The 57,671-nt window shown below is 68.1% G+C and carries 43 protein-coding genes (2 of these 43 running past the window's edge); 24 read left to right on the forward strand and 19 right to left on the reverse strand.

Features of this window, described 5'->3' with window-relative positions; genetic code table 11:
* Positions 1-341, reverse strand: the start of a protein-coding gene (locus DB354_RS09365; protein ID WP_107835275.1) for a glycosyl hydrolase. 2,980 nt of this gene lie to the left of the window's left edge; the window shows 341 of its 3,321 coding nt (coding positions 1-341); its start codon is at positions 339-341; its stop codon lies off the left edge, out of view.
* A gap of 339 nt (positions 342-680) precedes the next feature.
* Between DB354_RS09365 and DB354_RS09370 the strand changes: the two genes are divergently transcribed.
* Both DB354_RS09370 and DB354_RS09375 read left to right on the forward strand, forming a co-directional pair.
* Entirely contained in the window at positions 681-1,847 is a 1,167-nt protein-coding gene (locus DB354_RS09370; protein WP_107835277.1) for a sialidase family protein, read from the forward strand.
* Complete coding sequence (locus DB354_RS09375; protein WP_107835279.1) at positions 1,844-2,140, forward strand: MoaD/ThiS family protein; 297 nt, start codon at positions 1,844-1,846, stop codon at positions 2,138-2,140. Before DB354_RS09370 ends, DB354_RS09375 begins: the two co-directional genes overlap by 4 nt.
* A 344-nt stretch (positions 2,141-2,484) precedes the next feature.
* Here the strand turns inward: DB354_RS09375 and DB354_RS09380 are convergent, their stop codons facing one another.
* Positions 2,485-5,259, reverse strand: a complete 2,775-nt coding sequence (locus DB354_RS09380; RefSeq protein WP_199226823.1) for a sugar-binding domain-containing protein — start codon at positions 5,257-5,259, stop codon at positions 2,485-2,487.
* Between the two features lie 190 nt (positions 5,260-5,449).
* Positions 5,450-6,343: an AraC family transcriptional regulator gene (locus DB354_RS09385; RefSeq protein WP_158277453.1), complete on the reverse strand. Its 894-nt coding sequence runs from the start codon at positions 6,341-6,343 to the stop codon at positions 5,450-5,452.
* Positions 6,344-6,613: 270 nt separating this feature from the next.
* Between DB354_RS09385 and DB354_RS09390 the strand changes: the two genes are divergently transcribed.
* Complete coding sequence (locus DB354_RS09390; RefSeq protein WP_343205573.1) at positions 6,614-9,904, forward strand: DUF5107 domain-containing protein; 3,291 nt, start codon at positions 6,614-6,616, stop codon at positions 9,902-9,904.
* A gap of 347 nt (positions 9,905-10,251) precedes the next feature.
* Here DB354_RS09390 and DB354_RS09395 read toward each other — a convergent pair whose 3' ends face one another.
* Positions 10,252-11,121 carry a hypothetical protein gene (locus DB354_RS09395; RefSeq protein ID WP_107835286.1) on the reverse strand — a complete coding sequence of 290 codons (870 nt, stop codon included), beginning with the start codon at positions 11,119-11,121 and terminating at the stop codon, positions 10,252-10,254.
* Between the two features lie 130 nt (positions 11,122-11,251).
* Between DB354_RS09395 and DB354_RS09400 the strand changes: the two genes are divergently transcribed.
* Genes DB354_RS09400 through DB354_RS09410 form a run of 3 tightly spaced genes read left to right on the forward strand, consistent with a single transcriptional unit; the run spans position 11,252 to position 12,803 of the window.
* A complete protein-coding gene (locus DB354_RS09400) occupies positions 11,252-11,500 on the forward strand; it encodes a type II toxin-antitoxin system prevent-host-death family antitoxin (RefSeq protein WP_158277454.1) in 249 nt (82 codons plus the stop codon).
* Positions 11,497-11,784 carry a hypothetical protein gene (locus DB354_RS09405; protein ID WP_107835290.1) on the forward strand — a complete coding sequence of 96 codons (288 nt, stop codon included), beginning with the start codon at positions 11,497-11,499 and terminating at the stop codon, positions 11,782-11,784. The genes DB354_RS09400 and DB354_RS09405 overlap by 4 nt, the downstream gene beginning before the upstream one ends.
* A complete protein-coding gene (locus tag DB354_RS09410; protein ID WP_107835292.1) occupies positions 11,781-12,803 on the forward strand; it encodes an LLM class flavin-dependent oxidoreductase in 1,023 nt (340 codons plus the stop codon). The genes DB354_RS09405 and DB354_RS09410 overlap by 4 nt, the downstream gene beginning before the upstream one ends.
* A 1-nt stretch (position 12,804) precedes the next feature.
* Here DB354_RS09410 and DB354_RS09415 read toward each other — a convergent pair whose 3' ends face one another.
* The 6 genes from DB354_RS09415 to DB354_RS09440 all read right to left on the reverse strand — a co-directional run bounded on the left by DB354_RS09415 (position 12,805) and on the right by DB354_RS09440 (position 20,617).
* Positions 12,805-13,869 (reverse strand): DUF2157 domain-containing protein, encoded by a 1,065-nt coding sequence (locus tag DB354_RS09415; RefSeq protein WP_146180170.1) that lies wholly within the window; start codon positions 13,867-13,869, stop codon positions 12,805-12,807.
* Positions 13,870-14,079: 210 nt separating this feature from the next.
* Positions 14,080-15,840: an Rne/Rng family ribonuclease gene (locus tag DB354_RS09420; RefSeq protein ID WP_107835296.1), complete on the reverse strand. Its 1,761-nt coding sequence runs from the start codon at positions 15,838-15,840 to the stop codon at positions 14,080-14,082.
* A 90-nt stretch (positions 15,841-15,930) separates the two neighbouring features.
* Complete coding sequence (locus DB354_RS09425; RefSeq protein WP_233256595.1) at positions 15,931-17,196, reverse strand: FtsW/RodA/SpoVE family cell cycle protein; 1,266 nt, start codon at positions 17,194-17,196, stop codon at positions 15,931-15,933.
* 144 nt (positions 17,197-17,340) lie between these two features.
* Positions 17,341-18,504, reverse strand: coding sequence for a glycosyltransferase (locus tag DB354_RS09430; protein ID WP_107835298.1), 1,164 nt, complete (start codon positions 18,502-18,504; stop codon positions 17,341-17,343).
* Positions 18,501-19,601: a glycosyltransferase family 4 protein gene (locus tag DB354_RS09435; protein WP_107835300.1), complete on the reverse strand. Its 1,101-nt coding sequence runs from the start codon at positions 19,599-19,601 to the stop codon at positions 18,501-18,503. Before DB354_RS09435 ends, DB354_RS09430 begins: the two co-directional genes overlap by 4 nt.
* Positions 19,602-19,603: 2 nt before the next feature.
* On the reverse strand, positions 19,604-20,617 hold the full coding sequence (locus tag DB354_RS09440) for a glycosyltransferase (protein WP_107835302.1): 1,014 nt from the start codon (positions 20,615-20,617) through the stop codon (positions 19,604-19,606).
* A 69-nt stretch (positions 20,618-20,686) separates the two neighbouring features.
* On the opposite strand from DB354_RS09440, the gene DB354_RS09445 reads away from it, so the two are divergent.
* Together DB354_RS09445 and DB354_RS09450 are read left to right on the forward strand one after the other, a co-directional pair.
* Entirely contained in the window at positions 20,687-22,147 is a 1,461-nt protein-coding gene (locus DB354_RS09445; RefSeq protein ID WP_158277455.1) for an oligosaccharide flippase family protein, read from the forward strand.
* A complete protein-coding gene (locus DB354_RS09450) occupies positions 22,144-23,604 on the forward strand; it encodes an O-antigen ligase family protein (protein ID WP_158277456.1) in 1,461 nt (486 codons plus the stop codon). The genes DB354_RS09445 and DB354_RS09450 overlap by 4 nt, the downstream gene beginning before the upstream one ends.
* A 129-nt stretch (positions 23,605-23,733) precedes the next feature.
* Here the strand turns inward: DB354_RS09450 and DB354_RS09455 are convergent, their stop codons facing one another.
* Positions 23,734-26,643, reverse strand: a complete 2,910-nt coding sequence (locus tag DB354_RS09455) for a TonB-dependent receptor (protein WP_158277457.1) — start codon at positions 26,641-26,643, stop codon at positions 23,734-23,736.
* Between the two features lie 273 nt (positions 26,644-26,916).
* Positions 26,917-27,867 carry a glycosyltransferase family 9 protein gene (locus tag DB354_RS22280; RefSeq protein ID WP_158277458.1) on the reverse strand — a complete coding sequence of 317 codons (951 nt, stop codon included), beginning with the start codon at positions 27,865-27,867 and terminating at the stop codon, positions 26,917-26,919.
* Positions 27,868-27,897: 30 nt separating this feature from the next.
* Here DB354_RS22280 and DB354_RS09465 point away from each other — a divergent pair, with 30 nt between their 5' ends.
* The 4 genes from DB354_RS09465 (at position 27,898) to DB354_RS09480 (ending at position 32,763) form a co-directional block, all read left to right on the forward strand.
* On the forward strand, positions 27,898-29,628 hold the full coding sequence (locus tag DB354_RS09465) for an exosortase/archaeosortase family protein (protein WP_158277459.1): 1,731 nt from the start codon (positions 27,898-27,900) through the stop codon (positions 29,626-29,628).
* Positions 29,629-29,767: 139 nt separating this feature from the next.
* A complete protein-coding gene (gene rny, locus DB354_RS09470) occupies positions 29,768-31,339 on the forward strand; it encodes a ribonuclease Y (RefSeq protein WP_107835312.1) in 1,572 nt (523 codons plus the stop codon).
* Positions 31,340-31,445: 106 nt separating this feature from the next.
* Positions 31,446-31,820: a preQ(1) synthase gene (gene queF / locus DB354_RS09475; RefSeq protein WP_107835314.1), complete on the forward strand. Its 375-nt coding sequence runs from the start codon at positions 31,446-31,448 to the stop codon at positions 31,818-31,820.
* A gap of 142 nt (positions 31,821-31,962) precedes the next feature.
* Entirely contained in the window at positions 31,963-32,763 is an 801-nt protein-coding gene (locus DB354_RS09480) for a DUF2059 domain-containing protein (RefSeq protein WP_107835316.1), read from the forward strand.
* Between the two features lie 178 nt (positions 32,764-32,941).
* Here DB354_RS09480 and hisN read toward each other — a convergent pair whose 3' ends face one another.
* Positions 32,942-33,712: a histidinol-phosphatase gene (gene hisN, locus DB354_RS09485; RefSeq protein WP_107835318.1), complete on the reverse strand. Its 771-nt coding sequence runs from the start codon at positions 33,710-33,712 to the stop codon at positions 32,942-32,944.
* Between the two features lie 73 nt (positions 33,713-33,785).
* Here hisN and DB354_RS09490 point away from each other — a divergent pair, with 73 nt between their 5' ends.
* Positions 33,786-34,466 carry a 3'-5' exonuclease gene (locus DB354_RS09490; protein ID WP_233256596.1) on the forward strand — a complete coding sequence of 227 codons (681 nt, stop codon included), beginning with the start codon at positions 33,786-33,788 and terminating at the stop codon, positions 34,464-34,466.
* 108 nt (positions 34,467-34,574) lie between these two features.
* Here the strand turns inward: DB354_RS09490 and DB354_RS09495 are convergent, their stop codons facing one another.
* Positions 34,575-35,408 (reverse strand): WecB/TagA/CpsF family glycosyltransferase, encoded by an 834-nt coding sequence (locus tag DB354_RS09495; protein ID WP_107835322.1) that lies wholly within the window; start codon positions 35,406-35,408, stop codon positions 34,575-34,577.
* 163 nt (positions 35,409-35,571) lie between these two features.
* On the opposite strand from DB354_RS09495, the gene DB354_RS22510 reads away from it, so the two are divergent.
* Positions 35,572-37,134: a hypothetical protein gene (locus DB354_RS22510; RefSeq protein ID WP_199226824.1), complete on the forward strand. Its 1,563-nt coding sequence runs from the start codon at positions 35,572-35,574 to the stop codon at positions 37,132-37,134.
* Positions 37,135-37,230: 96 nt separating this feature from the next.
* On the opposite strand, the gene DB354_RS09505 is transcribed toward DB354_RS22510, so the two are convergent.
* The gene (locus DB354_RS09505; protein ID WP_107835577.1) at positions 37,231-37,650 is read right to left on the reverse strand and encodes a DUF5069 domain-containing protein; all 420 of its coding nucleotides are present in this window, start codon (positions 37,648-37,650) and stop codon (positions 37,231-37,233) included.
* 161 nt (positions 37,651-37,811) lie between these two features.
* On the opposite strand from DB354_RS09505, the gene DB354_RS09510 reads away from it, so the two are divergent.
* On the forward strand, positions 37,812-39,632 hold the full coding sequence (locus tag DB354_RS09510) for an ATP-binding cassette domain-containing protein (RefSeq protein WP_107835323.1): 1,821 nt from the start codon (positions 37,812-37,814) through the stop codon (positions 39,630-39,632).
* 74 nt (positions 39,633-39,706) lie between these two features.
* On the opposite strand, the gene DB354_RS09515 is transcribed toward DB354_RS09510, so the two are convergent.
* Positions 39,707-40,354 (reverse strand): HAD family phosphatase, encoded by a 648-nt coding sequence (locus DB354_RS09515; RefSeq protein WP_158277460.1) that lies wholly within the window; start codon positions 40,352-40,354, stop codon positions 39,707-39,709.
* A gap of 277 nt (positions 40,355-40,631) precedes the next feature.
* Between DB354_RS09515 and DB354_RS09520 the strand changes: the two genes are divergently transcribed.
* From DB354_RS09520 to glcF, 3 genes are read left to right on the forward strand one after another with little or no spacing between them, the layout of a single operon-like run.
* Positions 40,632-42,074: an FAD-linked oxidase C-terminal domain-containing protein gene (locus DB354_RS09520; protein WP_107835327.1), complete on the forward strand. Its 1,443-nt coding sequence runs from the start codon at positions 40,632-40,634 to the stop codon at positions 42,072-42,074.
* Positions 42,071-43,144: an FAD-binding protein gene (locus tag DB354_RS09525; protein WP_107835329.1), complete on the forward strand. Its 1,074-nt coding sequence runs from the start codon at positions 42,071-42,073 to the stop codon at positions 43,142-43,144. Before DB354_RS09520 ends, DB354_RS09525 begins: the two co-directional genes overlap by 4 nt.
* 6 nt (positions 43,145-43,150) lie before the next feature.
* Positions 43,151-44,413, forward strand: a complete 1,263-nt coding sequence (gene glcF / locus DB354_RS09530) for a glycolate oxidase subunit GlcF (protein ID WP_107835331.1) — start codon at positions 43,151-43,153, stop codon at positions 44,411-44,413.
* Between the two features lie 391 nt (positions 44,414-44,804).
* Here glcF and DB354_RS09535 read toward each other — a convergent pair whose 3' ends face one another.
* Positions 44,805-46,232, reverse strand: coding sequence for a M20/M25/M40 family metallo-hydrolase (locus DB354_RS09535; RefSeq protein WP_107835333.1), 1,428 nt, complete (start codon positions 46,230-46,232; stop codon positions 44,805-44,807).
* A gap of 64 nt (positions 46,233-46,296) precedes the next feature.
* Between DB354_RS09535 and pepF the strand changes: the two genes are divergently transcribed.
* From pepF to tsaA, 5 genes are all read left to right on the forward strand, one after another.
* The gene (gene pepF, locus DB354_RS09540) at positions 46,297-48,207 is read left to right on the forward strand and encodes an oligoendopeptidase F (RefSeq protein ID WP_107835335.1); all 1,911 of its coding nucleotides are present in this window, start codon (positions 46,297-46,299) and stop codon (positions 48,205-48,207) included.
* A 353-nt stretch (positions 48,208-48,560) separates the two neighbouring features.
* Entirely contained in the window at positions 48,561-50,231 is a 1,671-nt protein-coding gene (locus tag DB354_RS09545) for an arylsulfatase (RefSeq protein WP_107835337.1), read from the forward strand.
* Positions 50,232-50,602: 371 nt separating this feature from the next.
* A complete protein-coding gene (locus DB354_RS09550; protein ID WP_233256597.1) occupies positions 50,603-51,277 on the forward strand; it encodes an MBL fold metallo-hydrolase in 675 nt (224 codons plus the stop codon).
* 244 nt (positions 51,278-51,521) lie between these two features.
* Positions 51,522-52,847: a chromate efflux transporter gene (gene chrA, locus DB354_RS09555; RefSeq protein ID WP_107835341.1), complete on the forward strand. Its 1,326-nt coding sequence runs from the start codon at positions 51,522-51,524 to the stop codon at positions 52,845-52,847.
* Positions 52,848-52,935: 88 nt separating this feature from the next.
* Complete coding sequence (tsaA, locus tag DB354_RS09560; RefSeq protein WP_107835342.1) at positions 52,936-53,628, forward strand: tRNA (N6-threonylcarbamoyladenosine(37)-N6)-methyltransferase TrmO; 693 nt, start codon at positions 52,936-52,938, stop codon at positions 53,626-53,628.
* A gap of 6 nt (positions 53,629-53,634) precedes the next feature.
* On the opposite strand, the gene DB354_RS09565 is transcribed toward tsaA, so the two are convergent.
* Positions 53,635-54,159, reverse strand: a complete 525-nt coding sequence (locus tag DB354_RS09565) for a hypothetical protein (protein ID WP_107835343.1) — start codon at positions 54,157-54,159, stop codon at positions 53,635-53,637.
* Positions 54,160-54,335: 176 nt separating this feature from the next.
* Positions 54,336-55,994, reverse strand: coding sequence for a D-aminoacylase (locus tag DB354_RS09570; RefSeq protein ID WP_158277461.1), 1,659 nt, complete (start codon positions 55,992-55,994; stop codon positions 54,336-54,338).
* Between DB354_RS09570 and DB354_RS09575 the strand changes: the two genes are divergently transcribed.
* A protein-coding gene (locus DB354_RS09575; RefSeq protein ID WP_107835345.1) for a S46 family peptidase crosses the window boundary here: on the forward strand, positions 55,993-57,671 show its 5' portion. It continues 394 nt past the right edge of the window; only the first 1,679 of its 2,073 coding nucleotides appear in the window; it begins with the start codon at positions 55,993-55,995; the stop codon falls past the right edge of the window. The two genes, DB354_RS09570 and DB354_RS09575, sit on opposite strands and share 2 nt — an antisense overlap.

The raw sequence follows: 57,671 nt of genomic DNA on the forward strand, positions 1-57,671 counted from the left end.
AATGCGAGGCCGAGCCGCGCGCACTCGGCGGCGGCGAAGCGGACGCGCGCGAGCCACTCGGGCGAGAGGCTCTTCAGGGCGTCGGGTGCGTCGGAGAAGACTTGCTCGTAAAGGACGACGCTGCCGAAGCCGGCGCGCTGCAGGGCTTCGAGGTCGCGGGTGATGCCGTGGTCGGTCGTGACGGACTCTCCCCAGAACCACCAGATGCCCGGCCGGGCGTCGGCGGCCGGCGTGAGAAACGCGGCCGGCGTCGGATCGGCCGCCGCCGAGGCGAGGCGGAAGTTGATCAGGATGAGACAGAGGAGGGCCGCGCTGAAGCGCACCAAACGGGACCTTGGCATGTCCCGCCAGACGAGCGCGCGGCGGTGGAGTCACAAACCAAAACTGCGGCGTTCAAACCGGCCGGCGCGATCTGCCCCGTGGCGCTCCGGCAGCGCGGGGAGTATCTGGACATTATTCCGGCGAGTATCTGGACATTATCGCTAATACCCGAAGGTGAGGCGGATATAATTGCAGCCTCCTTGCCTCGGTGTCCTGCGGCGGGCGTGTGGCGAGGTCGTTGTCCGCCGCGGGGCGGCTCGTTCGTTGTGACGGGAGGCTCGCGCCGGCGAGTCGTCCTGTTGCCACACCCACACGTTATCACCCGCGGCGGGCCGGTCGCCCGCGGCATTCCCACACCCATGAGCAGAGTACGTCTTCTGGTCGGCACGAAGAAGGGCGCGTTCGTGCTGACGTCCGACGGCGCGCGGCGCGACTGGCGCGTCGCCGGCCCGCATTTCGCGGGCTGGGAGGTCTATCACCTGAAGGGTTCCCCGGCGGATTCGAACCGGATCTACGCGTCGCAGTCCAGCAGCTGGTTCGGTCAGGTCATCCAGCGTTCCGACGACGGCGGGGAAACCTGGCAAACGCCGGGCAGCAGTGCGGCGGACCTCGCCGGGGCGAACGGCTTCCCACGCGGGGAGAGCAACAAATTCACGTATGTCGGCCACGTCGGGACGCATCTTTGGTACGACGGCAGCCAGCATCCCTGGGAGTTCAAGCGCGTGTGGCACGTGGAGCCGTCGCTGACGGACCCCGACGTGGCGTACGCGGGCGTCGAGGATGCAGCGCTGTTTCGGACCGACGACGGCGGCAAGACCTGGGCGGAGCTGCCGGGCCTGCGCGGCGCGAAAGGCGACCTTTGGCAACCCGGCGCAGGCGGACTCGCGGTGCACACGATCCTGCTCGACCCGAGGCGGAACGGGCGGCTGTACGTGGCGATCTCGGCCGCGGGGGTGTTTCGGAGTGATGACCACGGCGCGACGTGGAAGCCGGTGAATCGCGGGCTGAAGTCGCTCTGGGAGCTGCCGGATCCCGATGCGGCGGTCGGGCATTGCGTGCACCGGATCGCGCTGCACGCGGCGCGGCCGGACGTGTTGTTCATGCAGAAGCACTGGGACGTGATGCGGTCCGACGACGCTGGCGAGATGTGGCGCGAGGTGAGTGGCAACCTGCCGAGCGATTTCGGGTTTCCGATCGATGTGCACACGCACGAGCCGGACACGGTGTACGTGGTGCCGATCAAGAGCGACTCGGAGCACTACCCGCCGGAGGGGAAACTGCGCGTGTATCGCTCGAAGACGGGCGGCAACGAATGGGAGCCGCTCACGCGCGGGCTGCCGCAGCGTGACTGCTACGTGAACGTGCTGCGCGACGCCATGGCGGTGGATGCGCTCGATCCCTGTGGCGTGTACTTCGGCACGACGGGTGGGCAGGTGTACGGCTCGGCGGACGCCGGCGACACCTGGACGCCGATCGTGCGCGATCTACCGCCGGTGTACTCGGTGGAGGCGCAGGTGCTGCCATGATCCGGGTCGTGCTGCCGTTTCACTTGCGCAATCTCGCCGGGGTGTCGGGCGAGTTGGCGTTGGACGTCGCGGCGCCGGTGACGTTGCGGGCGGTGGTTGACGCGGTGGAGGCGCGCTACCCGGTCCTGCGCGGGACGATTCGCGACCACGCGAGCGGCAAGCGACGCACGCTGGTGCGGTTCTTCGTGTGTCGCGAGGACTGGTCGGCGCGGCCGCCGGAGACGGAGTTGCCGGCGGAAATCGTCAGCGGCCGCGAACCGCTGCTGATCGTCGGCGCGATGGCGGGCGGATAGCGCGGCGCGATCGCGCCGCGCGCGTAAGGACGCGCCCTGCGGGGCGCACGTGTAAGGTGTAAGGTTTGAAGGGGCGGGGGGCGACGCCGCGCGAAGGCAGTCCGGGGGGCGGAGCCGGAGCTTGAAAGTTGCAGGTTTGAAAGTTGAAGGTTGGGGCCACGGAGTCCGGAGGAGGTGAACCGCGAAAGGCGCGAAATGCCGCGAAAACGGACGAAGGGAAACCACTGGGGCGACGGAGAGGCCGCGGATCCAAAACCTGGGCGGGACTTCCGGCCCGCGAAACCTGCAACTTTCAAACCTGCAACCTGCAACGGCCGCGATGGCTGCAACGGCCGTTCCGGCCGTTACGGAGCCACTGCGGAGGAGCGCGTGAGGTCGCCTTTGATTACCTGCTGAACCTGGGCGGGCGTGACTTCCACCGTCGGCGCGAAGGCGGGGCTCGCGAGGTAGGCGAGCAGGCTGGCGCGCAGCTGGCGGCGCACGGGATCGAGCGCGGCGTCGTGCAGGGCGATGCTGGTCACGAGGAGTTTTCCCCGGCCGACGCGCGCCTCGAAGCCGAGGGCGAGCTTTCGGTTGGTGAACCAGTCGTCGATGACCTGGACCGTTGGCCGGAGGTCGCGCGGGAGGGAGTCGAGGACCATCGGCGCGGCGTGGCGCAGCGGGTACCACCATTGCCAGTTGGAATACGCGTCGGTCGGGAACTGTGCCAGGGCTGGATGCGCGGGATCGCAGAGCACGCCGAGGGTGTGCGGCGCCTGGCCGTTCGTCCACGCGGTGTTCCAGAAGATGCTGGAGAAGCCGAGCGCGATGGGGCCTTTCACCGGGTCGGGCGCGACGCGGTCAGGCGGCAGCATCAGCCAAACCGTCGCGCCGGCCGCGAGGCGCGCCTGCGTGGCGGCGTCGAGCTGCGTGACAACCTCGATGCCGGCGGGCACGGCGACTGCGACGTCAGCAGGACGTGGATACACCCAGACCTCCCAGTCGTTGGCGAAGTCCGTGCCCGGGAGGCGGACCTCCAGTCGATAGCGCGCGGGGGCCGGCAGGTCGGCGCAGGGGAGGTCGATCCGGCCGAGCCTTTGGCCGGCGCCCACGGCGACGTCGCGAGGGGCGAACCGGCCCTGCGCGACAGTGCGGCCGTCGTCCGCCTGCAGACTCCATTCGGCGGACACGCCGGGCAGCGGGGCGGCGCCGAAGTGCGCGACCTCGACATCGGCAATGAGGTGCTCGTCGGTCGTGAAGACGCGCCGGTCGAGCCGCGCGAGCGGGACGGTGCTGGCGCAGAAACGGCGATACGCCGCGGGCGTGACATAGCCCTTGGATTCCCAGAACGCATCGAGCACGCCGACGAGGGCCGTGCCCTGGCCGGGAAAATCCGCGAGCCCGAGGAGCTGAAAGCCACCCATGCCAGGCGTGCGCAAGGCGGACTCGATGTCCTCCTTGTAGCAGAGCGTCTGGAGTTTCCCAGAGGCGGCAACGAAGGCGTCGGCCTGGTCGGCGAGCCCGTGCGCGGCGAGAGAGGCCTGGAAGATCTCGAAGTTTCGCGGCTGCAGGTAGCCCGTGTACTTCGCCCGCTCGGCGAAATTGGGGTACGCGCACCACTGGCCGATCTCGTGGGCGACGACGGGCCGGTCGCGGGGCTGGATGTAGTCGGTGTAGTCGGTGCGGGTCTCGGGGGCGCGGGCGTTGAGGCGGGAGGCGAGGCCCTCGAGCCAGTGCTGGATGCGCGGCTCCGGGCTGATGTGGAAATCGTTGGCGGGGATCTCGGGCCAGCCGGCGCCGGCAGTGTAAAGGCGGCGCGGGTCGGCCGCGCGGTGGCGTGCAACCCAGGCGCCGAGCCACGCCTTGTGGTGGGGACCTTCGGGCTCGTTGCACGCGCAGAGGATGACGAAGGACGGGTGGTTGCCGTAGACGCGCAGGATGCGCGCGGTCTCGGCCTCGAGCCAGGCATCGACCGGCTTGCCGTCACCGAGGGTCGTCGACCAGTTCGGCCACGAGGCCACCTCGACCTGCACGTACAGGCCCAGCTCGTCGGCGGCGACGAACGCGGCCTCGGGCGGACACCAGGAGTGAAAGCGCACATGGTTCAGCCCGTGCGCCTTGATCACTTCGAGCTGGCGCTTCCAGTCCGCGACGCGGGTCGGCGGATGTCCGGTGCGCGGGAAGGCCGCGCAATCGAGGGCGCCGCGCAGAAAGAGGCGGCGCCCGTTGAACCGGAGCTGCCGGCCGTCGGTCGCGATCTGCCGGAAGCCGAAGGCGACTTCGCGGCTTTCGCCGTTGGGCATGGACACAGTGAGCGTGTGCAACGCGGGGGTGAACTCGTCCCACGCGGCGGCCCCGGCGGGGAAGGCGTATTCCGCGGCGAAACGGCCGTCGGCGGCCACCGGCACGTCGAGCACCGCGGGGGCGCCGGGCGAGGCGAGCTGGATGCGGACGGGCCAGGGCTGGTTCTCCGCGCGGCCGAGCTGGCCGCGCACGACGACGGTGCGATCGGCGAGGCGAGGCGCGACCTGAACGTCGTCGAACCAGACAGCCTCCGTAGCCGAGAGCTCGATCCGCCCGACGATCCCGTTCCAGTTGCCCTGCGTGTGATCGGAGACGCTGTGGGCGTTTTCGCCGACGTCGGGATCGAGGGTGTTGTCGACGAGGATCGTGAGCCGGCGCCGGCCGGACGTCCGCAGCAGGCCGAGCGCGTAGCGATGCGGCACGGAGTTTGCCGAGTTGGTGCCGATCTCCTCGTCGTCGAGCCACAACGCGGTCTTCCAGTGGGGCCGCTCGAGGGTGAGCCACACTTGGCGGCCGACCCAGGCCGCGGGCAGGTCGATCTCGCGCTGGTACCACACGTGACCGACGAAGTGCGTGGCGGGCTGCAGCCAGAACGGAATCTTGATGTTGTCGGACTGGCGGTACGGCGCGTACTCGGGCGCGGTGAAGTAGGCGCGGTCGAAGATCCCACCGGTCCAGGGCGTATCGACGCCGATCGGGTCGCCGAGCCGGTTCTCCTGCACGCTGCCCGGGAGGGTAAGTGTGGTATCGCCGGGCAGCGCGGCGGCCGGCCAGCGTTGGTCGCGTCCCCGGCGGTCGCGATCGAGCGCGACGCGCCAGGCGCCGGCGAGCGACACGGGGCCGGGGCCGGGAGCAGGGGCCGGATGAGAGTGGGCGTCGGGATCAGGGCGCGGGCTTGGCATGCGAGGCGCCTGATCGTACCTCCGACGGGGCGGAACGGCAATGGACGGATCCGATGAAGACCTGCACGATCTTATTGCTCGGCGGTCGTGCCGAGCGGGCGGGTCCGGACAGGCGTGCGAGATGTCAGGCCTTGACGGCCTTGCGGTAGGCGAGCGGCGACCGGCCCATGACGCGCCGGAAGCAGCGGCTGAAGTAGTATGGATCCTGAAAGCCAACCTGTTCCGCGATCGCGGCGACCGAGATCGGGGTGGTGTCGAGCAACTGGCACGCGGCGCGGATGCGCTGGCGGATCAGAAAGTCGATCGGCGCAAAGCCAGTCTGCTTGCGGAACAGGAGGGAGAAGTGCGGCACGCTCAGGCCGGCGGCGGCGGCGAGCTCGTCGAGGCGGTAATTGCGCGCGGACGTGCGTAGGAGCTGGTCGCGCACGCGGGTGATGCGCTCGGCGGCGGAGCGGGGGGCGCCGCCGTCCTGGCGCAATTCCAGAAGCGTGCAGAAGGCGGTGCGCAGGGCGGCCGCGGCCGCGAGCATGTGCGGGACGGAGTAGCCGTGTTCGAGCACGTGGTACGCCTGATCGAGCCCGAGTTCGGGCACGCGGTTGGCGGTGACATGCAAGGTGCCCAGGGCGTCACCCGCGCCCCAGCCGAGCTCCCGGCGCCAATGCGGCAGCTCATCGCCGGCGGAGTGAACCCAGACGATGGTCCACGGATCGGTCTCGGCGGCGCCGTAGGCGTGGGCGTGGTCGGCGGCGAGCCAGACGACGTCGCCGGGGTGGACGGGTTCCGAGCGTTCCGGCGTGCGCACCCAGCCCTCGCCCTGCAGGCAGGCGATAATCAGGTCGGTCGCCGCGCCGAGCGGCCGTTCCACCCGGTGGCTGGTGGCCCGGGGAAAGTAGCCGGCGTCGGTGACATGGAGCCCTTGCAGCAGCGGGTGATCGCGCGCCTGTCGGCGCACGGGATCGGGCACCACCACGAGGTGCTGGCCTGCAAAGCCGTGCCGCCGAATCCGGGTGCCGTTCATGGTGAGGTGAATGCGGGGCCAAGGAAACGCGGGCGGCGGCGCGGTTGTCAACGGGCTGGGCATAAGATTGTCCAGCCGTTTCAGAAGGCCCTGCATGGGCACGGCGGCCGAGGGGGCGTAGGCTGGGGCTGTCGCGCCCCGGCTTGGTGGGGCGGGCAAGGAACCGTCGCCAACCTCCCCGCAGTCTCCATGTCCTCCCGTTCTGTTGTCGTCCGGCGCGAGCCGGTGGTCATCCCCACGTATGTGCCATTGCCGCCGGACAAGAACCCAATGTTCCTGGAGCGGCGCGTTTACCAGGGCAGCAACGGTGCGGTGTACCCGCTGCCCTTCTACAATCGGGTGGCGGACACGAAGGTCGACCGCGCCTGGCACGCGATCACGCTCGAGAACGACTACCTGCGGGTGATGGTGCTGCCGGAGATCGGCGGCCGGATCCACGTGGGTCAGGACAAGACGAACGGCTACCACTTCTTTTATCACCAGGATGCGATCAAGCCGGCGCTCGTGGGGCTGGCGGGCCCGTGGGCCTCCGGCGGGGTGGAGATCAACTGGCCGCAGCATCACCGGCCGGCGACGTTCATGCCGGTGGACGCCTGCGTTGAGGAGCACGCGGATGGCAGCAAGACGGTGTGGCTGTCGGACCATGATCCGCTGGCGCGGATGAAGGGCATGCACGGCATCTGCCTGCATCCCGACCGTGGCGTGATTGAGCTGAAGGTGCGGGCGTACAACCGCACGCCGTACGTGCAGACCTTCCTGTGGTGGGCCAATGTGGCCACGCGGGTGCACGAGGGGTACCAGTCATTTTTCCCGCCGGACGTGACCGCGGTCGCGGACCACGCCAAGCGGGCGATGAGCCGGTTTCCGCGGTGTGACGGCCGGTACTACGGGGTGGATTATGCGGGGCGGGCGCGGGACGGCGTGCCGGCGGAGGAGGTGCCGACGCAGTTCGTGCCGCCGCATTGCCGGCCGGCGGCCGAGCGGCCGGCGAATATCCCGGCGTACGCGCCGAATGACCTGTCGTGGTACGCCAACATCCCGGTGCCGACCTCGTACATGTGCCTCGGCTCGAAGGAGGATTTCTCGGGCGGCTACGATCACCTGGCGCGGGCCGGGCTCGTGCAGGTGAGCAACCATCATATTTCCCCCGGCAAGAAGCAGTGGACCTGGGGCAATCACGCCTTTGGTTACGCGTGGGATCGGAACCTGACCGATGCGGGCGGCCCCTACATCGAGCTGATGCTCGGCGTGTACACCGACAACCAGCCGGACTTCTCCTTCCTGCAGCCTGGCGAGACCAAGACGTGGAGCGTGTACTGGTACCCGATCCAGCAGATCGGGCCGGTGCAGCGCGCCAACGAGCATGCGGCGGTCTCGCTGAACGTCGGCCCGCGCGCCGCGCGGATCGGCGTGGCGGTGACGGAGCCGCGAGCGGGCCTGCAGGTGACCCTCGCGCGCGGCGACCGCGTGTTGCGCCGGTGGACGCGCGACCTCGCACCGGGCCAGCCCCTCGTGGAGTCGTGCGCGGTCAAGTCCGGCACGACGCCACACGAGCTGCGGGTGACGGTTACGACGGCGGCTGGGGCGCAATTGCTGACATACGCGCCGGCCGCGCCGCAGTCGAAGGCGCCGCCGCTGCCGGAGCCGGCGACCGAGCCGGCCGCGCCCGCGGACATCGCTTCGGCCGACGAGCTGTATGTGACCGGGCTGCACCTGTGGCAGTACCGTCACGCCACGCGTTCGCCGGTGCTGTACTGGCAGGAGGCGCTGCGGCGCGATCCGGGCGACAGCCGGTGCAACACGGCGATGGGGGGCTGGCATCTGCGGCGCGGGGAATTCGCGGCGGCGGAGACGTATTTTCGAGCGGCGATCGCGCGGTTGGTGCAGCGCAATCCGAACCCGGCGGAAGGCGAGGCGTGGTATCAGCTCGGACTTACGCTGCGCTTCCTGGGTCGGGCCGACGAGGCGTACGACGTGCTGTACAAGGCGACGTGGAACCAGGCCTGGCAGGCGGCGGGCTTTCACGCGCTGGCGGAGATCGACTGCACGCGGCGGGCATGGTCGGCGGCGCTGGAACATCTCGACCGTTCGTTGCGGCTGAACACGGACAATCTCCGCGCCCGGAACCTGCGCGTGCTCGTGCTGCGTGAACTCGGTCGCGCCGCGGAGGCGGACGCGGCCCTCGAGGAGACGCTGCGCCTCGATCCGCTGGATGGGTGGGCGCGGCACCTGCGCGGAGAGAAACTGGGCTGTGATACGCAGACCCGGATGGACCTCGCGCTCGATTGCGCGCGGGCCGGTTTCCACGCCGCGGCGATCGCGTTGCTCGAAGGGGCCAAGCCGGAACCGGGATCGGGCACGGCGCCGATGCTGCAGTACCATCTCGCGTGCCTGTACGAGACCGTGGGCAATCGCCGGGCGGCGGCGCGGGCGACGAAGGCGGCGCGCGCGGCGTCACCGGACTACTGTTTCCCGGCGCGGCTGGAGGACATGTTGGTGCTGGAGGCGGCGCTGCGGCGCACGCCCGACGATGCGCGGGCGGCGTACTATCTCGGCAACCTTTACTACGACCGGCGGCGACATCGGGAAGCGATGACCTGCTGGGAGCGCGCGGTGCGGCACGAGCCGGAGAACGCGGTGGCGTGGCGCAACCTGGGCATCGCGTACTTCAATGTGGCCGAGGCGCCGAAGCGGGCGTTGCAGGCTTATGAGCGGGCCTTTCGGGCGAATCCTGCCGACGCGCGGCTGTTGTACGAACGCGACCAGCTCTGGAAACGGTTGGGCCGACCCGCGGCGCAGCGGTTGCGGGAACTCGAGGCGCGGCCGGAACTCGTGAGCGCGCGCGACGACGCGACGATCGAGCTGTGTGCGCTGTACAACCAGACGGGGCAGCCGGACAAGGCGCTGGCGATCCTCACAACGCGGCGGTTCCAGCCCTGGGAGGGAGGCGAGGGGCAGACGCTCGGGCAGTACGTGCGCGCGCGGCTGCTGCTCGGCCGGCAGGCGCTGGCGGCGAAGGATGCCGCGCGGGCGATCGAGCACTTCGAGGCGGCGCTGGAGCCGCCGCCGAACCTGGGCGAGGCGCGGCACCTGTTGGCGAACCCGAGCGATATTCACTACTGGCTCGGCTGTGCGCTGTCCGCCGCCGGTCGGAAGGACGAAGCACGACGGCACTGGCGGACGGCCGCGGAGTTCCGCGGCGACTTCCAGGAAATGAGCGTGCGCGCGTATTCGGACATGACCTACTTCTCGGCGGCGGCACTGCAGCGGCTCGGCCGATCGGCGGAGGCGGCGCGGCTTCTGCGCGGACTCCGGACGTACGCGCGCGAGTTGCGGCGCACGCCGGCGAAGATCGACTACTTCGCCACGTCGTTGCCGAGCATGTTGCTCTTCGAGGACGACCTCACGCAACGACAGCAGACCACGGCGCTGTTCCTGGAGGCGCAGGCGGAACTCGGCTTGGGTCACCGCGCGACGGCGCGGCGCCTTTTGCGCGGGGTGCTGCGGCGCGACCCAAGTCACGGCCTCGCGGCGGACTTCGTCGCCGCCGCCGCCGCGTAGCCGCCGCCGAAATGCGGCGGCGTTCTCAGGTGAAGAGGTTGAAGGTTGCAGGTTCCTGAGATCAGCGCCGGAAACGCGGCGAGGTTGATGACGGAAGCCGGGCGTTGGTGACCCGCGAACGGAGAAGGGGGCACCGCGAACGGGCGCGAAGAGACGCGAAAACTGGGGGTGGGCGGCGGGGAGAAGGGAATGCGTGAGCGGGACCTGAGGGCCGCGGTTTTTCGTGGCTGGGTTCGCGAGTTTTCGCGGTTAGCTCCGGTTTGGAAGTCGGGGAGTGATCCGCGTGCGGTCGGGAAACCTGCAGCTTTCCAACTTAAATCTGGCCCGCCGGCGCTTGGCGCCGCCTGTCACGGTCTCCGGGAGAGTGCGATGAAGGCGTCAGCGAGGACGGCGTCGCTGACCTGGTCGATGCTGGGGTAGCTGCGCAGTTGGGCCGGGGACGAAGGTGGGGTGCCATTCTGCTGCGTGAATTTGGCGAACGCATCGGAGATCCGCTTCGCCGTGCTGCTCGCTGCAGAGGTGACCACCACATCGCCGCCGTCGCTGTAGTAGAGAGAGCTATCCCAGACGGGGTCGACGAGCTTGTCGGCGAGGCCGAACTGGCGCGTCGGTCCGGAACCGATGGCGCGCAGGCCCGGGACCTGGCCGCCGGAGTTGAGTTGCAGATAGGCGGGGAGGGTGGCGCGGTAGGCGTCGGGCAGATACGGGGCGAGCGCCTGCGGGTCGGTGGGCAGGTGGCCGCCGTTCGCGGCCATTGCCTGCTTGAGGGCATCGGCGACCATGGGCGCGACGCGTTGGCGGGCTTTGAGCCGGAGGGCCGCGAGCGCCTGGCGGTAGGAGGCTTCGGAGTCGAGGGCGATGCCCTTGACCGCCTCGAGCCAATCCTCGGCGGTGAGGACGTCCAGCTGCGGGACCCGCCACTCGGGGTGCTGGTCGAGGAAGCCGGCGAGTCGCTGGGCCTTGTCGATCCACTTGAGCATCGCGTCTTCATACGCGGCAGCCAGCGGCGCGCCCGCGGCCGGCGCCGGGGTGGTTTCGCTCGCCGGGACCGGGGCGGCCGCCGCGGGCGCAGGTGACGGCGTGGCGACGAACCGGGTGGACGGGGGCCGCGCCGCGGCGCGGGCGAGGGCGAGTTCCGTATTCAGATGCTGGATCTTCACCCACGCGTACGTGGCGAGACCCGCGAGCAAGACCCAGGGGAGGAGGGAACGAATCATGCGTGGGGAAAGGAAGCTTCGGCAGGAGCTATGCATGGGTCAATCCGCGGGTCGTGCGGGATCCTGCCGCGTGGCGGTGCATCCGGTCCGGCCATTTGACTTCCCTGGCTTATGAGATACAGGGATTTCTGTGAAATCTACCGTCAGCATCAGCGAGGGGCAGGACTCGTTTCCGGCCTTGGTCAAGGCGGCCGAAAAGGGCGGGGTCGTGACCGTCACGCGGCACGATGAGCCCGTGGCTTGTGTGATCGGGCATGACCGGATGAGCGCGATCGCGGAGACGCTCGAGATCCTCGGCAACGCTGTAGCCATGAAGGCGATCACGGAGCACAGAGCGGGGCGCACGAAGTTCGGACAACTCGACGACATTCCCGAATGACCCGCGAAGTCCGGCTTTCGGCGCAGGTAATTGCTTTCGCGAAACGCTTGGCGCCGGAGCCGCGGCGAGCGCTCAAGCAGGGGCTCAAGGGGCTGCAACAGGAGCGCGGTGACATCCGAGCGCTGGAAGCGAACCTCTCCGGCTATTACCGGCTCCGGGTTGGCCGCCACCGGATCATTTTCAGCTACGGCGCGGATGGGGCGATCGACGCGGTCTTCATTGAAGAGCGTCAGCTTGTTTACGAGCTGTTCGAGGCGCAGTTCATCAAGCGACTGAAGTCATGAAGAATATCGGCTTCCTGTCCTTCGGTCATTGGACGCCCTCGTCGCAGTCGCAGGCGCGATCGGCGGCGGATGTGCTGTTGCAGTCCATCGAGCTCGCAGTGGAGGCGGAGCGCATCGGGATGGATGGAGCGTACTTCCGGGTGCATCACTTTGCCCGGCAACTGGCATCGCCGTTTCCGTTGCTGGCGGCGGTGGGCGCACGCACGCGGAAGATCGAGATCGGGACCGCGGTCATCGACATGCGGTATGAGAATCCGCACTACATGGCCGAGGACGCCGGCGCCGCCGATTTGATCGCGGGTTCACGGCTGCAGCTGGGCATCAGCCGCGGTTCGCCGGAGCAGGTGATCGAGGGGTGGCGCCACTTTGGCTACCGGCTCAACGAGGGTGAGGACGATGCGGGCCTGGGACGGCGCCATGCGGAGGCCTTTCTCGGGCTGCTCGAAGGAAAGGGTTTTGCGCAGCCCAACCCGCGGCCGATGTTTCCCAATCCACCCGGGCTCTTGCGCCTCGAGCCGTTCTCGGCGGGATTGCGGGAGCGGATCTGGTGGGGCTCGGCGACCAATGCGACGGCGGTGTGGGCGGCGAAGCATGGGATGAACCTGCAGAGTTCGACGCTGAAGTTCGACGAGTCGGGTGAGCCGCTGCACGTCCAGCAGGCCGCGCAGATTCGTGCCTACCGCAAGGCGTGGGCCGAGGCGGGCCACACCCGGGTGCCGCGCGTGTCGGTCAGCCGCAGCATCTTTGCCCTGATGGATGGTCGCGACCGCGCGTATTTCGGGAGCGACGAGGAGCAGCGGGATCAGATCGGCTTGATCGACGCGAACACGCGGGCGGTCTTCGGGCGCAGCTACGCGGCGGAACCGGATGTGCTCATCGAACAACTGCGGCGAGATGAAGCCATCGCCGAGGCGGACACCCTCCTGCTGACGATCCCCAACCAATTGGGCGTGGCCTACAACGTCCACGTCATGGAGGCCATCCTCGCACACGTCGCGCCCGCCCTCGGCTGGCGCTGACCTATGCCTTCGCCCGGGCGGGGATCCAGTTATTTAGCGCCGGGGGAAGGTGAAGGTCGATCCACGTGTGTATCGCCTCCGCTTTCCGGCGGTACAGAATCCCGAGGTAGATGATCCCGAGCCCGATGAAGCTGAGGACGAAGGGGAACGCGAAGGAGTCCTTGAACAGGTCGTGGGCGAGGTGCCCCAGGTAGAAGCAGACGCCGAGCGCGCCGAACAGGATGAAGGTTCGCCGCCGGAGAATAACCGCGGTCGCGACGAGCCCCAGGTTGATGAGAAAATAGATGAACTTCCCGAGTTCGCTGCTGCTGTTCATCGCGGTGAGGCCGCCCCAGAAGGTCAGGAGCCCGAAGAGGTAGCCCCAAAACGTGAGGTCCTCTTGTTTCCGCCGAAGGTCGGCTAGGTAGGTGAAGCCGAGCATGAGCAGGCCGAAGGCGACGGAGAAAAACTTCTTTTCATCCCCGCTGAGCGGCTGGGTGAAGAAGAGTTCGGGCGCGTCCATGGACGCATACCATAGCGCGTAGGCGATCGGTGCCGTGATGAAGGGGAAGCGCCACTTCCTGAGCGTGAAGAGTCCGACCAGGACCGTGCTCGCTTCCATGACGAGCCAGCTCCCATTGACGTAGGGATGGAAGCGGCTGTAGCCGCCCGGGTCTGCGACGGGCCAGAAACCGGTGGCGCGTTCGATGCCGTACACGGCCAGCGGCGTCATGCAGACTGCCGCCGTGAGCAGCAGACCGCCTGGTACCCGGCGATGGGCCGTGTTCCAGAAGCGGGCGCCGATCAGGTAGAACAACGTGGCATAGGCGAGGGCAACGATCGCCAGTCCGAGGCCGTCGAGGTAGTCCCAGGCATTGGTCATGAACCAGCCCATGGCTCCGATGATGATCAACGCGCCGAAATAGTAGGCGACGTTCTCGGCGTCGAATTTCGGCGCCTGGGTCTCGTTGGGCTTCGGCTGAAGCTTCGCCCAGAGAATCTCGGCCTGTTCACGGGAAATGCCGGAAAGACGGGCCGACTCGTGGAGTTCGTCGTAGCTGACCTTAACCGCACCTGCTTTCTTCATGACTACGGGTACCGCGTGGTGGTTTTTTTGAGGGACGGCGATCGTGACCGCCGCCAGTGCACGGTGATCGCGAGGCTGCTCCAAGGCGAGGCGATAGCCGGAGCGCGTCAGGGGCACGAAAAACCCGCCGGGCCAAGGGGGCGCGGCGGGCGGAAGATGTGGCGCTGGCGCGGTGTTCGCGTCAGCGCATGGGATTCTCGTCAAGAACGCTCAGCGGTACTCTTCGCCGGTGTTGGCGTTGATAATTTTGAAGTTCTCCACGTGGTAGTTGAGGTCGGCGCGGAAGGCCAACTTCACCCCGAAGAGCTTCTCCATCCGGACGAGCAGGTCGGCGTCCTCGCTGCGCAGGCGCTCGAGGATGCTCGGGTGCACCATGACGCGGAGCGAGTACTCCTTGCCGTCCTTGCGGAGCTGCAGTCGGCGGACCACCGAGCTGAGCTTGCGCTGCAACTCGACGCTCATCGTCGTCGCGCTCTTCACGATGCCGCGACCGCGGCAGTACGGGCAGTCGGTGTAGAGGTTGGACGAGAGCGACTCCTGCTGCCGCTGGCGGGTCATCTGCATGATGCCGAGCTGCGAGATCGGGAGAATGTGGTTCTTGGCTTTGTCCGTCGACATGAGCTCCACCATCTTCTCGTAGATGGCGTTCCGGTGCCGGCGCTCCTTCATGTCGATGAAGTCCATGATGATCAGGCCGCCGAGGTTGCGCAGCCGGATCTGCCGGGCGATTTCCGCCGCGGCCTCGAGGTTGACGGCGTAGATGACGTTCTTCTCGTCGCCGCCGCGGTTCTTGTGGGAACCGGTGTTCACGTCGATGGCGATGAGCGCCTCGGTCTCGTCGATGATGATTTCACCGCCGGACGGGAGCGGCACCTTGCGCTGGCCGGTCTGCTCGATCTGCCGCTCGATGTTGAAGCGCTCGAAGATCGGAATGCTGTCCTTGTAGAGCGCGATCTTGCTGGCGGAGCGCTTGGAGATCTGGCCGACGAGCCGCTGGGTGCGCTCGTGGTCGTCCGGGCTGTCGATCAGCACGCGGTCGACCTCCTCGGTGAGGAAGTCACGGACGGTGCGCTCGACGAGGTCGGGCTCCATGTAGAGGCAGGCGGGGGAGCGCTCGCTCTTCATCTTGGCCTGAATGTCCTCCCAGGTCTTGAGGAGGATGTGCAGGTCGCGGACGAAATAGCGGGCTTTCTTGCCCTCGCCGGCGGTGCGGACGATGACGCCGACGCCCTCGGGGAGGGTGAGCTCGTTGATGAGTTGCTTGAGCCGCTTGCGCTCGGCCGGGTCCTCGATCTTGCGGGAGATGCCGCAGCCCTCGCTGAACGGGGTCAGGATGAGGTAGCGTCCGGGGATGGAGAGGTTCGTCGTGGTGCGCGGGCCCTTGGTGCCGATGGGGCCCTTGGTGACCTGGATGACGATCTCGCTGCCCGGAGGATAGAGATTGGGGATGTCCTTGACCGTCGGTTCGGCGGGGCGCTCGGGCTGGTTCCGGCGGCGGTTGACGCGGACGACCTCGACGGAGGAGTCGGCGGCGGCCGGCAGCATGTCCCAGTAATGGAGGAACGCGTTCTTGGTGTAGCCGATGTCGACGAAGGCGGCCTTGAGGCCCGGGTCGAGGTTCTTGATGCGGCCCTTGTAGATGCCGCCGACCATGCGGTTGTCGGACTCGCGCTCGATCTCGAACTTCTCGAGCCGGCCATCGACGAGGAGAGCCACCCGCTTTTCGAGCGGCTCGGAATTGATGATGAGCTCGCGGTAGGAGCCTTTTTCCTTCTGGAACACCGCGAGGATCTTCTGGAGGAGGGGACGCTGTTTGGCCCGTTCGGCGGCGCCGGCTTTCAGTTCGGCGTTGCTGACCGGCTTGACCTCGCGTTCGGGCGGCGGGTTGACGAGTTCCTCGTCATACTTTTGGGCGACATCCGGCGGGATGCTGCCGGATGAATCGGGCTGAGACTGAGGTTGTTCGCTCATGGCGGGTGTGCGGCTTGTTTACGGGGCACCCGAGTGCGGCGGTTGCGGCGCAGGAAATTCCGGCAGGGCGGTCAATGGCGACGCAGGGCTTCATGAGAAGTCCTTTCGAAAGCGCCAGACGCTCTGGACCAGTCCTTGCAGCAAGCAGCAACTGAGCACAAAGGAGCCACCGTAGCTGATAAAGGGAAGCGGTATGCCCGTGATGGGCACCAGCCCGATGGTCATCGCGATGTTCACAAACACATGCACCGCAAAGAGAACTGTCACGCCGATGGCGAGGAGCGTCCCTAATCGGTCCCTTGCGGAACCCGCGATGCGTATGCCGTTGAACAACACTATTCCAAACAGGCCCAGGACCGTGAGGCTTCCCAGAAATCCTTTCTCCTCGGCGATGACCGAGAAGATGAAGTCGTTATGCGAGACCCCGGTCGGCAGATAGCCGAGCTGGGCCTGCGTCCCTTCCGTCCATCCCTTGCCCGCCAGACCGCCGCTGCCGACGGAGATCAGCGATTGGCGGAGGTTCCAGCTCGGGCCGGTGCCCTTGGGGTCGATGGTGTCGGGGGAGACAAAAGTGAGGATCCGCGTCCGCTGGTAGTCGTGGAGCGGGAGAAAAGAATGCGGCTCGTACTTCCCTAAGTCCTTCTTGGTGTAAGAGTAGCCATTCTCTTTCATAAACCTGGCAAACTGCCAGGTGTCGATGGAAACGATGCCGACGATGACCGCGAAGGCTCCGAGCGCGCCCAGGAAGAACCGGGTCGACAGCTTTGAAACGTAGAGCATCGCGAATACCATCGGGGGCAGGACAATCGCCGACTTCAGGTCGGGCTGCTTCAAGATCAAGAGCATGGGTACCCCCACCGCAAGGGCCAATTTCCCGAGGGTGCCAAGCGACTGCACCACGGTGCCGACCTTGGAGTGCATCAGGATGCTGGCGGTGATCAGGAGGACGGCGATCTTGGCGGTTTCGGAGGGCTGGTAGCTGATGAAGCCGAGGTTGATCCAACGCTGTGCGCCCCAGGAGCTTGAGCCGCCGCCGATCCCAGGGATGAGGACCAGGAAGAGGGGGATCATGCAGGCGGCATAGAACCAGTGGGCGACGCTGAGCCAGAAGCGGTAGTCGATCAGGGAGACGACGACGTAGATGGCGCTCCCCAAGATGAGGTAAATGATCTGCTTGAACCATTCCTCGCGGAGCAGCGAGGGGGTGACGTGGACATTGGCGAAGGTCGCCGAGTAGATGAAGGCGATGCCGAAGGCGCTCAGGCTCAGCAGCGCGAGCGGCGTCAGGGCGTCCCACTTCCCGCGTGTCGTAGGTTTGAAGACAGCCAGGGACTCGGTGAGCGCGGGGAGATTCACGATACGGGACGTCGATCGGACGAGGAGGTGCAGGAAGAGAACCTGCAACCTCAGCCGGCGCAATGTTTGTTCGTCGCCCAAATGGCCGGACGCCGGGAAACGCCCGCGCGGTGCTTCGGGGCCTCGGAACCGGGCCGGTGAGGATCAGCGCCAGAGCGCGCCGGGGCAGACGCGCGTCACGACACCGAGCGGCAACACGTCCGCGAGCCGCGGTTGGCGGCGGGGCTGGTCGCTGCGCGAGACGCGAGGCAGGTCGGCGAGGCGCCGCAAGAATCCGGCAAAATCGGCGCCGTATCGTTCCGGCTGATGCGCGGTGGCCAGGGCGCGGCCCCGGTCCCGGCAGGTGGCGATGGCTCCCGCCGGCTCGCGGCTCAACTCGCCAATGCGCTGCGCCAGCGCCCGCAGGTCGCCTGGTGGATAGTGGCAGCGCGCGTCGATCAGTGGCGCGTACACGTCGCCCAGACTGCCGCCGATGGCCGGAAAGAAAGGAATCACGCCTGCCGCGAGGCCCTCGACCAGCGCGAGCGGCATGCCTTCGGTCTCGCTGAAAAAGACCATGGCGTCCCAGCGCGACAGCACACGCCAGTAATCCTCGCCAGTGCGCCAACCGTGGAACACCACGCGGCCGCCCAGCGCGCGCTCAAGCGCGGGCCGCAGCCTTCCATCGCCGAGGACCTCGCAGCGCGCGGCAACGCCGGCCTTGGCCAGTGCCTCGACGAAAGCCGGCAACCGGTCGGCCCGCTTCTCGCTCCGTTCGAGCCGGCCGGCGTATCCAATGGTCCATGGCGTGGTCGCGGGTTGGCGCGGCGCCAGCGGCGATGGCTCCACGGGCGCGCACACGCCCAGTACGCGTTCCGGTGCCAGCTCGGGCAGCGCCCTGGCTACCGCGGACCGGACCGCCGGTGTCGTCACCACGACTCCGTCCACCCAGCCCCGCAGCCGCGGCAAGAATGGCGCCACGAACGTCGGGCCGCCGTGCAGGTAGGCGACGCGACGCGCGCTCTCGTCGCCATCCGCCAGCAGCGGGAGACCCCAGGCATTGTGGTACACGACGGTTGCACCGCGGTGTCCGGACATCGCCGCGCTGAACCGTCGGCGAATGATGAACAAGGGGTGGCGCCAATCGGCTCGCAGGGAACCGCGGTGCGCGTCGGGGGCATCAGGCACCCGGTCGAAGAGGGCGAGCTGCCACGCGGCGAGCTGCTGCGCCACGTCCACGCGGCGATGCCAGCGCAGCAACGTTTCGATGCCGCCTCCGGTCGTCACCCACGGCGCCACATGTACGACCCTGTGCGTTGGCGCGCTCATGCCATCAGCTTGGCGCGGTATAGCGCCGCGTGGCGTGCCGCGACGACGGGCGCGGTGAACGCGCGCAATGCCGTCTCATCGCGCTGCCAGCGCGTGAGCACGTCGCCCGTCGCCAATTGTTGCCACGCCGTCGCGAGCCCCGCCGGCGAATCAGCCTGAAATAGCCAGCCACCGCGCGCCGTCGCGACCAGATCGCGCGTGCCTGCGGCGTCCGAGGCCAGTACGGGCACGCCGGCAACGAGCGCTTCCAGCGCGGCCATCGATGACGCCTCCCAGCGTGAGGCGACCAAGAGGCAGTCGATCGTCGCAAAAAAGTCCTGAAGGTCCGGCATCTCGCCCCACCACTCCACCCGGGAGTTCAACCCCAACGGTGCGACTCGTCGTCGCAATTCCGCCGCGTAGGCCGCGCTCTCAGGGGTGCCGTCCTCTCCGCCGGCGTGGATGACGTTGATCGGTGCCCCTGCCGGCAACCGCGCCAGCGCCTCGAGCACCAGCTCCCATTGCTTGATCGGCACGAGAGCCCCCGCGCAGCCGAACGTCACGCGTCCCGCCCGACGCGGCAGCCGGGGCGCTGCGCGCCAAGCCGCCGCCGGCACACAATCCGGCAGGCAGCCCTCCCAGCTTGGGTCGCGCAATTGGTAGTGCCGTTTCATCGCCGGTCCGAGCCAGTGCAGGTCGGCGCCCAGCCGGCGCGCCGCGAACCGATAGAACCAGCGCTGCCGTCCGAGAACGTGCACGGTGGCGAGGACGCGTGACTGACGCCACCGGCGCAGCCACAGCGCGACGAGGAGTCCTGGCCGGGAGTGGGCGTGAAACACCCGGGTGCCATCGGCCGCGAGCCAGGTTCGCACGCATCGCGCCACCGCCCGCGCCCGCCAGAGGCATGCCCAGTCGATCCGGTCCGGGCCCACCGCTGGAAACTCCAGCGTCGGCAAGGCCGGCATCAGATCCCTCGGATATCCGGGGCCAACGCCGAGAATGCTCGCGAACGCGTCGCTGCCTTGGGCCAGCGCCTGCAACGCTGCGATCGTCCCGCCGCGACTGCTCTGGTGGCCGACGTAGTGAAGGACCGTCGGTCTGGCATCCGAGGCGGCCATGGTCAGTAACGTGGCTGAACGGGGAAGCCCGCCCGGCGCAGCATCAGCCAGAACGGTCCCTTGGCCATGCCTCCGAGCGCCTCGCGCCACGATCCCGCGTCGGCTCGTACGGCGGCGATCAGGTCGCGCGCAAAGCGCAGTTTGGTCCCGGCCGAGGGCGCCACCCGTTGGGCGAGCGCGCTATGAAAAGCCGCCAGCAGCGGAAAACCTTCGGCCCGAAAATCATCCGCATAGAGTCGAAACGCGGTGCCCAATGACATGCCCGCCGCCAGGCGGGCGTCCACCGTGGCGAAGGCCTCGTCGATCCGTTCCGGGCGGCCGGCCCGGCGCCGCGCAGCTGCGAGCCGGATCGCGCACGTGCCCAACTCGTGCGCCAGGGGCATGGCCACGGTGCTCGAATGCGGGTGTCGGCGATAGGAGTAGAGGGGAAGCGAGAGGGCTCCGACACGCGCGCCGGCTTCGAGCAGCCGGAGCACAAAATCGTAGTCGGGCGCCCAGCGCACGGCCGGGCGATACTCCAGTCGACGAAACCACTCGGCGCGCGCGAGGAGCGTCGGGTTTACCACCGGCATTCCGAAAGGCGCCTGTCCGCGGATCGCCTCGGGCGAGTGAGTACTGTCGATCCGGCCGGTCACGGTGCCGGCCTGGTCGATGGTCTCGGCGTCGGTCGCGATGGCATCGAGCGATCGATCGGCGGCGAGCGCCTTCAGCTGGAGCTCCAGCCGCAGCGGATGCGACCGGTCGTCACCGTCCGTCAGGGCGATCCAGGACGCCGTGGCGTGGGCGATCGCGAGGTTGATCCCGGTGCTGATACCCCGGTTCACCGGCTCGGTGAAAAGGCGCAGGCGCGGGTCGGTCACGGCGCGCTGCAACTGGTCGACGGAGCCGTCGGTCGAGCCGTTGTCGATGACGATCAGTTCCAGGTCGGTGAACGACTGGGCCAGCACGCTACGCACCGCCTCGACCAGCCACGGACCGTGGTTCCAGTTGAGCATGATGACGGAGACGGCGGGCATGGCGCGGGCGCGGGAGATTCGGAGCTTTCACCACGACCGGCAATGCCCATATTCCGAGCCCACTGCGCGATGCGTGCCGCCCCTCCGACTCCAGCCGGCCAGACCGTGCCCGGCCCGACGGGCGGGGGCGGTCGCGCGCTCGCCGTGGCGCAGGGGGTGCGTTTCGTCGTGCGGGCCGGCGGGGCGATGGGATTGGCGCGGTTGCTGGCTCCGGCCGATTACGGCCGGTTTGGCATGGCCGCGATCGTGTACGGCTTGCTGTTTCTGGTGCGCGATCTTGGCGCCGGTGCGGCGGTGCCGCAGCCCGGGCTCACGCCGGCGCAGTTCCGGGCGATGTGCCGCTTTGGCGTGATCGGCGGGCTGGTGATCGGCCTGGTGTGCGCGGCCACCGGACCCATTGCCGCGTGGTTCTACGCCGAACCCCGACTCACGCTCCTGCTGGCCGCCCTGGCCCTCGCGTTTCCCTTTGCGGGGGCCGCGGCGCCCCGCGTGGCGCTCTGCTACCGCGAAGGGCACGCGGGCCGCGCGGCGCTCATCGACACCGTGGCGCTCCTGGGCAGCACCCTCCTCGCGGTGGCGGCGGCGTTCGCGGGGGCCGGCGCCTGGGCCCTGGTCCTGCTTGCCGTGGCCGGCGAAGTGATCACGTGCGCGCTGGCGGTTCGGCTGTGTCCATGGCATTCGGATACGGCGGACGCGGCCCCCTTGCCCTGGCGCCGTTTGCTGGGTTTCGGCGCGCAACTTTCGGTGCATAACGTCGCGCAGTATTTTCAGCGCGCCAGCGACCAGATCGTCGTCGGGCGCGTCGCGGGTGCCGATGCGCTCGGCGTGTATGGCCGCGGGGTGCAGGCGACGGCGCTGCCGGCGCAGTTCACGGTGGCGCCGTTCACGGCGTGGATTGTCGCGGAGCTGGCCCGCGTGGCCGGCGATGGGCTCGCGTACCGCGCGCGGTTTCGGGCGCTGCTGAATGGCGTGATGCACCTGACGCTGCCGGCGGCGGCCGTCTGTGTGGCCGTGCCGGAGCTGGTCGTGGGCGTCCTGTTTGGTGAACGCTGGGCGGGGGCGGTCCCGGTGGTGCGCTGGCTGGGGCTGGGATTAGCGCTGCAACCCTGGTTGTTTGTGCCGACCTGGCTGCTGATCTCGAGCGGGCGAACACGCCGGCTTGCGCTGCTGGGGTTGCTCGGGCTGGTCATCACCGCGGTCGCGGTGTGGTCGCAACGGCAGGGGGCGGGCGAGCAGATGGCGCAGGCTATGGCGGTGGCGGCGCTGGTGGTGGCGGCGACGACGGTGCCGCTGGCGGTGGCCGCCTCGCCGGCGGCGATGGGCGACGTGGTGACGGCGAGCGCGCGGCCGCTCATCTTGAACGTCGGCCTGGGGCTCGTGCTGGCAGCGGCGCAACACGCCGGCCGGCCGACGCTCGGCGGCCAGCTGGGTGTCGCGGTGGGCGCGGCCCTGCTCTATCTGGGGTTGGCCTTCACGGTGGCGAAAGGCGTGCGCCGCGAATGGCTCGGCCACTTCCTCTGGCGCGCATGAACCCTCGGACACGAGATCGACTCGGGTTGGCTGCCGGCGGCGTGCTGGCGGTGGCGGTGGGGTGGTGGGTTGCGTCCGGCGACTTCCTTTTGCCGACCCTGCTGGCGGTGGCCGGCGTGGCGGGCGCGTGCACGCTCGCGCTGGGCCTGTCGTTCGATGTGCTCGTACTGGGCGGGCTCCTGGTCGGGTACATCGTGGGTAATCGCGGCTTCGCCCAGCTGTCGCTCGTGCCGGGCTTTCCGCTCCTGCCCGCTGAGGCGGGGCTCGCGCTTGGACTCGGCTGGCTGGGGGTAAGGGCCGCGGTGGCGCGGCGCTGGCCCTGGCGGCGGGACGCACTGAACGTGGCGGTGCTGGCATGGATGATCATCGCGTCGGGCCGGATCGTCACCGACGTGCGGGTGCATGGCTTTCTGGCGCTGCGCGATTTCGCCATGGTGTATTACGCGCTGTTCTTCTTCGTGGCGCAGGACCAGGCCGCGCGGACCGGTCTGGCGCGTCGGTTTCTGGGCGGCGCGCTGCTGCTGGCGACGGTCGCGGCGATCCCGCTCTTCGAATTTTTCCGGCGGTACCCCGAGTTCTTCCTCCAGCAACTCACCTTCCGGGGAACACCGCTGATCTTCGTGAAAGGTGACCTGGTGGCGACGTTTCTGGCGGCGGGCGTGATCCTGACGTTTGCGCGCTTCGAGCGCACGCGCCGCTGGCCCTGGCTGCTCCTGGCGTTGGCGGGGACGGTGACCGTCCTCAGTTCGGACAATCGCGCGTCGCTCGTGGGCCTTTTGGCGGCGACGGGATGGTTCGTCCTGGCCCGGCGCTGGCTGTGGCTGAAGGTGCAGGCGCTGGCGCTGGGGTGTGCGGCGTTGCTGCTGCTGGGGGCGGCGGTGTTCGGGTGGGTGAGCCCGGGAGCCAGACCGCTGACACCGGTGTACCAGCGGGTGGCATCGATCGTCGGCGTGGGGAGTGGTGCCAGTGCGGATGCCGACGCGGGCTACAAGATCGATAACAACCGGTTTCGGCTCGTGTGGTGGCAGATGGTCGCGCGTGAAACGCTGACCCAGGCACCGTGGTTTGGCCTCGGGTTCGGCTACGATCTGGCGGAGCCGTTTACGCGCGTGTACTTTCCAGACGCCGAGGAGGATTTTACCGCGCGCAGTCCGCACAGCATCGTGGTGACCGCGCTGGGGCGCACCGGTGTCATCGGCCTGACGGCGTTCCTGGTGGTGATCGGAGCGATCGCGGCGCGCACCTGGCGCGAGCTGCGGCTCCCCGCGTCGACGGGCGGCAACTCGGAGTACTGGCTGGTGGCCTGGGTGATCCTCACTAGCGCGTGCTTTGGCGTCGTGTTGGAAGGACCAATGGGTGCGGTTGTCTTCTGGACGGTGCTCGGACTCGCGAATGCGCCGCGGGAGGGGGTGACCGCCTCGGCGGACGCGCTGGGCGAACAGAATTCGGATTTCTGACCAGGAATTTGAAGGCAAGCAGCACTGGGTTTGAGGAGGCTCCTTGGGCCTGCCGCGACTTGGCCGAGCGGGGCGGGCGGCGGTGGACCGCGGGGGGCGGTTCATCGCCGCTGGCCTGGCCGGCTGGGGCTAGAAGCTGAACGTATTTGTCAGCACGTAGCTTCGCGGTTCCGGAATGTCGTAATTCGTGACGAAGCCTGAGCCGTAGTTTGCGCGCTGCGCGGTCAGCCGCTGGGAGTCGAGGAGGTTGCGGATGTTCAATTGCACGCGCCACGTGATCTTCTTGTTCAGCTTGCGGGTGTACCCGACCAGGGCCTCTGCCTCCTCCATTGCTTTGCCGTAGATCGGGCTGTCGAGGGCCGGCACGTTGAGCTGGGCTGGCGCGCCTGGGAGCGGGAACGCGTTATCGACATACGCATAGCGGTAGCCGATCACGCTGCGGGCGCGCCACCGGTAGCCACCGCCCACGAACACGCCCTTGAGCCGGCCGGAGGTGAAATCGTAGCGGGTGAACAGGTTGGCCCGCCAGTTCCGGCCTTGGTCGACGGACTGCCCTTCCACCTGCTTGATCAGGTTCAGATTCTGAATGATCCCGAGGTAGTAAGTCTGAATCGTCGTCGTGCCGGTGTTCGGGCCCTGGAGGTCGCCGTATTGCGCCCAGATCGGCGACCGGGCCTGGATGAAGTTGATCCAGTTGCTCGCGATGTCGGACTGGACGGCCGTCGCATGCGATCCGTTCAAGGTGAGGCGCCAGTTCTTGATCGGGTTGAAGGTGAGTTCGGCTTCGTAGCCGCGGGAGACCTGATGGGAGAAGAATTCGCCGCCCACCGCGGGGTCGAAATGGAAGGGCTCCGGGATCGGGGTGGTGACGCGCCCGTCGGTCTGCGCCTGGGCGAGGGTGAGCTCGATATTCTGAATCGCCGGCATGATCAGGGTTCGGTAGGTGACCGCTGAGTCCGGACCGGTGCTGTTGTGATATTTGTTCAACCGGAATGACACCCGGTTATCCCACAGGCGCAGCATCACACCGTAGTCCTTGCCCTTGCCGGTGGAACCCTCGATGGCGGCGCCGGTGAGCGGGTCGAAGGAGGAGCGCGGTGGGTTCCAGGTGTTGGACTGATTGTAGAAGACGGAGACGCCGCGCAGGAGGTGAAGCACGGCACCGAACGTCTCGGTGTTGCCCTGGGTGAACACCGACCAGTTGGTCGGCGGCTTGCGCGCCCAGGTTGGGAGGTAGCCGGAGGTGCTGGAAGCGGTGAGATTGGTGGGTACCCACGGTGCCGAACGCACGTTGTCCTTGCGCAACCCGACGTTCAGGACGAGGCGGCCACGCAGGAAGATGTTCTGCATCGCGAGCAGGCGGCTTTGCGTGAGGCTGTTGATGCCGTTGCCCTTGGCACTGGACCCATATGGCGTCCGCCACCCGATGTTGTAGCGGCTGCCATCCGGCAGGGTGTAATCGGTGACTTTGCCCGCGGTGTCCCACGGCAGCGTGACATAAAATGTCTTCCCGGTGGCGGGCTGCAGCGGATCGGAGAGATAGTAGCGGCCGGCCGGCGTGGTCAGGGTGTTGTAGGCATTCGTGATGGCATCGACCGTGGTGAGCGTCGAGGGGATGAGCTTGGCCGACATGCCCTGGTTGGCGGAGAAGATCTCCGAACTCGACCACATGCCGGCGAAGCGGTGGCGGCCCAGCCAGCGCAGCCAGTCGCTCCGCTTCGTCACGTCGACGTCGTAGGAAAGCATGATGCGCGCTTCCTCGGTCTGCTTGCGCCAGTAGTACGCGGTGTTGGCGCCGAGATCGACGTAGTACCGGCCGAGATTTGGGTTCGGCGTGATTCGGTCGGGCAGATAGACGTTGGGGTCGGCGCGAAGGCCGGCGCTGCTCAGCGGGTTGCTCGCGACCCGGTCCATCCGTTCCGTGTTGTAGTCAATTTCGAGGTACAGGTCGCCCGGGAGGCGCTGCTCGATCGAGGCGCCGAAGATCTGCGCGGTGGTGACGTCGCGCTTGGTGTTGCCCTCCACGGTCACGTTGAAGGGGGAGACGGTCTCGTCGTGCGGCAGGCTGTAAGTGTAGCTGTCCGAGCCGGTCTGATTCGGGCTGGTGCCCGGGCCGATGGTCACGGCCGAATAGGCGGTGGTGGGCAGGTTGATATTGGCGCTGGAGCCTGAGCCCCAGGATACGTACGGGTCCGACGTGCTCGCGGTGGCGCCCAGGATGTAAACCGGGGTCGTCGTCGTGTTGCGGGCGAAGATGCCGCGGTTGGCCGTGTTGATCAGCGTGGGGCTGTTGAGGCCGTTATTGAACGCGGGCCGGCCGGCGTTGATCCACGGCGTCACCAGGTCCAGCGTCCGGATGTTGCGCGCGAGTGTGCGGTCGAGGTCCAGCTTTTCGAAATACGCCCGCACGGTGGTCGAGGTGAAGGGCTTGGCGGCGATCGCGCCGTAATAGCGTCGGTCCTCGACGGCGGTGGGCCGGCGCCACCCTTTGGTGTCATCGAACAGCGCGTCAAATCGGACCGCCAGGCGCTGCTTGATCAGCGGCTGGTTGAGATCGATGGATTGGCGGCCGGACCCGTAGTTGTTGCGGCGCAGCGTGGCCGAGTAGCTGGCGCGGGTGAGATTTGCGCGGTTGAGTGCCACGTCGACGATGCCGGCCGGGTTGCCATTGCCGAAGAGGATCGAGTTGGGGCCGCTCGAGAAGTTTACCCGCTCGAAGTTGTAGGTGTCCTGCGGCACATAGCTGACGAAGAAGTCATGCGTCACACCAGGCGCGGCGAGGCCGCGGGCGCGGGTGAGCAGCGCGGGATCATTGCCGGTGTCCTTGGCATTTGAATACTCCTGCTGGTTCTCGACGTTGATCGAATAGCGGTAGGCGTCCTCGAGGGAGGCGGCCGCCAGGTCGTCCAGGAGCGCCTTGGTCATGACGGACACCTGCGCGGACACGTCCTGGAGATCGGATTTGAAGCGGGTGCCGGCCAGCGTTTCGCGTGAGGCGTAGCCGGTATCGCCGTCCGACGAGACGACGAATGGGCTCATTTCGACCGGCGCCTCGGCGGCGGCGGGCGATGGCGGAGGAACGGTCTGAGCGTGGAGAGCAACACCGAGGGTGAGCACGGCGGAGCCGCAAAGGCGGCGAAGGGGTAGTCCGACGAATCGCATGAGGTTCAGAGGTTTTCCTCAGAATCGTACTGGAATCCCGGTGGGCGCATCATTGGCCGATCGGACAAGCCGGTTGACGTCGGCGAGTTTTCCGCCGGAGTCCCCGCTGCGCTGTCCTCGGTATTGGCGGGAATGCGCCTCGGCGGGTGGTCAGGTCCGGGGTTGGCGAGCGAGCCACGCCTGTACGCGGGACCAGACGGAATCGACGCTCAGGGAGAGCAGGCAGTCAGGTTGGGCGAAGCGGCATGCGTCGAAGCACGGCTTGTACTCACAGGGAGCTCCCTCGATCCAGGCGGCGTCAGGGTGCTGCGGGGCGAAAAGCTCGGGGCGTTGCGGACCGAAGATCGTGAACGTTGGCACATCGAGGAGCGCCGCGAGATGGCCCGGCCCGGAGTCGTTGCCGATGAAGCGGTCGGCGGTGCTCAGCACGTCGACAAGGGTGTCGAGGTCGCTGACGGTGTCGTCGACCAGCGACGGTTCCCATCCCTCAGCGCGCAGTCGGGCGGCGAGCGCATGGTAACGCTCGATCGGCCAGCGGCGCACAGGGTGCCCGGCGCCGGTGTGGATTACGATCCGCCGGCCGCTGCGCACGCCATGCGACTCCGAGGCGAATCGTGGCAGGTCCCATCCCATCGCGGTGGCGAGCGCGCGCCATTGCTCAGCGCGGTGCATCAGGCCGATGCATGGCAGCCGCTTGGTCAACAGCCGGCCGGAGCCGGCACGGGGAAATCCTATGCGCTCGCGCGCACCGCTCAGCGTCAGCAACGCGTGGTCGCGGGGATCGGCCCGCGCGGAGATACCGGCATCAAAGCCGCCCGCGCGCAGCGTGCGGCGCAGTGCCGCAAGTTCGCGCCAAGGCCAGCGGTGCAACCGGTATTTTCCGCGAAAAGCTGTCCAGGGTGCGATGAACGGCACGAGCCCGACCTCGGGTGCGAAACGGGCGAGCAGCGGGCCAGCGTGGGGCTTCGCCACGAGCGTCACCTGCAAACTGGCCGAGGCCCGACGCAGAAAGGGCAGCGCGAGCGTGACATCGCCGAGGCCCCAGAGTTCGAGGACGAGCAGGCGTGGCGGGTGGCTGGAATCTGGCGAAGGTTTTGCCAAGCCCCGGCACTTAAGTTCTCAATCGGCGGCATGACAAGCAGCCCAGCATCCCCGGTCCCGGCCGCGCCGCCCACGTGGGCGGGCAGTGGATCGTGGCTTGCCGCGGCGGGGTGCGCGGTGGGCGGCGGGATGGTGTTCCTGCTCTATGGCAACGCGAACCACGGCTACATCGACACGGCCTCGCTCTACTGGTGGTGGGCGTACCAGTGGATCAACCCCAGATCGGAGACGCAGCACGGCTGGTTGATCCTCGCGCTCAGCGGTTGGCTCCTCTGGCGCAACCTCCGCGTGGGCGTGTCTCCCGAGCTGGCGCCATCGGGTGCGGGGGGGCGCTGGTTCGCCGCGCCGGCGTTGGCCGCGCCGTTGGTGGCGATGCTCGCGGGCCTGGCGCTGCATGCGGTGGGGTTCGCGGCGCAGCAGGCGCGGGTGTCGATCCTTGCGCTGCTGCTTTTCCTCTGGGGGGTGCTGCGGTTGGGCGGCGGCCCGCGCTGGGGGCGCGCGGCCGCGTTTCCCGTGGCGTTCCTGGTGTTCGCCCTGCCGCTCAACGCGCTCGACTCGCTTGGTTTCTGGCTGCGCGTCTGGGTGGTTAACGCCGGCGCGGCCGTCGCGCACGCCGCCGGCATCGATGTGCGGCAAAGCGGAACGCAGCTCTTCGCGCCGGACGGTCGCTTCAACTACGACGTTGTGGCGGCATGTTCGGGCGTGCGCTCGCTGCTCGCGCTCGCCGCGCTATCGCTGCTCCTGGGTTATCTCTCGTTCCGGGCGTGGTGGCGGCGCGGCCTGCTCCTGCTACTGGCGTTCCCGCTCGTGTACGTGGGCAACGTGGTCCGGATCCTCGCGATCGTCGTGGCGGCCGAAGTCGGCGGCGAGGCGTGGGGCAACCGCATCCACGTCGTCATGGGCTACGGCGTTTTCGTGATCGTGCTCGGCGGCGTGTGGGGTGTTGCCGCGTGGCTGCAGCGATCCCGGCCGGAGCGGCCGCGCGCGCCGGCGCCGGGCGCGGCTGGCGCCGTGGGGGCGAGGGTGTCAGGCCGGGGCGCGGGTTGGGTCGTGGCCGGCGTGGTCATCACGCTGGCGCTGACCGAGGGCGTTTTGCTCCACCGCCTGGCCACGCGGCCGGCGCTCGGCCGGGCGGGGGTGGCGTTGGCGGCCGACGGACTCAATCCGGTCGAGTTGCCCGTGATCCTTGGGCGCGATTGGGTGGGCCGGCCGGCGGCGGTTTCGGCCGTGGAGCGGGACATCCTGCCGCCGGACACCGGGTATTCCCGGATGGAGTATGTGGCGCCGCGGGATGGCCGGCGGGTGTTCTTGTCGATCGTGCTCAGCGGGCGCGATCGTACGTCCATCCATCGTCCCGAACTCTGCCTGGTGGGCCAGGGCTGGACGATTCGCGGGCGGGCGACGCACCTCTTCCGGCACCCGCAGCGGCCGGGCGGCCCGATTCCGGCGTCGCTCCTGCGCGTCGATCGGCAGCAGCCGACGTCGACGGGGCCGGTGGTCGTGCCGCAGCTAGTCGCCTACTGGTTTGTCGGCGGTGATGCCGAGGTGCCCACCGCGTGGGAACGCATGGCACGGGACGGTTGGAACCGGGTGTTCCGGGCGCGGGCCGACCGGTGGGCTTACGTGCTCCTCCTGACGGATGCGACCGACGGCGAGGAGGCGGCCCTGGGGCGGATGCAATCGGTGCTGGAGCGCACGCTGCCGGTGTTTGCGCCGATGCCAGTCGGCGGCGTTAGGGTGGGTCGGCCAGCGGGGCGCTGACGGCCCGGCGGCCGGCTTCAGAGGCGGCTTAGGGGCCGCGCCAGCCAACACTTTGGGGGGCCGCCGAACCTGGCGCGGGGACCAAGCCGAGGCTTGAGGTTTGTCATTCGGGGCATACGGTCACCGTCCCTTGACGACAGTGAGCGCAGCCGACTTCGCGTTTCTGTTCGCCGAAAGCGACCCTGTCGACTGGTCGCTTCCGGCGGTTTTGGTCGTGGGTGGAACGATTGGTTTCCTGATCGTCTGGGCCTTCACCCGCCATACCCGCCGGGTGGCGCATGAGCAGGCGGCGGAACTGGTTGAGGTCGCCCGCCGCGAGGCCGCGGTGGCCGCGGAGGAACTGAAGCAGAAGGCGGAGGCGGAAATTCAGGACAAGCGGGCGGAGCTGAACCGCGAGTACGATCGCCGCGAGATCGAGATGGACGTGCGGCTGCGGGAGATCCGGGCGCACGAAGAATCGCTGGCCCTGCTTGACTACCAACTGGAGCAGCGTCAGGAGCGGCTCAACCGCGAGAACGCCGCCATCAAGCAGGCGCGGGACGCGATCCGGGGACTTTCCAAGAGCGTCCGCAAGCGCCTCGAGGGCGTCTCGCAGATGGACGCCGACGAGATCAAGCGGCAGTTGCGCGAGGAGGTCCTGCTCGAGTGTCAGGACGAGCTGCGGGCGCTGCGCCGGGCGACCCTGGAGAAATCGGAGCAGGAGCTGCAGAACGACGCGCGCCGGATCCTGGTGGCCGCGATGCAGCGCATCGCCAGCAAGCCGAACAACGACCTCACCGCGACGATCGTCCAGTTGCCCAACGAGGACATGAAGGGCCGGATCATCGGCCGCGAGGGCCGGAACATCAAAGCCTTCGAGGCCGCGACCGGCGTGACCCTCCTGATCGACGAGTCGCCGCAGATGGTGCTGTTGTCCTCTTTCGATCCGGTCCGCCGCGAGATCGCGCGCAGCGCGCTCGAGAGCCTGATCAAGGACGGCCGGATCCATCCGGCGTCGATCGAGGAGTTTGTGAAGCGGGCCAAGGAGGAGATCGACCTCATCACCACACAGGCGGGCGAGGATGCGGTTTCGAAGCTGAACATCAACGGGCTGCACCCGGAGATCATCAAGCTGCTCGGCCGGCTGAAGTACCGCTTCTCCTACAACCAGAACGTGCTCGATCACTCGATTGAGACGGCCTTCCTCGCGTCCCTCATCGCCAGCGAGGTTGGCCTCGACCCGAACGTCGCGAAGCGCGCCGGGTTGCTGCACGACCTCGGCAAGGCGGTCCCGGGCGACCTTGAGGGCAGCCACGCCATGATCGGCGCCGAGTTCATCAAGCGCTACGGCGAGACGCCGATCGTGGTGAACGCGGTGGCGGCGCACCACGAGGAGGTCCGCCCCGAAACAGTTTACGCGGGCCTGATCATCCTGGCCGACACGCTGTCGGCGGTGCGCCCCGGCGCGCGCGCCGAGTCGATGACCAACTACATCCAGCGGCTGGGCCGGCTCGAAAAGCTGGCACTCTCGCTGGAAGGCGTGCAGCAGGCGTTTGCGATCCAAGCGGGTCGCGAGATTCGCGTCGTGGTTTCGCCCAGCGAGGTCACCGACGACCGCGCCCGCGAGATTGCGAAGGAGCTGCGCCGCCGGATCGAGACCGAGCTCCAGTACCCGAGCACGATCAAGATCACGGTGATCCGCGAATCGCGCTTCACCGAGACCGCAACCTGAGCGCGGCGCCCGGCCCGGCGTCGGCCACGCGGATTGGCGGCGAGCGGCATGCGCCGGCTTGCGATGCCCCGGGTTCCCGGCATACAGCTTCCGACCAACGTTTCCCATGGCCGACCCGAAGATCCTCGAGACCTTTCCCAATCCCGCGCCCCAGCGCGACTACGTGATCGAGCATACGCACCACGAGTTCACGTCGCTGTGTCCCATCACCGGCCACCCGGATTTCGCCCACATCACGGTGCGGTACGTGGCCGACAAGATCTGCGTCGAGCTGAAGTCGCTGAAGCTCTACTTCCACGCCTTTCGCAACGAGGGCATCTTCTTCGAGGCCGTCACCAACAAGATCTGCGATGACCTCGGTACGGTTTTGAAGCCCCGGCAGCTGACGATCATCGCCGACTGGAAGGCGCGCGGCGGGTTCACGTCCGTGATCACCGCCGAGTGGAAGCCGGCCGCGCGCAAGGGTCGCTCCGCTCGCTGATCCGGGCCGCGCTCACGCGTCCATCCCCGGCCGGGCGGATCACCGGATCGAGTGCGACCGCCCATCTCGGTTTGTCGCCGTTCATGGCCAACGGTCTCGCCATCGCGCGTGCCGGTGGCAGCGTCTTGGCTCCACCCTGACCATGAAAACGCTGCTCTCGCTCTGTCTTGCTACGCTGACCGCCGCGGCCGCCTGGGCCGCTGAGTCCGTGCCCGTGTTCAACGCCACCCTGACGGTGGGTAAACAAAGCCGGTTCATGCTCGTCGACGTCGATGGCAAATCCAGCTCCTGGCTCAAGCTCGGCGACGCGTTTGCCGGGTTCACGCTCAAGGAGTTCGACGCCAAGACGACCACGCTGTCCCTGGAGAAGGACGGCAAGGTGACGCCCGTTACGATCGCCTCCGGCTCCGTGGCGGAAGGCGAAAGCGCCGCTGCGAAGTTCACGCCGGCCACGATCGCCGAGGCGACCGCCGTGCTCGACGCGATGCACTTCGAGGACGTGCTCGACAAGACGATGGCCGGTGCGCGCAAGCAGCAGGTTGCGATGATCGACCGCATGATGTCCCAGATGGGGCTCTCCGACGTCGACCGCGCCGACGCCGTGGCCATGCAGAAGAAGATCATGGACACGATGATGGCCGCGGTGTCCGGCAGTGAGCTGAAGGCCGACGTCGCGAAAGCCTACAGCGAGATCTTCTCGAAGGAGGAGCTGCAGCAGCTGGGTAATTTCTACGCTTCGCCGCTGGGCCAGGCGTTTTCCGACAAGCAGCCGGCGCTGGCTGAGAAGATGAACCAGATCATCATGCCGCGCATGATGAGCGCCATGCCCAAGGTGCAGGCGATCGCGAAGGAGTTTGCGGCCGAGCAGATGAAGAAGAAGGCGGCCGCCGCCGCTGCGGCCAATCCCACCGCGAACGCCGTCCCGACGCCCGAGACGAATTGAGGAAAGTGAAAGTGACAGTGAAAGTGAGAGTGAAAGTGAAGGTGTGGCACGAACTCACTGAGGACTCTCACTCCGCCCGTCGGCGTGGCTCAGCCAATTCGACGCCATCTCGGTGACCGGCTGGGCCGCTTTCACTCTCACTTTCACTGTCACTCCGGCCGGCCACTCCCGCCGGCGGTCACGCCGGCGGGTTCAAAACGGTCATCACTTGGGCGTGGAGCTCGGGGGAGGCGGCGACGGTGGACTCGGCCGGGAAAGGCGAGCCGCCGTTCCAGTCGGTGATCGTGCCGCCGGCGCCGCGCACCACCGGGATCAGCGCCGCGATGTCCCACGGGTTCATGATCGGATCGAGCGCGATGTCGGCGAGCCCGCTCGCAAGGAGCAGGTAGCCGTAGCAGTCGCCCCAGGTGCGGTAGAGCTTCACCTGGCTCACGAGCCGGTCGCAGGCGGCGGGATCCTGGTACTTGGCCAAGTTGAGCGGATCACTCGTGAGCAACGTCGCGTCGGCGAGCCCTGCGCACAGGCGGACGCGGGTGGGGCGGCCGTTGAGCGTGGTGGTCTGGCCGTCACCCAGCATGAGTTGCCCCAGGATCGGCTGGTGAATGCAGCCGAGGATGGGCTGACCCTGGTGCAGCAGGGCGATGAGCGTACCCCAGAGTGGGACGCCGGTGATGAAGGACTTCGTGCCGTCGATCGGATCGAGCATCCAGACGAACTCGGCGTTCTCTCGCTCGCTGCCGTACTCCTCGCCGATGATGCCGTGTTCCGGAAAACGCTTCCGGATCATGGCGCGCATCAGTTCCTCGGCGCCGCGATCGGCGGCGGTGACGGGGGAGGCGTCGGCCTTGGACTCCACCGCGAGGCCGCGATGACCAAAGAGCGGGCGGATGAACGAGCCGCTTTCTGCCGCGAGCTCTGCCATGAGAGTGCGATAACGGTCGAGATTCACGCGCGGAGCATGGCCGACGGGGGCTTGGGAACACACGGAAAAAAAGATCGGATTCCGGAGGCCGGTGTGTTCGGTGTTGGCTGTGGGAACGAGCTGGACGGAGCAACCGATCTTCTTCGTGGACTTCGAGGGCAACCAAACCTCGGGCGTCCTGGAGTTCGGCGTGGCGACCTTGCTGCGCGGCGAGGTGATCGAGGCCCGTACGCGCTTGTGCCGGCCGGTGGGTGAGGTGAGGGCGGCGGACGTGGCGGTGCACGGGCTGGCCGCCGAGCAACTGGTCGGGGCCGAGCCGTTCGCCGACGAGTGGGAATATTTTGCCAGCCTGCGCGAGCGCGGGCCGCTGGCGGCGCATTACGCGGGGGTGGAGAACTCCTTGATCAAGGCGGCGTGGCCGTACCCGCGGAGCTCGCCGGACTTTGCCCGGCCCGGAGAGCGCGTTTTCGACTGGGGACCCTGGATCGACACCGCCCGGCTGTACGCGCAGCTGTTTCCAAACCTCGAGTCGGGCCGGCTTGAGTCGCTGATCGAGGTGACCGGCCTGAGCGCGACGCTGGATGCGCTGGCGGAACGGCACTGTCCGCCGCCGCGCCGCCACTTCCACGCCGCGCTTTACGATGCGCTGGCGGGCGCCGTGCTCCTCGGCCTGCTCGCCTGTGACCCACAGACGGCCGGACTCACCACGATGCAGATGCTGGCCCTCAGCACCCTCGACCCGCGCAAGCGGCAGGACCTGCAGCAGCGCGAGCTCTTCTAAGCGCAAAAGCGAGCGGCCCGGGGGGCCGCTCGCTTTTGCGCTACGGGGGAATGGGTGGGGTGACGGAGCCGGTGGCAACGGACCCGGAGAGGGGCGGTGGGGACGGCGCTATTGGGGAAACGGACCCGGAAAGGGGCGATGCCGGGTGAGTTTTTGGCGGAGGAGGTAGGCGAGGAAGAGGGGATTGGTGCGGAGGTAGCGCCAGCCGAGGCGACGCGGTTCCATGCAGAAGCGGAACAGCCACTCGAAGCCGCTGCCGCGGATCCAGCGGGGCGCCTGGCGCACGCGGCCGGAGTGAAAGTCGAACGCTGCGCCCACGCCGATCATCACGCCGCCGGGAAGCTTGGGCGCCTGCTCAGCCATGAACCGCTCCTGCTTGGGGGTGCCGAGACCGACCCAGATCACGTCAGGGCGCGTGCGGGCGACCGCCGCGTGCAGCGGCGCGGGGTCGATCTCATCGAGCGCGCCGAATGGCGGCGTGAGCGCATCGACGATTTCGAGCCCGGCAAAACGCGCCACCAGCCGGCGCCGCAGTTCCCCCGCCACGCCCGTCTGTCCGCCATAGAGCAGGTGGCGTAACCCGACCCGCCGCCCCGCATCGCAGACCGCGAGCATGAGGTCCGGACCGTACACCCGGCTGACGCCACGCGGGCCGAGCCAGACGAGGGGCATGCCGTCCGGTGTCGTGAGCCAAGCGTGGTTGAACGCGTCACGCAGTGCCTTGTCGGCGCGCGCCTGTACGAGACCGTACGCGGTGCCGCAGCAGATGTACCGGCCGCCGGGTTGGCCGCGTGCCGCGAGGACGGCGTCCCGCGCCTGATTCAGCGTGAGGGCGGAGATACCTACGCCGATCACGTCGAAACGCGGGACGGAGGCGCCGCCGGCAGCCCCGCCGTCGGGTCGGTTGACGACCGGCGGGAGAAGCGGGGCATTGGCGTCCATGCTGGCGCCGAGGAAGCCAGAATTGGCGAGCCCCGCAAGGGACGTTTTTGCGGCTGCCGCCCGCGACCGCCAATGGATCCGCGCCGCCGATCGTCCACGATCGCGTCCGCCTGCGGATAAAGCCTTTCCGCTTATCAATTCCTGTCTATAACCAGCCGCTGCCATGAACCCCAGATTCCTCTTGTGTGGAGTTGTCCTGGTCCTCGCGCTGTTGTCCGGATGTGGCAAACGCGCCGATGCCCCCGCCGCCCCTGCCGCGGCCCCTGCACCCAAGCCTGTCACCCTGCAGGTCGTGCCGGAAAACGAGCGCAGCCAGCACTTTCTCGCCGTGCAGAAGCACCTCGAGATCGGCGGCACGCTGTACGGGTACGTCGATGTCGACGGCGACGTGCAGAAGGTGGCGAAACAAGCGCAGCAGATCCTGACGCAGATCGCGCAGGTGCAGCCGCAGGTGGCGCCCTTTGCGAAACAGGACCTCATCGCCCTGGCCACGACGCTCGGCCTCACCGACGTCAAGGCGATGGGCATCAGCTCGGTGTCGGACGGCACCGGCTATTTCCGCAACCGTGCCTTCCTTTACACGCCCGGTGAACGCCACGGCCTCCTGCTTGGCCTCGGCGGCAAACCCGGACCGTTCGTGCACCTCGGCCTCGCGCCGGCCGACACCGCGTTCTACGCCGAGGCCGAGCTCGATCTTCCGGTCATCTATCAGACCGTGAAGGAAATCGTGGCGAAGGTCGCCGGCGAACCGGTCGGAAACCAGATGGAGACCGCGCTGAAGAACGCCGGCCAGAAGGCCGCGCTCTCCGTGCTCGATCTCATCCACGGCATGAAAGGACACTCCGCAATCGTGGTCCGCATGAACCCCGACCAGCAGATCCAGCTGCCGGTCCCGGGCGGCGCGGCGCTGCCGTCCTTCGCGCTCCTGGTCTGCGTCGACAACATCGCGCCGGCGCTCGAACCCGCGCTGGCGAAGTCGCCCGCGTTCAAGCGCACCGATGTTGGCACGCAGCATGTTTACGAAATGGCGCAGCCTTCGCCCGTGAAGGAACTGCAGCCGGTGATCGTCGTCGATGGCAGCACGCTGTTCTTCGCGACGACCCGCGCCTTCCTGGATGAGTGCCGCGCGCTCAAGACCGGCCTCGCGCAGACGCCGGAGTACCAGAAGGCGATCGCCGCGCTCGGCAACGAGGGCAACGGCGTCGTTTACCTGCACCCGCGCCTGTTCGACGGGCTGCGGAAGATCGAGTCGCTCAACCCGAACCTCCCGCCGCAGGTGAAGCCGATGATCGCCAACATCGTCGCGCAGATCCCGAAGATCGACCGCCCGCTCGTGGCGGTGCGGACCAACCTGCCCGACGGCATTCTCTTCCGCTCGTACTGGAATCGCTCGATGAAGCAGGAGCTCGTCGCGGTCGCGATGTACAACCCGGTCTCCGTCGGCCTCGTCGCCGCGATGGCGATCCCGGCGTTCCAGAAGGTTCGCGCCTCTTCGCAGGACAAGGCGGTGCTTAACAACCTCCGCCAACTCTCGTCGGCGGCCGACCAGTACTACCTCGAAACGGGCAAGACCACCGCCACGTACGACGATCTGGTCGGGCCCGACAAATACGTGCGCCAGCTGCACTCCGTGGCCGGCGAGGACTACCGCCAGCTCCGGTTCGAGTCGGGCAAACGCCTTCGCATCCGCGTCCAGAACCGCTGGGTGCAGTACCCCAATCGCTGAGGGAGCAAAGGCGGTCTTCGCCTCGAGCCCCCAAAAGCTTTGTCAGGCCGGGGTGAAACACGCCCCGGCCTTTTTGTTGTCGTCGCGCGGCGCCGCTCAGGCTTCTTCGGCCCGGTGGAGATCGAACCAGGTCTGGATGTCGGCGCGATCGCCGAAGCCGCGGTCCCGTTTCGCCTGGGCGAGCTCGGACGAACCGGCGTCATTCCAACCGCGCTTCATCATGAACTCATTCCAGACCTGAATATCATCGTCGGTCGGGCGGCGGCCGTGGGTGAAGCACCACGCCAGCAGCTCCTCGTCGGTGCCGCCCGCAAGCACCCGCGCCACGAGTTGATCGTAGTCGACCTGGAGAAAGCGGCAGCACCGCGCATCGAAGTGCGTGCGGTTGGCGGTGCCGGTGAAGTAGTCGGACGGTAATTTGCCGGCCGCCTTGAGCCGGATTTTGTCGAGCATGCGGCCGAAGAACACGAGGCCGCCGATTTTTTCGTAATCACTGCGGAGTCCGGGGACTTTCATGGTGAGCCCCAGCATGGGCGGGACTGACAGGCCAACAACGACTTACCCACGGGGCCGCGCCACAGTCGCCGAGGAATCCCCCGGCCGACTGTGCCTTGGCAGGAACAAAGCATGGCGCGTCTTGCACCGGGGCAGCGGTTGCCCGTTACTCCCCGCCCTCCATGTCCCTCGTCAGCCTCCTCGATGTCAGCCTCAGCTTTGGCGGTGCGCCGCTTCTCGACCGGGTCAATCTCCAGATCGACCGCGGTGAGCGCGTCTGCCTGGTGGGGCGCAACGGCGCGGGCAAGTCGACCCTGATGAAGGTGATCCTGGGCGAGACCCAGCCCGACTCGGGCCAGGTGATCCGGCAGCCGGGGGCGGTGTTTTCAACCCTGCGGCAGGAGGTCCCGGCGGGGCTGGTTGGCACGGTCCGGCAGGTGGTGGAGGGCGAGGGCGGGAGCTTTGAGGAGCACAATGACTGGGAGCGCGCGGATCGCGTGGACCGGCTGCTGGAGGCGATGGGGCTGCCGGCCGACACCGAGTTTGGCGCGTTGTCCGCGGGGCAGAAGCGTCGCGTGCTGCTGGCGCGGGGCCTGGTCGAGGATCCGCAGATGCTGCTGCTCGACGAGCCGACGAATCATCTCGATCTGGCCTCGATTCGCTGGCTCGAGGAGTTTCTCTCCAGCTGGGGCGGCGCGTTGCTGTTCGTGACGCACGACCGGGCGTTCCTGCGCAAGCTGGCCACCCGCATCGTCGAGGTGGATCGCGGAAAGCTGATCGGCTGGGCGTGCGACTACGACACGTTCCTGGTGCGGAAGCAGGCGGTGCTCGAGGCCGAGGAGGTGCAGCGCGCGCAGTTCGACAAGAAACTGGCGCAGGAGGAGGAATGGATCCGCCGCGGGGTGCGGGCGCAGCGTTCGCGCGCGCAGAACCGCATCAACGCCCTCAAGGCCATGCGCGCCGAGCGGGCGGCGCGGCGCGAGCGCGCGGGTACGGCCCGGATTACCGCGCAGACCGCCGACCGCAGCGGGTTCAAGGTCATCACCTGCGAGGATGTGAGCTTCCGTTACGACGACCGCTGGGTGATCCGGGACTTCACCACGCGCATCGAGCGCGGCGACAAGGTGGGCATCGTTGGGCCGAACGGCTCGGGCAAGACCACGCTGCTGCGACTGATGCTGGGCCAACTCGCGCCGCAGGCCGGCACTGTCGAGCAGGGCACGCGGCTCGAGGTGGTCTATTTTGACCAGCTGCGCGCGCAGCTGAACGAGGAGATGCGCGTGCAGGATGCCGTCGCCGACGGCAACGCGACGGTGACGATCAATGGCCGCACGCGGCACGTGATCTCGTACCTCGAGGATTTCCTGTTCGAGCCGGCGCGCGCGCGCACCCCGATCAAGGCGCTGTCGGGCGGCGAACGTAACCGCCTGCTGCTCGCGCGGCAGTTCACGAAGCCCGCCAACGTGCTCGTGCTCGACGAACCGACGAACGATCTCGATGCCGAGACGCTCGAACTGCTCGAGGACCTGCTCGTGGAATTCGAGGGCACGGTGCTGCTCGTGAGCCACGACCGCGCATTTCTGAACGAGGTGTGCACCAGCCTGCTCGTGTTCGAGGGCGACGGCCGGATTTCCGAGTACATCGGAGGCTACGACGACTGGCAGAAGGAGACCGCGCGCAACGCCGCCGCGGCAGCGGCGCGGGCCGAGGAGGAAAAGCGCGCCGCAGCGGAGGCCGCCCGCGCGGAAGCCGCCGCGTCAGCGTCGTCCGCTGCCCCCGCCAAACGCTCCCGCAAGCTCTCCAACAAGGAGCGTGCCGAGCTCGAAGCGCTGCCGGCGAAGATCGAGGCGCTCGAAACCGAGCAGGCGAAGCTGACCACGACGCTGGCGGACCCCGTTTTCTTCAAGACGGCCGGCGCCGAGGTGGGCAAGACGACCGCACGACTGCACGAACTCGAGCAGGAACTCGCCGCCGCCTACGCCCGCTGGGCCGAGCTCGAGTAGCCGGAGGCAGGAAGGCCCGAAACCGGATCGGTCCGATCGGTCTGATCCGTCAGATCAGCTCCTTGCCTCTGACCTCACGTGCCGAACCGTGCGATAAGGGCCTCGAGCGTGACGTCGGCCATCGAGTTCACGCGGAGGTCAGCGGGGGCGAGGTCGTGGTGCGCGGTATGTTTGGTGGGGATGGCGACGGTCCAGAGGTTCGCGCGCTTGGCGGCGCGCACTCCGGTTTCCGAGTCCTCGAAGGCGATCGCCTCCGGGCCGCGCAGGCCGAAGCGGTTCAAGACGAGGCGGTACAGATCGGGCTCGGGCTTCGGCGACACGGCGTCCTCACGACAGGCGAAGAATGCGAAGCGGTCGTGCAGGCCGAGCCGCTGGAGATGCGGCTCCACCCAACTGTGCTGCGAATTCGACGCGATGCCGACCTGCAGTCCGCGTTCGCGCGCGGCATCGAGCATGGCAACGACGCCGGGGAGCACCTGCTGGCGGGCCAGGCCTTCGTCGCGCTTGGCCCGGCGCTCGACCTCGAGTTGGACGCGATCGGCGTGCGGGCTGAAACCATGCCACGGGTCGAACGCATACTCGGCGTGACCGACGCCCTTCATGAAGCGGGGCAGGTCGAAGGGCACGCCATGCATTGCGTGCACGGCCGCATAGGACTCAATCAGCGGCCCCTCGGTATCGAGCATGAGGCCGTCAAAGTCGAAGATCAGGGCGCGGATCATGAATTGCCCGTCACGCTGGCGACCACGCCGCGAAGCGCAAACCGAGAACCCCGGGGGAGGCCAATGGGCGACCACCATCCCGCACAAATTCGGTCCATCCTCCTCACTCCCGATAACCCTTCGTCCCTTATTCCCCCATTCCCTCACTCCCGCAGTCGCGCAAACTGATCGCTCGCTCCTGCGGGCGACCGGTTTGCGTGACTGCCAATGCGCATAGCAATTCCACCATTGCCAGCCAGCGTGGGGCGTTGGCAGCTTGCCTGCTTCCTCTTCGACTGTGCCGACCCTCGCTACCAACCCTGTTGTCGAACGCCTGCGCCGCCTGCTGCCGACGGGCCGGGTGCTGGAGGGCGACGCCCAGGTCGCGGCCTATGAGTGCGATGCGCTGACCGCCTTCCGGGCCACGCCGCTCGCGGTGGTCGTGCCGGAGACGCAGGACGAGGTGATCGCGATCGTGCGGTTCTGCCGCGACGAGAGATTGCCCTTTGTGGCGCGCGGCAGCGGCACGAGCCTTTCGGGCGCGGCCGCGCCGGTGCCGGGCGGCATCGTGATCGCGATGAACCGGGTGAGCCGGATCATCCGCATCGATTCGCAGCAGCGCGTGGCGGTCGTCGAGGCGGGGATCGTCAACGCGGCCATCTCGATGGCGGTCGCGGCGCACGGTCTGCATTTCGCCCCGGATCCGTCGAGCGCGCTGATCTGCACGCTTGGTGGCAACATCGCGCTCAATGCCGGCGGCGCGCACTGCCTGAAATACGGCATGACCTCCAACCACGTCCTCGGCCTCAAGGCCGTGCTGGCGACGGGCGAGGTGGTGACGTTTGGCGGGCCAAGCCGCGAGCAGGTCGGACCGGACTGGACCGGGCTGTTCGTGGGCAACGAAGGGCTTTTCGGCATCGCGCTCGAGGCCACGGTGCAACTGCTGCCGAAGCCCGAGTGCTTCCACACCGTTTTGGCGGGTTATCGCAACGTGGAGCAGGCGGGCGAGGCGGTCGCCGCGATCGTCGCCAGCGGGCTGCTCCCGGGTGCGATCGAGATCATGGAGAAACTCGCGCTCGATGCCGCGGTCGCGGCCGTGCACGCCGAGTACCCGGCGGGTTGCGAAGCGGTGTTGATCGTCGAACTCGAGGGCACGCGCGAGGCGGTGGCGGCGGACCGCGCCCGACTCGATGCCGTGCTCGCCGCCAGCCAGCCCGTCGAGGTGCGTCCGGCCCGCGATGCGGTTGACCGGGCGGCGATCTGGAAGGGCCGCAAGAGCGCGTTCAGCGCGGTGGGACGGCTGTCCCCCGACTTCATCGTGCAGGACGGCGTGGTGCCGCGGCGCCGGCTCGGCGAGGCGCTGCGCAAGATCGGCGAGTGGTCCCGCGAGATGGGGGTGCGCTGCGCCAACGTGTTTCATGCCGGCGACGGCAACCTGCATCCGCTGATCCTCTACAACGGCGCCGTGCCGGGAGACCTGCAGCGGGCCGAGGCGCTCGCGGGCCGGATCCTCAAGCTGTGCGTCGAGATGGGCGGTTCCATCACGGGCGAGCACGGTGTCGGCGTCGAAAAACGCGAGTTTCTGCCGGTGATGTTTAACCCCGACGAAATGGATTGTCTGCGCCGCGTGCGCGCGGCGTTCGACCCGCTCGGCATCGCTAATCAGGGCAAGATGTTTCCGCCCGCGCCGGCGGATGCCTCTGCTCCCGCCCATTCCGGCTCCGCGCCGGCCCAGGCATGACGCCCGCGACTTCCCTTCCCGCTCCCGCCACCATCGACGAGCTGATCGCCCTCGTGCGCGGCACGCCGCGGCTGATCGCGGTCGGCGCCGGCACGAAGCCTCGGCTCAGCCAGGTGGCCGATGCGTACGCGCGGGTCGCGATGACGCGCCTCAGCGGCATCACCGAGTACGAGCCCAGCGAGTTCACGATTACGGCGCTCGCCGGCACCCCCCTGCGCGAGATTGTCGCGGCGCTCGCGGAACGCGGCCAGTACCTGCCCTTTGACCCGCTGCTCGTGAAGGCGGGCGCGACGCTCGGCGGCACGGTTGCCGCGGGGCTCAGTGGACCCGGTCGGCTGCGCTACGGCGCGCTGCGCGATTTCATCATCGGCGTGCGGCTCGTGGACGGCGAAGCCCGGCTCCTGCGGCTCGGTGGCAAGGTGGTGAAGAACGCCGCGGGTTTCGACCTGCCCAAGTTTCTCGTCGGCAGCGCCGGTCGTTTCGGCGTGATGGCCGAGCTCAGCTTCAAGGTCTTCCCGCGGCCCGCCGCCACCCGCACGCTGAGGCTCGAGGCGCCGGATGCGGCGGCGAAGGCGGAGATCCTGATGGCGGCCTCGGCCGCGCGTTGGGAACTCGACGCGCTCGACGCCGCGGTGGGCGAGGGCGCGGTCTTTGCGCGGCTCGCCGGCCCGGAAACGGCGCTCGAGCCTCTCGCCCGCGACATTCTGCAACGCTGGCGCGGCGCGGTGATGACGCCGGGTGATGCCAGCTACCTTTGGCAGAGCGTGACGGAGCTCAGCTGGGCGCACACGGGTGGCGCGCTGGTGAAGGTCGCGCTGACGCCCGCAGCCGTGCCTGCCTTCGTGGCGTTCGTGCAGACGCGCGGCGCGCGCGGCTGGGTAAGCGCGGCCGGTAACCTTGGCCTGCTTTCGCTGCCGCCGGCGGCAGCGGTCGAGACGCTCGAATGGCCGGCGTTGACCTTGCGCGGAGCTGGGCCGCTGTGGGCCGGACCGGCACCTCGCTTCGAAATCATGCGGGCGGTGAAGACGGCGCTCGATGCCGCCGGCCGCTTCCCGGGACTGGACGACTGACCCCCGATGATTCACGCGATCAAAACTGAAGCGCACGCGCCGTTCGGCGACCCGATGGCGGAAGCCGTGCAGACCTGCGTGCATTGCGGTTTCTGCCTCGCCTCGTGTCCGACGTACGAGGAGTTCGGCGAGGAGATGGATTCACCGCGCGGGCGGATCCTCCTGATGAAGCACGTGCTCGAGGGCCAGCTCCCGGCGGCCGAGGCGCAGGTGCATCTCGACCGCTGCCTCGGTTGCCTTTCGTGCGAGCCGGCCTGCCCGAGCGGCGTGAGTTATCGCGACCTGATCAGCCCCTTCCGCGCCACGATGGAATCGCGCGGCGAATTTCAGCGTCCCGCGGCGGCGCGTTTCCGGCGCTGGGTGGCGTCGCAAACCATTCCGTATCCCACGCGTTTCCGGCTGGCGCTGGTCGGCGCGAAGGTGGGCAAGGCGGTCGAGCCGCTCGTGCCGGGTTTTCTGAAGCCGATGCTGGCGCTCGCGCCCGACGTCGTGCCGCCGAAGGCCGTGCTCCCGGCGGTGACGCCTGCGCAGGGCATGCGACGTGCGCGCGTGGCGCTGCTGACCGGCTGCGCGCAGCAGGTGCTCGATCCCGACATCAACGTGGCGACGCTGGCGGTGCTGGCGCGCAACGGCGTCGAGGTCGTGATCCCCTCGCGCCAGGGCTGCTGCGGCGGACTCGCCTGGCACACCGGTGACCTGAAGACCGCGCGCGAGCTGGCACGGCGGAACCTCGATGCGTTTCCCGCCGACGTCGATGCGATCATCACCAACGCCGCCGGCTGCGGCTCGACGATGCACGAGTACGATCTCGTGCTGCGCGGCACGTCGGACGAGGAGCGGGCGAAGGCTTTTGGCAAACGCGTGCTGGATGTGAGCGTGTTCCTCGCGCAGCTCGGGTTGCGCGAGCGTCCGGCCGGGCCGGGGCCGCAGCGCGTGGCGTATCACGACGCGTGTCACCTCGCGAACGCACAGGGCGTGCGGGCGGAGCCGCGCGACTTGTTGCGCGCGATCGCCGGCTTGGAGCTGCTCGAACTCGCGAACCAGCACCTCTGCTGCGGCAGCGCTGGTACCTACAACATGGACCAGCCGGAGACGGCGGCATCGCTTGGTGAAAAGAAGGCGCGGGCGATCATGGCGACGGGCGCGACGATTGTCGCCACTGGCAACATCGGCTGCCTCACGCAACTGAAGGTGCACCTGAAGAAACTCGGCTCGCCGATCCGCGTCCGCCACACAATCCAGGTCGTCCGCGACGCGTATTTGGCCTGAGGTCGGAGGTCGGAAGCCAGAAGCCGGAAGCCAGAAGCCGGAAGCCGGAAGCCGGAAGCCGGAAGCCGGAGGCCGGAGGACAGAGGCCGGAGCCGGAAGCCAGAAGCCGAGGACGGAAGCCGGAGGTCAGACGTCGCATACAAGAAGCTCGGTGACCTCTTCCGAGCTCAGTGGCCTTTGTGCCCCAGACATACCTGTCTTCTCCGTGTCCTCAGTGTCTCCTTGGTTCATCGCAGATCGCACCCCAGAAGCCGGAGGGAAGATGTCAGATGACTGATGTCTGGCCTCTGGCTGGCTTCCGGCCTCAGACCTCCGGCTTCGGCCCTTCAGTCCTTCAGCTTTCGCTCCTTCAGCCTTGCCGTCAGCAGCCGGCGCCGCCGACTGCTGGCGGCTAGAGGCCTTCGTTGTCGACGAGCCAGGCGAGGGCGGCCATGGCGGCGGCGCCGAGGTGCAACTCGCGCGGATTCACCGCGTCGATCGTGTCGTGCGCGGCATGGTGCACGTCGAAGTAGCGTTGGGAGTCGTTGTGAATCTCGCCGACGGTGTAGCCGAGCGGCAGGAGCGGGCCGACGTCCATCCCGCCGTGACCGCTGCGGAATTCGGTGACGCCGTACGGGCGGAACAGCGGCAGCCAGCGGGCCGCGCGGGTGGCGGCATCGCCGGCGGGATTACCAAGCGAGATGGCGCGCGGATCGAAGCCGCCGCCGTCGCTTTCGAGCGCGAGCAGGTGCTTCTCACCGGCCGCCTTCACGCGGGCCGCGTAGGCCTGGCCGCCGCGACCGCCGTTCTCCTCGTTTGTGAATAGCACGCAGCGCAGGGTGTGGCGGGGCTGGAGTCCCAGCGCGCGGAAGATCCGCAGCACCTCGATGGCCTGCACCACGCCCGCGCCGTCGTCGTGCGCGCCGGGCGTGTTATCCCACGAGTCGAGATGGCCGCCGACCAGGATGACCTCGTCGGGAAATTCGCGGCCGCGGATCTCGCCGATGACGTTGTGCGACACGGCGTCGGGCAGCGTGCGCGCGTGGACCTTGAGCATGAGTCGGGGGCCACCGCCCGTGCGGGCCGCCTCGGCCAGGGCGTCGGCGAGCCGGTCCGCGGAGAGATTGGAGAGTGCGAGCGCGGGGATGACCTTGGCGCCTTCGGGAAAGCTGGTGACGCCGGCATGGGGCACGTCATCGGCCTGCAGGCTCATGGACCGGACCACCGCGCCGACGGCCCCAAGGGCGGCCGCCGCGGCGGGACCGCGCGTGCGCTGGTCAACGGCGCCGCCGTAGGCCTGGCCGGTACGAAAATGCACCGGGTTCATCGGCCGGTTGAAGAAGACGATCCTGCCCTCGACCTTGGCGCGGCCAAGGGCGGCGAGTTCGTCCAACGACTTCACCTCGATGACGGGGGCGGTCAGGCCCGCCTCCGGCGTGGCGCCGGAACGGCCGAGCGCCAGCGCGGCGAGCGGAACCATGCCCTTGGCGTCCAGCAGCGCGACCGACTCCGGCGCGCCCCGTTCCCAGTGCGGAACCATGACCTCCTGCGCTTCGACGCGGTCTGCCGGCACGGCGGCGAGAACCTGGCGGGCCCAGACGACCGCGCCCTCGAGGGATTTTGAGCCGGCGAGCCGCCCGGGATGAGCGCTGACCAGGTCGCGCAACCGGGCGTAAGCCTGGCCGTTCGTGAGCGCCTCGGTGTAGATCCGGCGCACCGTCTCCTCGTCCGCGGGGGACGGTGCGGCTGGAGTGGCGACCGCAGCGCTTTGCGCGAAGGCGGGGGCCGCCAGCAGGACGAGACCGAGGAGGAGGCGGGGCAGACGGGCAGAGGCGGACATGGCGCGCAACAATTTGCCGAAGCCGACTCGACGCAAGCGGGGTTTCCCCGCAACGTCGCGCCCCATGATGCATCACAGTTTGCTCAACGGCGGCGTCCTCAGCGTGGTCTCGCTGGCGGTCGCCGGGACCCTCGGCGCGGCGACAAAACCGGAGACGCGTAACCGCGCCGAGATCGCGGCGCAGTACAAGTGGGACTTCACGCCCATCTATGCCGACTGGCCGGCGTGGGAGAACGGGATGAAGGAGATGGAAGCGAAGATGGATGCCTTCGCCGCGCTCAAGGGCACGCTGGCGCAGGGGCCGGCCGCAGTGCTCAAGGCCTACCGCGCGTACGACGAGATCGGCATGATGCAGTACAAGGTCTTCCGCTACCCGCAGCTCCAGCGCGACATCGACACGCGCAACCAGGACGTCGGCGGCAAGTTCCAGCGCGTCGGCGCGGTGTTCGCGAAGTTCGGCACCGCCACCGCCTGGTTCACGCCCGAGCTGCTCTCGATCCCGCAGGCGACAATGGAGCAGTGGATCGCCGCCACGCCTGAGCTCGGCATCTACAAGTTCACCATCCTCGACAACTACCGGCAGCAGGCGCACGTGCTCGATGAGAAGGGCGAGAAGCTGCTGTCCTTCTCCTCCCGCTTCGGCCAGACGCCGGGCGCCATCTTCCAGGAGCTGAGCACATCGGACATCAAGTTCCCGAAGGTCACGCTGTCGGACGGCAAGGAGCTTACGCTGACCCCCGGCACGTACCAGCAGATCCTGCAGACGAACTACAACCAGGCGGACCGCGCGAAGGCGTTCGAGGCGTTCATCAAGACCTACGCGGCAAACGCGAACACCTACGCCGCGATCTACAACGGCGTGATGCAACGCGGCTGGTTCACGGCGCAGGCCCGGAACTATCCCTCGACGCTCGACGCCGCGCTCGATGGCAACGCGATCCCGACGGCGGTCGTGCAGACGCTCGTCGACACCGTGCGCGCCGGCACCGGCCCGCTCCAGCGCTACATGAAGCTGCGCCAGCGGCTGCTCGGCGTGCCGACGTATCACCTCTACGACGGGCAGATCCCGATCTTCCAGAGCACGCAGAAGTACCCGTATGACGAATCCAAGGACGTCGTCATCGCGTCGGTGGCGCCGCTCGGAGAGGAGTACGTGGCCAAGTACCGGAAGTTCGTCTCCGGCGGCCGCATCGACGTGTACGAGAACGACGGCAAGCGCAGCGGCGCGTACAGCGCCGGCGTGTACGGCGTTGGCCCGTACCTGCTGCTCAACTACAACGACACGCTCGACGCGATGTTCACCTTCGCCCACGAGGCGGGGCACGCGATGCACACGGTCCTCTCGTACGAGAACCAGCCGTTCGTCTCGGCCGACTACACCATCTTCGTCGCCGAGGTTGCCTCGACCACGAACGAGCGCTTCCTGCTCAACCAGCTGCTCCAGACCACGACCGACCCGAAGGAGCGCTTCCTCCTCCTGCAGCACGCCGTCGATTCGATCGTGGGCACGTTCTACACCCAGACTCTGTTCGCGGATTATGAGCTGCGCGCGTTCCGCCGGGTGGAGCAGGGCCAGCCGATCACGGCGGAGGTCCTGAGCGGCATTTACCAGCAGCTGCTGCGCGACTACTACGGCGACGCGGTGACCCTCGACGACCTGTACAAGTTCAACTGGGCGCGCATCCCGCACTTCTTCAACTCGCCGTACTACGTCTATCAGTACGCCACCTGCTTCGCCTCCTCGGCGAAGATCTTCAAGGCGATGACCACCGGCGCGCCGGCCGACCGCCAGGCGGCGACCGCGCGGTTCCTCACCCTGCTGAAGAGCGGCGGCGACGATCATCCCGTGAAGCAGCTGCAGAAGGCCGGCATCGACCTGACGCAGCGCGAGACCGTCCAGGCCGTTGTCGACCAAATGGATGAACTCGTGACGCAGATGGAGGCCGAGGCCGCCAAGATCGAGGCCAAGCACTGACCGCGCCCCGGGCCTCGAACGTTACAGGTTCGAAAGTTACAGGTTTCAAGTTGAGCCCGGGCCGCGGAAGGCGGTCCGGGCTCTGTGTTTTGGAGAGTGAAAGTGGCCGGAGGCGTGAAAGTGAGAGTGAAAGTGAAAGTGGCGGCGACGGAGGGTGGGCTTGGGGGGATATCCGTTGCGGGGCGTCCGTTTCTGACCTCTGACCTCTGACGTCTGACGTCTGACCTCTGACATCTGACCTCTGATCTCAGACCGCCGGCCGGTGGTTTCCTCCCGAGACCAGTGACGGCGGTTGCCAGCGACGGGGAGAGCGGCGCAACCTGACGGCCGTCGGGTCGTCTCTTTCCATTCTCATGTACCCCGTTGTTCCTCGGCTTCTGTTCTGTTTGGGCTTGGTGCTTCCGGCCGCCGCCATTGCCGCGGAGCCGACGCCCGCGCGCCCCAATGTCATCCTGATCCTCGTCGACGACATGGGGTGGGGCAATGTGGGCTGCTTCGGCGGCACGGTGGAGACGCCCAACATCGACCGGCTCGCTTCGGGCGGCGTCCGCTTCAATCAGTTCTACAGCAACGCGCGCTGCTGTCCGACCCGCGCCGTGCTGATGACCGGCCTGGCGCCGCACCAAGCCGGCGTCGGCCACATGACCTTCCGGCGGACCGGCAAGGCGCCCTCGCGGATGGAGGAACGGATGCAGGTGCCGGCATCGTACCGTGGCTTCCTGAGCGAGGCCGTGCCCACCTTGCCCGAGATGCTGCGCGAGGCGGGCTATGCGACATTCATGAGCGGCAAGTGGCACCTTGGTTCGGACAACCCGGCGCACTGGCCGGTGCAGCGGGGCTTCGACCGCTTCTACGGTTTTCTCGAGGGGACCTCCCAGTACTTCGCGCCGGAAGACCTCCACCGCGGCAACGAACCCATCCAGCCGCAAGGCGAACGCTACTACACGACCGACGCCTTCACGCAGGAGGCGCTCGGTTTCATCCGGGAACACCGGGCGGCGAAGGACGCGAGGCCGTTCTTCCTCTACCTCGCGTACAACGCCCCGCATTTCCCGATGCAGGCGATGCCGGAGGATTTCGCCAAGTATCGCGGGCGGTACCGCGTCGGCTGGGATGTGCTGCGCGAGAAGATCCTCGCCCGCCAGAAGGAGCTCGGACTCGTCCCGGCCAACACCACGCTCGCCCCGCGGCCTTCGACGCCCGGCAACAAGCTGGGCCTGCCGGGCGGGCCCGTGCCAGCGTGGAGCGACCTGACGCCGCAGCAGCAGGATGAGATGGACGCCATCATGGCGACGTACTCGGGGATGATTGACCGCGTCGACCAGAACATCGGCAAGCTGCTGCAGGATCTGCAGGCGAGCGGCGAACTGGAGAACACGCTAATCTTTTTCCTTTCCGACAACGGCGCGGAGGCGGAGGCGCCGGAACTCGGCCGGTTCCAGATGTCCAACCTTGGCCAGTACGGCAAAGGCGGCGCCCGCTACGGTCGGGCCTGGGCGACCGTTTCGAACACGCCTTTCCGCGACTACAAGCACTTTGCTCACCAGGGCGGCGTGCAGACCCCGCTGATCGTGCACTGGCCGCGCGGGCTGAAGCCGGAGCTGCGCGGGCAGGTGGTCACGCAATTCGGTTTCCTGCCCGACATTGTCGAGACCTGCCTGGCGGTCGGCGGCGCCAAGCGCCCGGCCGTACGGCAGGGTCAGCCGGTGCCGGCGAGCGACGGCGAGAATCTCCAGCCAGTCCTGCAGGGTGGGAGCGCGCCGCTGCACCGCACGCCGGTCTGCATCGAGCACGAGGGCAATCGGCTGGTGCGCGATGGCCGGTGGAAGCTGGTCGGTTACGCGAACCAGCCCTGGGAGCTGTACGACATGGAGACGGACCGCAGCGAAGCGCACGACGTCGCGAAGGCCCAGCCGGAGGTCGTTGCCCGGCTGAGTGCGGCCTACGGGGCCTGGGCGGCGCGCGCCGGCGTGCGGCCTTGGAGCGAAGCGCGCAAGTACTCGGTCTATCCGGACGAACGCTGAGGGACAGAAGCCGGAGGCCAGAGGCCGGAAGCCGGAGGCCGGAAGCCAGAGGCCAGCCGGTCAGAACATCCTATCCTCGGTGCCCTCTTCCGAACTCAGTGACCTCAGTGATCCGCCCCAGCAACCTCAGTGACCCACCCCATCGACCGGGCTTCTCAGTGTCCCCATGTCTCCGTGGTTCATTTCCGATCTGAACGCGGTCGGCTGTCCCGCGTCGGCTGACACCACCGGCCGGTGCGCGGGTCGGTGGGGGCGCCGGGCGTCGCCGCGGCGTCAAAAGGCTCGCGCCGCCGCGTTTCCCAACTGCACCCTCGATCATGTCGCTCGACTCAGACCACTGGCCGCCGGGGGTCATTCCCATACGGGGCGCGATGAGTCTGCCGCATCTGCTGGTGGACCGTGCGGGGGCGGTGCTGCTCGACACCGGACTGCCGGTGGACGCGGGCCGGATTCAGCGCGCGATGGCACGGGCGGGCGTGGGGCCGCGGGACTTGAAGGCGATCCTGCTCACGCACGGGCACATCGATCATGCGGGCAGCGCGGCTTGGGCGCGCGAGTGGAGCGGGGCGCCGGTGTACGCGCATCCGCTGGACCAGGCGCATATCGACGGGACCTTTCCCTACGATGGACTCGCGCGACTCACCGGACTGCTGGAGGCGGCGGGTCGGCCCGTGATGAAGTATCGCCCCGTGCCGATCGACGTGCCGCTGGCGGACGGGCAGGATCTGCCCTTGTGGGGCGGGTTGCGCGTGGTGCACCTGCCGGGGCACACGGTCGGGCATTGCGGGTTCTATAGCGCCCGGCTGCAGCTGCTCTTCAGCGGCGATCTCTGGGTGCGCTTCATGATGCGCACGCAAATCTCGCCGCGCGTGTTTTCCGATGCGCCGGGGCTCGTGTGGCCGAGCATGTTGAAGGCGCGGGCGCTGGGAGCGCGCTGGGTGATCCCCGGACACTACGGCCTGCCGAACGCGACGCGGCTCCGGCGGCGGTTCGAAGACCTCTGCGAGGAGCACGAACGCCGCCGCCGGCCGGAGCATGTGGTCTAAGGAGTGAAAGTGAGAGTGAGTGTGAAAGTGGACGGCGGGACGGCGGGACGGAGGAGACGGAGAGGACGAGGGCTGCAATTATAAAGCGGTGAACACGGGGTGTTTCTGGGATAATGTCCAGATACTCGGAATAATGTCCGGATACTGCCGCGATAATGTCCGGATCTTTTGTTTTCGCCCCCGGCGAAAACAAAAGGGGATTGGGCTTTTCAAGGGGCGGGGCGGCTCGGCAGCTTGAGGACGCATGAGCGACGCGCGCGCGCCCACGTTTGCGGAAGCGGTCAGGTTCTGGCTGAAGCTGGGGTTCATCAGCTTCGGCGGGCCGACGGGGCAGATCGCGATCATGCACACCGAGCTCGTCGAGCGGCGGCGCTGGATCGGCGAGCAGCGGTTCCTGCACGCGCTCAACTACTGCATGCTCCTGCCGGGACCGGAGGCCACGCAGCTGGCGACGTACTGCGGCTGGCTGCTGCATCGCACCTGGGGCGGCATCGTCGCGGGCGTCCTGTTTGTCCTGCCCTCCGTGGTGCTGCTGTGGGCGCTGAGCTACGTGTATGTGGTGTACGGGACCGTGCCCGCGATCGCGGCGGTGTTCGCGGGGCTCAAGCCGGCGGTGACGGCGATCGTGGTGGCGGCCGTGATCCGGCTCGGCCGGCGGGCGCTGCGCACCCGCGTCATGTGGCTCATCGCGGCGGCGGCGTTCGGGCTGATCTTCTTCCTGAAGGTGCCGTTCCCGGCGATTGTCGGCGGCGCGGCGCTGGTGGGGTTCGCGCTGCGCTGGACCCCGTGGGCTCCGGTTGCGCCGACGGAGGCGGGCGGGGCGAACGGCACGAACGTCGCCGCGCCGGCCGGTGGCTATGTCATCGACGATGCGGCCGCCGCGGCGGCGCACACGCGGCCGAGTTGGGGTCGGGCCCTGAAGGTGGTCGCGGTGAGCGTGGCGCTCTGGTGGGCGCCGATCGTGGCGGCGGGACTCTGGCAAGGCTGGCACGGAACGCTGGCGCAGGAGGGCGTGTTCTTCAGCAAGGCGGCCATGGTGACCTTCGGTGGAGCGTATGCGGTTTTGCCGTATGTCGGGCAGCAGGCGGTCGAGCACTTCGACTGGATCACCGCGCCGCAGATGCTGGATGGGCTCGGGCTGGCCGAGACGACCCCGGGGCCGCTGATCATGGTCGTGCAGTTCGTGGGCTTCCTGGGCGGGTGGCAGCACCCCGGGGGCCTGTCGTCGCTGCTCGCGGCGACGCTGGGGGCGCTGATCACGACGTGGGCGACGTTCGTGCCGTGCTTCCTCTGGATCTTTCTGGGCGCGCCGCACATCGAGCAGCTGCGCGGGCAGGCGAGCCTGAGCCGGATGCTCTCGGCGGTGACGGCGGCGGTGGTGGGCGTGGTGCTCAATCTGGCCGTGTGGTTTGGCCTGCATGTCTTCTTCCCGAGCGGTCTGGCCGGCGGGCGAATCGACGGCTTCGCCGTCGTGGTCTGCGCCCTGGCGTTCGTCGCGCTCCAGTTCTTCAAGGTCGGCATCGTTCCCGTGGTGCTCGTCAGCGGCCTCATTGGTTTCCTCTGGGCCTGAGCGCGTGCCGCTGAGGCGGCGATCGGTCGGATGCGCGGCGGGCGGCTGAGCGCTTGCGTGGGCGGCACGTTTTTGCGGCCATGCGGGCATGACGCCCCTCGTGGTCAATCCCGTTGCCCTCCTGCGCACGCCCTTCGCCGAAAAGTTCGGCGTGCCGCGGCAGAGCGGACTCGTACCGGAGGCGGAGGGCGTCGTGGAGTTCCTGCCGGAGTTTGCGGCACCGGAGTTCACGCGTGGGCTGGAGGCGTTCTCGCACGTCTGGCTGATCACGGCCTTTCACAAGAATCCGGGTTGGACGGGTAGCGCGGTCGTGCGGCCGCCGCGGCTCGGCGGCAACGAGCGGGTCGGCGTGTTTGCGTCGCGTTCGCCGAACCGGCCCAACGGGCTGGGGCTCTCGCTGGTCCGCCTGCTCAGCATCGAACCCGGACGCCTGCGGGTGGCTGGCGTCGATGCCGTGGACGGCACGCCGGTGTACGACGTGAAGCCGTACCTGCCGTGGGCGGAGGCGATTCCCGACGCCACCTCAGATTGGGCCAAGGAACAGCCGGAGACCGTCCCGGCGGACGGCATCCACATTCCGGAGACGCTGGCGGCGCGGCTGGGCGGGGCGACGACGCGGCTCGTGCGGCAACTCCTCCGGCTGCAGCTGCAACCCGCGTACCAGGAGGCTGCGGGCCGCGACTACGGCATGACCGTCAGCGGCTGGAACGTCCGCTGGCGCGCCCGCGCCGAAGGTGGCGTCGAGGTGTTCGAGGCGACGCGGGTCGAGGACTGTGACTGAGCCGCGTCAGTTGACCCGGACCATGCTCGCGCGCTCGGCGGCGGAGGTGTCCGCGACGAGGGCGATCAAAAAGCCATCGCCCTGCCGAAGCATGGCGGCCTGCTGGGGATTTAGGTCCCGCGTAATCTTGTCGGGGGTGAGATTCCACATCGCGCCCGTCGCCGGATCCACGATCAGCATGCCAATCAGGCCGCCAAACACGATGTTGCCCCAGTACCACCCGGACATCTCGGAGCGAATCTGCACGTCGCTGGTCTGATAGCCGGCGAGTTCGAATCTGACATTGTAGCTCTGCCCCTTGAAGTAGCCGCGCTTCGGATCGAGGGAGACCGTCACGGGGGTCGTGCCCCGGTGAACCGGGGCCTGTGTATCCGCCTTCACGATGGTTACGGTGGCGCCGGTGGGCCGGGAATCGATGGTCAGCGTACGCGGGCCGTGATGCACGATTGAAGCGCAGCCGCTGAGGAAAGCGGTGGCGGCGATGAGTCCGGACGCGACGACCGCGCGGGATGAGGCGGGATGGTTCAGCATGGATGGAGCTGGATGATTTTGTGTCCCTGGCGCCCAGGATGGGCGCCAGAGAGTTGGAAGCTGCAAGATCAGGGCAGCTTTGCGCGGGCGTAAAGCGGTGAATTTTAAATCATCAGAATCAATGAACTCGTACAAAGCCGCGCATCGCGGCGCGATGGTCGTTGTTCTGCCATGACCTAGCCGCGCTTCACCGGCTGGCCCGGGCGGGCGGCGGTGAGGGCGCCTTCCCGGATCACGGCGACGCCGTTGACGAAGACGTCGTCGAAACCCTGCGCGTAATGGTGCGGGTCGGTGAACTCGGCGGCCGTCGCGACGTTCGCCGGATCGAAAAGCACCAGGTCGGCGACGAATCCGGGACGGAGCTCGCCGCGCTGGCCAAGGTGGAAGGTGTGGGCGGGGAGGGAGGTCATCTTGCGCACGGCTTCCTCCAGCGAGAGCAGATGCAGTTCGCGGACGTAGTGGGCGAGGACGCGGGCGTTGTTGCCATAGCCCCGCGGGTGAGGGACGCCCTCGCCGAATTTCCGGATGCCCGAGTCGGACCCGATCATCGTCAGCGGGTGGACGAGAAAGGCGCGGACGTCGGCTTCGCTCATCCCGTGAAACACGGCGCTCGCGCCGCCGGCGGCCTGGATCGCAAGGATGGTCTCGATCTGGTCGTCGAGGGTGTCATTGCCGCGCAGCAGCCGTGCCGCCTCGGGCACGCTCTTGCCGTTCAGCCGGGGGTCGGACTCGCAACGGGCGATCACGGCGTACGCGTAGTCGCCTCGTTTGCCCTGCCGGATGCTCGCTTTCATGTCGGCGACGACGTGGGCGTGGACGGCGGGATCGACGATCTGCCGACGAAAGGTGGCGGTGCCGCCGGCGCGCACGGCCGGGTCGATGACCGAGCCGAGGCTCGTGCTCGCGGCGGTGTAAACGTACACGTCCTGCGCGACCGTGATGCCGGCGGCGCGCTGGCGGTCTAGGAGCGCAAGGATGTCGGCGGCCTGGCCCCACGCCGCCGGGCCGGAGAGTTTCAAGTGCGAGATCTGGACGGGGACGTGCGCCTCGCGCGCCACGGTGAACACTTCGTCGAGCGCGGCGCGGATCATGACGTTTTCGTGGCGCATGTGGCTCGCGTAGAGCCCGCCATGCGCGGCGACGACTTTCGCGAGGGCGACGATCTCTTCGGTTTTGGCGAAGCTGCCGGGCACGTAGATCAGCCCGGTGCTCAGGCCGAGCGCGCCCGCCTGCATCGCCTGTTCCACTTGCCTGGCCATCGCTGCGATCTCCGCGGGGGTGGCTGGCCGGGCGGCGTCCTTGCCCATGACGGCCTGCCGGATGGTGCCGTGGCCGACGAGGCTGGCGACGTTCACCGCGACCGGCGTGGTCTTCAGTTCGGCGAAGAACCGGCCGATGTCCGGCTGCGAGTCGCCGCAGTTGCCGGTAATGATCGTGGTGACGCCCATGCGCAGGAAGTTCTCCGCCTGCGGCAGCTCGCAGGCGTCCTCGGCGTGGGTGTGCACGTCGATGAAGCCCGGGGCGAGCACGCGACCGTGCGCCTCGATCTCCGTGCGGCCGCGGCCGGGAACCGAACCGACGGCGGCGATCCGGCCATCCTTGATCGCGAGGTCGCCCGCACGGGCCGGGGCGCCGGTGCCGTCGACGAGCCGGGCGTGCCGGATGACGACGTCGTAGTCCTGGGCGCGGGCGAGGGTGAAGGAGAGCAGGAGCAGGAGAAGGACGCGGGCCATGGCCGGAAAACTGCCACAGCCGGCCGGCGCGGCAAGGGCGCGCGGGGTGGCCACTCTCAACTGGCGTTCGCGCCGGACCTGCTTCACTTGTAGCCCTTTCATGAAACTCCGCTTCCCCCTCTTCCTGGCCCTCGCGGTGTCCGCCGCGACGCTGGCCCGCGCCGACGAAGGCATGTGGCTGTACTCCGCGCCTCCGCGTGAGGCGATCAAGGCCAAGTACGGCTTTGAACTCACCGACGCCTGGCTCGACCACCTGATGAAGTCGTCCGTCCGCTTCAACAGCGGCGGCTCCGGCTCGTTCGTGTCGGCCGACGGCCTGGTCATCACCAACCACCACGTGGGCTCGGATGACCTGCAGAAGCTGAGCAGCGAGGAACACAACTACCTCAAGGAAGGCTTCTATGCGGCGACGCCGGCGGAGGAGAAAAAGTGCGTCGATCTCGAGCTGAACGTCCTGCAGTCGATCGAGGACGTGACGGCGCGCGTGACCGCGGCGGTGCCGGCCGGGGCGACTGGTGAGACGGCGGCGAAGGCGCGTCGCGCGGCGTTTGCCGAGATCGAGAAGGAGTCGCGCGAGAAGACCGGGCTGCGCAGCGACGTCGTGACCCTGTACCAGGGTGGGGCGTATCACCTGTATCGTTTCAAGCGCTACACGGACATCCGCCTGGTGTTCGCGCCGGAGCAGCAGGTGGCGTTCTTCGGCGGCGATCCCGACAACTTCGAGTACCCCCGCTACAACCTCGATATCTGCCTGTTCCGCGTGTACGAGAACGGCCAGCCGGCGAAGATCAAAGACTACCTCAAGTTCTCGGCAGCCGGCACCAAGGAAGGCGACCTGACCTTCGTTTCCGGGCATCCCGGCCGCACCGAGCGGCAGTTCACCTCTGCCGAGCTGGCGATGGTGCGCGACACGCAGTACCCGTACGCGATCGACCGACTGAAGCGGATGGAAGTGCTGCTCTCGAGCTGGGGTGAGCGCAGCCTGGAGAACGCGCGGCGCGCGCGGGACCTCCTCTTTGGCGTGCAGAACTCGCGCAAGGCCTACGATGGCATGCAGGCTGGCCTCTACACCCCGGCGATCATGGACCAGAAGGCGGCCGCGGAGCGTGCGTTCCAGGAGCAGATGCGGGTGCGGCCCGAGGGCGCCGCGGTGCTGAAGGCGTACGAGCAGATCGCGGCGGCGGTCGAAGCCCAGGCGAAGCTCTACCGCCGTTACCGGCTGCTTGAGGGCGGCCACGCGGTGATGAGCGACTCGTTCGAGATCGCGCGCGAACTGCTGCGCGCCGGCGACGAGCGCGTGAAGCCCAACGGCGAGCGGCTGCGGGAGTATTCCGACGCGCGCAAGGAGCCGTTCGAGCTGCAGCTGTTCTCGGACAAGCCCATCTACACGGACCTCGAGATTGTGACGCTGGCGGATGCGCTGACGCTGTTCGCGCAGAACGTCGGCGCGGCCGATCCGCTCCTGAAACAGGTGCTGGCGGGCAAGTCGCCGCGCGAGCGCGCTGCCGAGCTGATCAACGGCACGCAGGTGCGCGACGTCGCGTTCCGCCGCAAGCTGTACGAAGGCGGGGCGGCGGCGGTGAAGGCGGCGAACGACCCGATGATCGAAGTCGCCCGGTTGCTCGACTCGGAGGCGCGGACGCTGCGCAAGGCCTGGGAAGCGCAGGACGAGACCCGGCAGCAGGCGCACAGTGCGATCGAGAAGGCGCACTTTGCGCTCGAGGGTCCGACGCGCGCGCCCGACGCGACCTTCACGCTGCGGCTGAGCTATGGCCCGGT

The sequence above is a fragment of the Opitutus sp. ER46 genome (assembly GCF_003054705.1).
GTDB lineage: Bacteria > Verrucomicrobiota > Verrucomicrobiia > Opitutales > Opitutaceae > ER46.

Excerpts from the sequence above, each read along its gene's own strand:
- DB354_RS09370 (WP_107835277.1), top strand. The coding sequence starts at position 681 with ATGAGCAGAGTACGTCTTCTGGTCGGCACGAAGAAGGGCGCGTTCGTG.
- DB354_RS09375 (WP_107835279.1), top strand. The coding sequence starts at position 1,844 with ATGATCCGGGTCGTGCTGCCGTTTCACTTGCGCAATCTCGCCGGGGTG.
- DB354_RS09385 (WP_158277453.1), bottom strand. The coding sequence starts at position 6,343 with ATGAACGGCACCCGGATTCGGCGGCACGGCTTTGCAGGCCAGCACCTC.
- DB354_RS09390 (WP_343205573.1), top strand. The coding sequence starts at position 6,614 with ATGTTCCTGGAGCGGCGCGTTTACCAGGGCAGCAACGGTGCGGTGTAC.
- DB354_RS09395 (WP_107835286.1), bottom strand. The coding sequence starts at position 11,121 with ATGATTCGTTCCCTCCTCCCCTGGGTCTTGCTCGCGGGTCTCGCCACG.
- DB354_RS09405 (WP_107835290.1), top strand. The coding sequence starts at position 11,497 with ATGACCCGCGAAGTCCGGCTTTCGGCGCAGGTAATTGCTTTCGCGAAA.
- DB354_RS09410 (WP_107835292.1), top strand. The coding sequence starts at position 11,781 with ATGAAGAATATCGGCTTCCTGTCCTTCGGTCATTGGACGCCCTCGTCG.
- DB354_RS09415 (WP_146180170.1), bottom strand. The coding sequence starts at position 13,869 with ATGAAGAAAGCAGGTGCGGTTAAGGTCAGCTACGACGAACTCCACGAG.
- DB354_RS09420 (WP_107835296.1), bottom strand. The coding sequence starts at position 15,840 with ATGAGCGAACAACCTCAGTCTCAGCCCGATTCATCCGGCAGCATCCCG.
- DB354_RS09430 (WP_107835298.1), bottom strand. The coding sequence starts at position 18,504 with ATGAGCGCGCCAACGCACAGGGTCGTACATGTGGCGCCGTGGGTGACG.
- DB354_RS09435 (WP_107835300.1), bottom strand. The coding sequence starts at position 19,601 with ATGGCCGCCTCGGATGCCAGACCGACGGTCCTTCACTACGTCGGCCAC.
- DB354_RS09440 (WP_107835302.1), bottom strand. The coding sequence starts at position 20,617 with ATGCCCGCCGTCTCCGTCATCATGCTCAACTGGAACCACGGTCCGTGG.
- DB354_RS09445 (WP_158277455.1), top strand. The coding sequence starts at position 20,687 with ATGCGTGCCGCCCCTCCGACTCCAGCCGGCCAGACCGTGCCCGGCCCG.
- DB354_RS09450 (WP_158277456.1), top strand. The coding sequence starts at position 22,144 with ATGAACCCTCGGACACGAGATCGACTCGGGTTGGCTGCCGGCGGCGTG.
- DB354_RS09455 (WP_158277457.1), bottom strand. The coding sequence starts at position 26,643 with ATGAGCCCATTCGTCGTCTCGTCGGACGGCGATACCGGCTACGCCTCA.
- DB354_RS09465 (WP_158277459.1), top strand. The coding sequence starts at position 27,898 with ATGACAAGCAGCCCAGCATCCCCGGTCCCGGCCGCGCCGCCCACGTGG.
- queF (WP_107835314.1), top strand. The coding sequence starts at position 31,446 with ATGGCCGACCCGAAGATCCTCGAGACCTTTCCCAATCCCGCGCCCCAG.
- DB354_RS09480 (WP_107835316.1), top strand. The coding sequence starts at position 31,963 with ATGAAAACGCTGCTCTCGCTCTGTCTTGCTACGCTGACCGCCGCGGCC.
- DB354_RS09495 (WP_107835322.1), bottom strand. The coding sequence starts at position 35,408 with ATGGACGCCAATGCCCCGCTTCTCCCGCCGGTCGTCAACCGACCCGAC.
- DB354_RS22510 (WP_199226824.1), top strand. The coding sequence starts at position 35,572 with ATGAACCCCAGATTCCTCTTGTGTGGAGTTGTCCTGGTCCTCGCGCTG.
- DB354_RS09505 (WP_107835577.1), bottom strand. The coding sequence starts at position 37,650 with ATGAAAGTCCCCGGACTCCGCAGTGATTACGAAAAAATCGGCGGCCTC.
- DB354_RS09510 (WP_107835323.1), top strand. The coding sequence starts at position 37,812 with ATGTCCCTCGTCAGCCTCCTCGATGTCAGCCTCAGCTTTGGCGGTGCG.
- DB354_RS09515 (WP_158277460.1), bottom strand. The coding sequence starts at position 40,354 with ATGATCCGCGCCCTGATCTTCGACTTTGACGGCCTCATGCTCGATACC.
- DB354_RS09525 (WP_107835329.1), top strand. The coding sequence starts at position 42,071 with ATGACGCCCGCGACTTCCCTTCCCGCTCCCGCCACCATCGACGAGCTG.
- glcF (WP_107835331.1), top strand. The coding sequence starts at position 43,151 with ATGATTCACGCGATCAAAACTGAAGCGCACGCGCCGTTCGGCGACCCG.
- DB354_RS09535 (WP_107835333.1), bottom strand. The coding sequence starts at position 46,232 with ATGTCCGCCTCTGCCCGTCTGCCCCGCCTCCTCCTCGGTCTCGTCCTG.
- pepF (WP_107835335.1), top strand. The coding sequence starts at position 46,297 with ATGATGCATCACAGTTTGCTCAACGGCGGCGTCCTCAGCGTGGTCTCG.
- DB354_RS09545 (WP_107835337.1), top strand. The coding sequence starts at position 48,561 with ATGTACCCCGTTGTTCCTCGGCTTCTGTTCTGTTTGGGCTTGGTGCTT.
- DB354_RS09550 (WP_233256597.1), top strand. The coding sequence starts at position 50,603 with ATGAGTCTGCCGCATCTGCTGGTGGACCGTGCGGGGGCGGTGCTGCTC.
- chrA (WP_107835341.1), top strand. The coding sequence starts at position 51,522 with ATGAGCGACGCGCGCGCGCCCACGTTTGCGGAAGCGGTCAGGTTCTGG.
- tsaA (WP_107835342.1), top strand. The coding sequence starts at position 52,936 with ATGACGCCCCTCGTGGTCAATCCCGTTGCCCTCCTGCGCACGCCCTTC.
- DB354_RS09565 (WP_107835343.1), bottom strand. The coding sequence starts at position 54,159 with ATGCTGAACCATCCCGCCTCATCCCGCGCGGTCGTCGCGTCCGGACTC.
- DB354_RS09570 (WP_158277461.1), bottom strand. The coding sequence starts at position 55,994 with ATGAAAGGGCTACAAGTGAAGCAGGTCCGGCGCGAACGCCAGTTGAGA.